Annotated in this window: 50 protein-coding genes and 1 pseudogene (1 of these 51 running past the window's edge); 26 read left to right on the forward strand and 25 right to left on the reverse strand. The window is 73.3% G+C overall.

What is annotated here, in order from left to right; genetic code table 11:
• A protein-coding gene (locus AB0I21_RS10565) for an NAD(P)/FAD-dependent oxidoreductase (RefSeq protein WP_360560075.1) crosses the window boundary here: on the reverse strand, nt 1-259 show its beginning. 1,283 nt of this gene lie to the left of the window's left edge; 259 of the gene's 1,542 nt are visible here — the first part of the coding sequence; it begins with the start codon at nt 257-259; the stop codon falls past the left edge of the window.
• Between the two features lie 152 nt (nt 260-411).
• Between AB0I21_RS10565 and AB0I21_RS10570 the strand changes: the two genes are divergently transcribed.
• Both AB0I21_RS10570 and AB0I21_RS10575 read left to right on the forward strand, forming a co-directional pair.
• Complete coding sequence (locus tag AB0I21_RS10570) at nt 412-537, forward strand: hypothetical protein (protein ID WP_360560076.1); 126 nt, start codon at nt 412-414, stop codon at nt 535-537.
• 219 nt (nt 538-756) lie between these two features.
• Complete coding sequence (locus AB0I21_RS10575; protein ID WP_360560077.1) at nt 757-1,953, forward strand: trans-2-enoyl-CoA reductase family protein; 1,197 nt, start codon at nt 757-759, stop codon at nt 1,951-1,953.
• A gap of 47 nt (nt 1,954-2,000) precedes the next feature.
• On the opposite strand, the gene AB0I21_RS10580 is transcribed toward AB0I21_RS10575, so the two are convergent.
• Both AB0I21_RS10580 and AB0I21_RS10585 read right to left on the reverse strand, forming a co-directional pair.
• Nucleotides 2,001-2,414: a DUF4345 domain-containing protein gene (locus tag AB0I21_RS10580; protein WP_360560078.1), complete on the reverse strand. Its 414-nt coding sequence runs from the start codon at nt 2,412-2,414 to the stop codon at nt 2,001-2,003.
• On the reverse strand, nt 2,411-3,211 hold the full coding sequence (locus AB0I21_RS10585) for an NAD(P)H-binding protein (protein ID WP_360560079.1): 801 nt from the start codon (nt 3,209-3,211) through the stop codon (nt 2,411-2,413). The genes AB0I21_RS10580 and AB0I21_RS10585 overlap by 4 nt, the downstream gene beginning before the upstream one ends.
• Nucleotides 3,212-3,287: 76 nt before the next feature.
• On the opposite strand from AB0I21_RS10585, the gene AB0I21_RS10590 reads away from it, so the two are divergent.
• The gene (locus AB0I21_RS10590; protein ID WP_360560080.1) at nt 3,288-4,265 is read left to right on the forward strand and encodes an AraC family transcriptional regulator; all 978 of its coding nucleotides are present in this window, start codon (nt 3,288-3,290) and stop codon (nt 4,263-4,265) included.
• 211 nt (nt 4,266-4,476) lie between these two features.
• Nucleotides 4,477-5,988, forward strand: a complete 1,512-nt coding sequence (locus AB0I21_RS10595; protein WP_360560081.1) for a protein kinase — start codon at nt 4,477-4,479, stop codon at nt 5,986-5,988.
• A gap of 11 nt (nt 5,989-5,999) precedes the next feature.
• Here the strand turns inward: AB0I21_RS10595 and AB0I21_RS10600 are convergent, their stop codons facing one another.
• Nucleotides 6,000-6,428, reverse strand: a complete 429-nt coding sequence (locus tag AB0I21_RS10600) for a MarR family transcriptional regulator (protein WP_360560082.1) — start codon at nt 6,426-6,428, stop codon at nt 6,000-6,002.
• Nucleotides 6,429-6,503: 75 nt separating this feature from the next.
• On the opposite strand from AB0I21_RS10600, the gene AB0I21_RS10605 reads away from it, so the two are divergent.
• Nucleotides 6,504-7,139: a maleylpyruvate isomerase family mycothiol-dependent enzyme gene (locus AB0I21_RS10605; protein WP_360560083.1), complete on the forward strand. Its 636-nt coding sequence runs from the start codon at nt 6,504-6,506 to the stop codon at nt 7,137-7,139.
• A 207-nt stretch (nt 7,140-7,346) separates the two neighbouring features.
• Here the strand turns inward: AB0I21_RS10605 and AB0I21_RS10610 are convergent, their stop codons facing one another.
• The 4 genes and pseudogenes from AB0I21_RS10610 to AB0I21_RS10625 form a co-directional block, all read right to left on the reverse strand.
• Nucleotides 7,347-8,522, reverse strand: coding sequence for a S8 family serine peptidase (locus AB0I21_RS10610; RefSeq protein ID WP_360560084.1), 1,176 nt, complete (start codon nt 8,520-8,522; stop codon nt 7,347-7,349).
• 21 nt (nt 8,523-8,543) lie between these two features.
• Nucleotides 8,544-8,777: pseudogene (locus tag AB0I21_RS10615) on the reverse strand (RICIN domain-containing protein); the annotation flags it as partial.
• Between the two features lie 223 nt (nt 8,778-9,000).
• Nucleotides 9,001-9,993 carry a hypothetical protein gene (locus tag AB0I21_RS10620; RefSeq protein WP_360560085.1) on the reverse strand — a complete coding sequence of 331 codons (993 nt, stop codon included), beginning with the start codon at nt 9,991-9,993 and terminating at the stop codon, nt 9,001-9,003.
• Nucleotides 9,990-11,387: an MFS transporter gene (locus AB0I21_RS10625; RefSeq protein ID WP_360560086.1), complete on the reverse strand. Its 1,398-nt coding sequence runs from the start codon at nt 11,385-11,387 to the stop codon at nt 9,990-9,992. The genes AB0I21_RS10620 and AB0I21_RS10625 overlap by 4 nt, the downstream gene beginning before the upstream one ends.
• Nucleotides 11,388-11,565: 178 nt before the next feature.
• Here AB0I21_RS10625 and AB0I21_RS10630 point away from each other — a divergent pair, with 178 nt between their 5' ends.
• The 4 genes from AB0I21_RS10630 (at nt 11,566) to AB0I21_RS10645 (ending at nt 15,755) form a co-directional block, all read left to right on the forward strand.
• Nucleotides 11,566-12,942 (forward strand): DNRLRE domain-containing protein, encoded by a 1,377-nt coding sequence (locus AB0I21_RS10630; protein ID WP_360560087.1) that lies wholly within the window; start codon nt 11,566-11,568, stop codon nt 12,940-12,942.
• Nucleotides 12,943-13,076: 134 nt separating this feature from the next.
• Nucleotides 13,077-13,643 carry a hypothetical protein gene (locus AB0I21_RS10635; RefSeq protein WP_360560088.1) on the forward strand — a complete coding sequence of 189 codons (567 nt, stop codon included), beginning with the start codon at nt 13,077-13,079 and terminating at the stop codon, nt 13,641-13,643.
• 10 nt (nt 13,644-13,653) lie between these two features.
• Nucleotides 13,654-15,120 carry a histidine kinase gene (locus AB0I21_RS10640; RefSeq protein ID WP_360560089.1) on the forward strand — a complete coding sequence of 489 codons (1,467 nt, stop codon included), beginning with the start codon at nt 13,654-13,656 and terminating at the stop codon, nt 15,118-15,120.
• Nucleotides 15,117-15,755, forward strand: a complete 639-nt coding sequence (locus AB0I21_RS10645) for a response regulator transcription factor (RefSeq protein ID WP_360560090.1) — start codon at nt 15,117-15,119, stop codon at nt 15,753-15,755. The genes AB0I21_RS10640 and AB0I21_RS10645 overlap by 4 nt, the downstream gene beginning before the upstream one ends.
• Before the next feature lie 22 nt (nt 15,756-15,777).
• Here the strand turns inward: AB0I21_RS10645 and AB0I21_RS10650 are convergent, their stop codons facing one another.
• Genes AB0I21_RS10650 through AB0I21_RS10665 form a run of 4 tightly spaced genes read right to left on the reverse strand, consistent with a single transcriptional unit; the run spans nt 15,778 to nt 19,903 of the window.
• Entirely contained in the window at nt 15,778-16,959 is a 1,182-nt protein-coding gene (locus AB0I21_RS10650; protein WP_360560091.1) for an amidohydrolase family protein, read from the reverse strand.
• A gap of 5 nt (nt 16,960-16,964) precedes the next feature.
• Nucleotides 16,965-18,206: a DUF6596 domain-containing protein gene (locus AB0I21_RS10655; protein WP_360560092.1), complete on the reverse strand. Its 1,242-nt coding sequence runs from the start codon at nt 18,204-18,206 to the stop codon at nt 16,965-16,967.
• Nucleotides 18,199-18,531 carry a YciI family protein gene (locus AB0I21_RS10660; protein ID WP_360560093.1) on the reverse strand — a complete coding sequence of 111 codons (333 nt, stop codon included), beginning with the start codon at nt 18,529-18,531 and terminating at the stop codon, nt 18,199-18,201. Before AB0I21_RS10660 ends, AB0I21_RS10655 begins: the two co-directional genes overlap by 8 nt.
• Nucleotides 18,532-18,559: 28 nt before the next feature.
• Nucleotides 18,560-19,903 (reverse strand): methyl-accepting chemotaxis protein, encoded by a 1,344-nt coding sequence (locus AB0I21_RS10665; protein WP_360560094.1) that lies wholly within the window; start codon nt 19,901-19,903, stop codon nt 18,560-18,562.
• Nucleotides 19,904-20,048: 145 nt separating this feature from the next.
• Here AB0I21_RS10665 and AB0I21_RS10670 point away from each other — a divergent pair, with 145 nt between their 5' ends.
• Nucleotides 20,049-20,222 carry a CsbD family protein gene (locus AB0I21_RS10670; RefSeq protein ID WP_360560095.1) on the forward strand — a complete coding sequence of 58 codons (174 nt, stop codon included), beginning with the start codon at nt 20,049-20,051 and terminating at the stop codon, nt 20,220-20,222.
• 63 nt (nt 20,223-20,285) lie between these two features.
• On the opposite strand, the gene AB0I21_RS10675 is transcribed toward AB0I21_RS10670, so the two are convergent.
• The 3 genes from AB0I21_RS10675 to AB0I21_RS10685 all read right to left on the reverse strand — a co-directional run bounded on the left by AB0I21_RS10675 (nt 20,286) and on the right by AB0I21_RS10685 (nt 22,425).
• Nucleotides 20,286-20,768 carry a DUF6194 family protein gene (locus tag AB0I21_RS10675; RefSeq protein ID WP_360560096.1) on the reverse strand — a complete coding sequence of 161 codons (483 nt, stop codon included), beginning with the start codon at nt 20,766-20,768 and terminating at the stop codon, nt 20,286-20,288.
• A gap of 72 nt (nt 20,769-20,840) precedes the next feature.
• Nucleotides 20,841-21,230, reverse strand: coding sequence for an ATP-binding protein (locus AB0I21_RS10680; RefSeq protein WP_360560097.1), 390 nt, complete (start codon nt 21,228-21,230; stop codon nt 20,841-20,843).
• Between the two features lie 175 nt (nt 21,231-21,405).
• The gene (locus AB0I21_RS10685) at nt 21,406-22,425 is read right to left on the reverse strand and encodes a hypothetical protein (RefSeq protein WP_360560098.1); all 1,020 of its coding nucleotides are present in this window, start codon (nt 22,423-22,425) and stop codon (nt 21,406-21,408) included.
• A gap of 262 nt (nt 22,426-22,687) precedes the next feature.
• On the opposite strand from AB0I21_RS10685, the gene AB0I21_RS10690 reads away from it, so the two are divergent.
• Nucleotides 22,688-24,262 (forward strand): cellulose binding domain-containing protein, encoded by a 1,575-nt coding sequence (locus AB0I21_RS10690; protein ID WP_360560099.1) that lies wholly within the window; start codon nt 22,688-22,690, stop codon nt 24,260-24,262.
• Between the two features lie 28 nt (nt 24,263-24,290).
• Here the strand turns inward: AB0I21_RS10690 and AB0I21_RS10695 are convergent, their stop codons facing one another.
• The 3 genes from AB0I21_RS10695 to AB0I21_RS10705 form a co-directional block, all read right to left on the reverse strand.
• On the reverse strand, nt 24,291-24,803 hold the full coding sequence (locus tag AB0I21_RS10695) for a hypothetical protein (protein ID WP_360560100.1): 513 nt from the start codon (nt 24,801-24,803) through the stop codon (nt 24,291-24,293).
• Nucleotides 24,804-24,883: 80 nt separating this feature from the next.
• Entirely contained in the window at nt 24,884-25,591 is a 708-nt protein-coding gene (locus AB0I21_RS10700; RefSeq protein WP_360560131.1) for a glycosyltransferase family 2 protein, read from the reverse strand.
• A gap of 12 nt (nt 25,592-25,603) precedes the next feature.
• Entirely contained in the window at nt 25,604-26,230 is a 627-nt protein-coding gene (locus AB0I21_RS10705) for a YdcF family protein (protein ID WP_360560101.1), read from the reverse strand.
• Nucleotides 26,231-26,269: 39 nt separating this feature from the next.
• Here AB0I21_RS10705 and AB0I21_RS10710 point away from each other — a divergent pair, with 39 nt between their 5' ends.
• On the forward strand, nt 26,270-27,397 hold the full coding sequence (locus AB0I21_RS10710) for a hypothetical protein (RefSeq protein ID WP_360560102.1): 1,128 nt from the start codon (nt 26,270-26,272) through the stop codon (nt 27,395-27,397).
• Between the two features lie 40 nt (nt 27,398-27,437).
• Complete coding sequence (locus AB0I21_RS10715) at nt 27,438-28,265, forward strand: helix-turn-helix domain-containing protein (RefSeq protein ID WP_344510490.1); 828 nt, start codon at nt 27,438-27,440, stop codon at nt 28,263-28,265.
• On the opposite strand, the gene AB0I21_RS10720 is transcribed toward AB0I21_RS10715, so the two are convergent.
• Complete coding sequence (locus AB0I21_RS10720; RefSeq protein WP_360560103.1) at nt 28,252-28,491, reverse strand: hypothetical protein; 240 nt, start codon at nt 28,489-28,491, stop codon at nt 28,252-28,254. The two genes, AB0I21_RS10715 and AB0I21_RS10720, sit on opposite strands and share 14 nt — an antisense overlap.
• A 44-nt stretch (nt 28,492-28,535) precedes the next feature.
• Nucleotides 28,536-29,528 (reverse strand): LacI family DNA-binding transcriptional regulator, encoded by a 993-nt coding sequence (locus tag AB0I21_RS10725; protein WP_360560104.1) that lies wholly within the window; start codon nt 29,526-29,528, stop codon nt 28,536-28,538.
• 205 nt (nt 29,529-29,733) lie between these two features.
• Here AB0I21_RS10725 and AB0I21_RS10730 point away from each other — a divergent pair, with 205 nt between their 5' ends.
• From AB0I21_RS10730 to AB0I21_RS10745, 4 genes are read left to right on the forward strand one after another with little or no spacing between them, the layout of a single operon-like run.
• The gene (locus tag AB0I21_RS10730; RefSeq protein WP_360560105.1) at nt 29,734-30,858 is read left to right on the forward strand and encodes an extracellular solute-binding protein; all 1,125 of its coding nucleotides are present in this window, start codon (nt 29,734-29,736) and stop codon (nt 30,856-30,858) included.
• On the forward strand, nt 30,855-31,271 hold the full coding sequence (locus AB0I21_RS10735) for a carbohydrate ABC transporter permease (RefSeq protein ID WP_360560106.1): 417 nt from the start codon (nt 30,855-30,857) through the stop codon (nt 31,269-31,271). Before AB0I21_RS10730 ends, AB0I21_RS10735 begins: the two co-directional genes overlap by 4 nt.
• 8 nt (nt 31,272-31,279) lie before the next feature.
• Complete coding sequence (locus AB0I21_RS10740; RefSeq protein ID WP_360560107.1) at nt 31,280-35,890, forward strand: glycoside hydrolase family 38 C-terminal domain-containing protein; 4,611 nt, start codon at nt 31,280-31,282, stop codon at nt 35,888-35,890.
• A complete protein-coding gene (locus tag AB0I21_RS10745) occupies nt 35,887-36,447 on the forward strand; it encodes a hypothetical protein (protein WP_360560108.1) in 561 nt (186 codons plus the stop codon). The genes AB0I21_RS10740 and AB0I21_RS10745 overlap by 4 nt, the downstream gene beginning before the upstream one ends.
• 4 nt (nt 36,448-36,451) lie before the next feature.
• Here the strand turns inward: AB0I21_RS10745 and AB0I21_RS10750 are convergent, their stop codons facing one another.
• Entirely contained in the window at nt 36,452-38,785 is a 2,334-nt protein-coding gene (locus tag AB0I21_RS10750; RefSeq protein ID WP_360560109.1) for a pyruvate dehydrogenase, read from the reverse strand.
• A gap of 136 nt (nt 38,786-38,921) precedes the next feature.
• Here AB0I21_RS10750 and AB0I21_RS10755 point away from each other — a divergent pair, with 136 nt between their 5' ends.
• A complete protein-coding gene (locus tag AB0I21_RS10755) occupies nt 38,922-39,641 on the forward strand; it encodes a GntR family transcriptional regulator (protein ID WP_360560110.1) in 720 nt (239 codons plus the stop codon).
• A 347-nt stretch (nt 39,642-39,988) separates the two neighbouring features.
• Here the strand turns inward: AB0I21_RS10755 and AB0I21_RS10760 are convergent, their stop codons facing one another.
• Genes AB0I21_RS10760 through AB0I21_RS10770 form a run of 3 tightly spaced genes read right to left on the reverse strand, consistent with a single transcriptional unit; the run spans nt 39,989 to nt 41,750 of the window.
• Nucleotides 39,989-40,420: a hypothetical protein gene (locus AB0I21_RS10760; RefSeq protein WP_360560111.1), complete on the reverse strand. Its 432-nt coding sequence runs from the start codon at nt 40,418-40,420 to the stop codon at nt 39,989-39,991.
• On the reverse strand, nt 40,417-41,262 hold the full coding sequence (locus AB0I21_RS10765; RefSeq protein ID WP_360560112.1) for a fumarylacetoacetate hydrolase family protein: 846 nt from the start codon (nt 41,260-41,262) through the stop codon (nt 40,417-40,419). The genes AB0I21_RS10760 and AB0I21_RS10765 overlap by 4 nt, the downstream gene beginning before the upstream one ends.
• Nucleotides 41,262-41,750: a nuclear transport factor 2 family protein gene (locus AB0I21_RS10770; protein ID WP_354892142.1), complete on the reverse strand. Its 489-nt coding sequence runs from the start codon at nt 41,748-41,750 to the stop codon at nt 41,262-41,264. The genes AB0I21_RS10765 and AB0I21_RS10770 overlap by 1 nt, the downstream gene beginning before the upstream one ends.
• A gap of 250 nt (nt 41,751-42,000) precedes the next feature.
• Here AB0I21_RS10770 and AB0I21_RS10775 point away from each other — a divergent pair, with 250 nt between their 5' ends.
• The 7 genes from AB0I21_RS10775 to AB0I21_RS10805 all read left to right on the forward strand — a co-directional run bounded on the left by AB0I21_RS10775 (nt 42,001) and on the right by AB0I21_RS10805 (nt 48,398).
• Nucleotides 42,001-42,501, forward strand: coding sequence for a nuclear transport factor 2 family protein (locus AB0I21_RS10775; RefSeq protein WP_344510508.1), 501 nt, complete (start codon nt 42,001-42,003; stop codon nt 42,499-42,501).
• On the forward strand, nt 42,501-43,073 hold the full coding sequence (locus tag AB0I21_RS10780) for an NAD(P)H-binding protein (protein ID WP_360560113.1): 573 nt from the start codon (nt 42,501-42,503) through the stop codon (nt 43,071-43,073). Before AB0I21_RS10775 ends, AB0I21_RS10780 begins: the two co-directional genes overlap by 1 nt.
• Before the next feature lie 83 nt (nt 43,074-43,156).
• The gene (locus AB0I21_RS10785; RefSeq protein WP_360560114.1) at nt 43,157-44,764 is read left to right on the forward strand and encodes an FAD-dependent monooxygenase; all 1,608 of its coding nucleotides are present in this window, start codon (nt 43,157-43,159) and stop codon (nt 44,762-44,764) included.
• On the forward strand, nt 44,761-45,654 hold the full coding sequence (locus AB0I21_RS10790; protein WP_360560115.1) for an alpha/beta hydrolase: 894 nt from the start codon (nt 44,761-44,763) through the stop codon (nt 45,652-45,654). Before AB0I21_RS10785 ends, AB0I21_RS10790 begins: the two co-directional genes overlap by 4 nt.
• Entirely contained in the window at nt 45,651-46,763 is a 1,113-nt protein-coding gene (locus AB0I21_RS10795; RefSeq protein ID WP_360560116.1) for an amidohydrolase family protein, read from the forward strand. The genes AB0I21_RS10790 and AB0I21_RS10795 overlap by 4 nt, the downstream gene beginning before the upstream one ends.
• A 25-nt stretch (nt 46,764-46,788) precedes the next feature.
• On the forward strand, nt 46,789-47,655 hold the full coding sequence (locus tag AB0I21_RS10800) for an NmrA family NAD(P)-binding protein (RefSeq protein WP_360560117.1): 867 nt from the start codon (nt 46,789-46,791) through the stop codon (nt 47,653-47,655).
• Entirely contained in the window at nt 47,652-48,398 is a 747-nt protein-coding gene (locus tag AB0I21_RS10805; RefSeq protein WP_360560119.1) for an SDR family NAD(P)-dependent oxidoreductase, read from the forward strand. Before AB0I21_RS10800 ends, AB0I21_RS10805 begins: the two co-directional genes overlap by 4 nt.
• 10 nt (nt 48,399-48,408) lie before the next feature.
• On the opposite strand, the gene AB0I21_RS10810 is transcribed toward AB0I21_RS10805, so the two are convergent.
• On the reverse strand, nt 48,409-48,684 hold the full coding sequence (locus AB0I21_RS10810) for a hypothetical protein (protein ID WP_360560120.1): 276 nt from the start codon (nt 48,682-48,684) through the stop codon (nt 48,409-48,411).
• Nucleotides 48,685-48,856: 172 nt separating this feature from the next.
• Here AB0I21_RS10810 and AB0I21_RS10815 point away from each other — a divergent pair, with 172 nt between their 5' ends.
• Nucleotides 48,857-50,920 (forward strand): PQQ-dependent sugar dehydrogenase, encoded by a 2,064-nt coding sequence (locus AB0I21_RS10815; RefSeq protein WP_360560122.1) that lies wholly within the window; start codon nt 48,857-48,859, stop codon nt 50,918-50,920.
• Nucleotides 50,921-50,958 lie beyond the last annotated feature (38 nt).

The following is a 50,958-nucleotide window of genomic DNA, read 5'->3' on the forward strand; positions in this document are numbered from 1 at the left end:
GCGGCGGCATGCCGACGGCGTCGAACAGCTCGGCGCCCACGCCGCCGGGCTCGAAGTCGACGAGCGTGGTGGCGCCGACGTCGAAGGAGAAGCCGCGACGGCGGTAGTAGCCGGCGCAGCCGCCCGCGTGGCCGTGCGCCTCGAGCACCACCGTCGTGCTGCCGGCCGCCTGCAGCCGCAGCGCCGTAACCAGGCCCGCCAGCCCCGCCCCGACCACCGCGACGTCGAACCGATCGTCCTGAACAGAAGTTCTGAACATACGTTCAACGTAGGACCGCCCCACCACCGTGTCAACAGCGGTCGATATCGGGCGGCGCGGATCGCCCGCCTTCGCTACGGTGGCCGCCGCATCACCACACGGGGGACCCAGATGATCCGACGCATCGTCACGAGCGCGGCGGCGGCAAGTGGGTGCACCTGGACCTGAAGCGGGTGAAGACCGACAGCCTCGTGTACTTCGGGCACAACACGCCGACGCAGATCAAGGCCCCGGCGAAGAAGAGCGTCGTCGAGGCCGACGACATGTACTACGGCTGAGCCCGGTTGCGGACCTCGACGACGGCGCCCGAGTCGAGGTCCACCCGGAAGCTGCGGCCGGGCGGCAGCGGCTGGTCCAGCGCGCGGACCCGCGGGCCGTTCAATGGCGGCCATGGTAGGCGGTGGCGGGCGTCGATCGCAGCGGCGCTGCCGGAAACCGGACACCGCCGGGGGCATGACAGGATGTGAACGCACCGCCGGATGATCGAGGGAGCAGTCGTGGCCGCACGTGTCGTCAGTCCCACCGGGCGAGGGTTCCTGCTGCTCGACGCGCACCCCGTCGGCTGCTTCCGCAGCGTCACCGACATGGTCGCGCAGATCCCGGCGCCGCAGGGGCAGCCGTCGAAGCTCACCGCGCTCATCATCGGCTCCAGCGCGGGCTACGGCCTCGCCGCCACCCTGGCGGGCCTGGTCCGGCACGGTTTGCAGGGCGTCGGCGTCGCGTTCGAGCGCCCGCCGGGCCGGCGCACCGCGACCGCCGGCTGGTATCGCACGATCGCCACCGACGCGGTCGCCGCGGAGGTGGGCAGCGACTTCACCTTCGTTAACGCCGACGCGTTCGCCGACACCACCAAGGACGAGGTCCTCGACCTGCTGCAGAAGCGGTTCGGTCAGGTGGATGTCCTGGTGTACAGCGTCGCCGCGCCGCGACGGACGGACCCGCGGACCGGCACCACGTTCCAGTCGGTCATCAAGCCGCTCGGCCAGGCGCACACGACGCGGACGCTCGAGTTCGACGCCGACGGCACGGCGACCCTGCGGGACGTGACCGCCGCCCCCGCCGGCGAGCAGGAGGCGGCCGACACCGTGCAGGTGATGGGCGGCGAGGACTGGTCCCGCTGGGTCACCGCGCTGCAGGACCGGGGGATGCTGCGCGACGGGTTCCGCACGGTGGCCCTGTCGTACATCGGATCCGGCCTCACCTCGGCGATCTACCGCGACGGCACGATCGGCGCGGCGAAGCTGCACCTGGAGCGGACCGCCAAGGAGCTCGACGAGCGGCTCGCCGGGCACGGCGGCCGGGCGCTGACGTCGGTCAACGGCGCGGCCGTCACGCAGGCGTCGACCGCCATCCCGGGCATCGCTCTGTACGTCAGCGTCCTGCGCGCCGTGCTCGGCGACGCGCTCCAGTCGCCGGTCGAGCAGTCGGTGCAGCTGTGGGACCAGCTGACCGGCGCGGCCCCGCTCGACCTGGACGAGCAGGGCCGGCTGCGGCTGGACCGGTGGGAGCTGGACCCCGCGGTGCAGGCCGCGGTCGCGGAGCGCTGGCACGCGATCACCCCGGAGACGATCGCCGAGGTCGCCGACGTCGACTGGTTCCGCGCCCAGTTCCGCGGCCTGTACGGCTTCGACGTCCCGGGCGTCGACTACGCGGCGCCCGTCGACCCCGACCTGGAGTGGCCCGCGCCCAGGTGAGCGCCCCGCGCCGACCTGGAGTGGCCCGCGCCCAGGTTTGCGACCGGCTACCCCGGCCCGGAGTGGCCCACGCCCAGGGCAGCGCCCGGCGCCGGGCGGGTGGCGGCGAACCAGCACGCCACCCCGAGGGCCAGCTCGACGATCCCGCCGACGACGAGGCCGCTCGCCGGTGCCCCGTCCAGCGCCGCCGACATCCCGCGCGACACCGCGTACGCCAGGTAGAACACGGCCCCGGCGACCGCCGCCGGGAACGCCAGCCGCGCCACGAACGCACCGGCCAGCAGCAGCACCCCGACGGCGAGCACCGCCCCACCGGCCGATCTGGTCTCGCTGAGCAGGTTGGGGTCGGCGCCGATGCTGATGCCGTACTGGCGCCGGAAGGCCACGGGCGCGAACAGGCTGGCGCCCCCGACCGCGACGGCCACCACCCCCGAGACGAGCAGCAGGATCCGCCGGATCACCGCCAGGCCCCAGCCGCCGCGGCGGCGCGGCAGTAGTCGGCGAAGTCCCGCGGCGGCCGGCCGAGGGCGTCCTGGACGCCGGTGCCGAGGCTGGCGTTGCGCCCGTCGAACACCTCGCCGCACAGGTCGGCGAACAGGTCGCCCTGCGGGTGCCCCGCGAGCGCCGCCCGCAGCTCCTCGACACTGACCGGCACGTACGTGACCGGCCGGCCCGCCGCCAGCGCGATCTCCGCGGCCGCCCCGGCGAAGGTGAGCAGCCGCGGGCCGGTGACCTCGTACACGCGGCCGTCGTGCCGCTCGTCGAGCAGCGCCGCGACCGCCACGTCGGCGATGTCCTCCACGTCCACGAACGGCTCGGCGACGTCGCCGGCGGCCAGGACGACGGCGCCGTCCATGACCCCCTGCCGCAGCTCTCCCTCGCCGAAGTTCTGCGCGAACCACGAGGCCCGCACGAGCGTGTAGCCGAGCCCGGACTCCCGCACGATGTCCTCGCAGCTCTCGGCGTGGTGCTCGCCGCGGCCGGACAGCAGCACGAGCCGCCGGACGCCGGCCGCCGCGGCCGCCTTCGTGAACGCCTCCACCGCGGCGGGCGCCTCGGGGGCGGCGAGGTCGGAGTAGTAGGAGACGTACGCGGCGTCGACGCCGTCCAGGACGGCCGGCCAGGTCTCCCGCCGTTCCCAGTCGAACGGTGGGTCGCTGCGGCGGGAGGCGCCGCGCACGGGGTGCCCCAGGTCGGTGAGGCGGCGGAGGATCCGGCGGCCGGTCTTGCCGGTCGAGCCGATGACAAGGTTGCTCATGTGGTCAAGCTTCGCCGGTACGGGCGAGATTATGAATCACAGGGACACCGGAAGTCTTTGCAGATCGTCCAGCATCATGGACGATGACGAGGTGACGACGACGATCCTCCCGCCGGCCGCGGACCCGCTCGGCGAGGCGCTGCACCTCCTGCGGCTCACCGGCACGCTGTACTGCCGCTCGGAGCTGACCGCACCGTGGGACATCGCCGTGCCCGCGCTGGACGGGCTCATGGCGCTGCTCGTCGTCACCGCCGGCGAGGCCGTCCTCGAGGTCGACGGCGAGCCGCCGCGGACGCTGCGGCCGCGCGGGCTGACCCTGATCCCGCACGGCACCCCGCACCGCGTCCACAGTGGACAGAGAGGGTCCCGCGCCACGCCGCTGTTCGACATCCCGGTCGAGCGGGTCAGCGAGCGGTATGAGCTGCTGCGCCACGGCGGCGGCGGCGCGCTGACCCGGGTCACCTACTGCGTGCTGCGCTGCGACCACGTCCCGGCCCGGCGGCTGGTCGCGCAGCTGCCGCCGGTGCTGCACGTCGACGGGTGGGACGACGACGGCGGCTGGCTGCACAGCACCCTGCAGCTCATCGCCGCCGAGGCGACCGCGCTGCGACCCGGCGGCGAGACGGTGCTGACCCGCCTCGCCGACGTCCTGGTGGTGCAGGCGATCCGCGGCTGGCTCGACACCGCGCCCGAGGCGCACCAGGGCTGGCTCGCGGCGCTGCGCGACGAGCACCTCGGCCGGGCGCTGGCCGCGATGCACCGGGCCCCGGAGGCGCCGTGGAGCGTGGAGTCCCTGGCCCGCGAGGCGGCGATGTCCCGTTCGGCGTTCTCCGCCCGGTTCACGGCGCTGCTCGGCGAGCCCGTCATGCAGTACGTGACCCAGTGGCGGATGCAGCTCGCCCACACCCACCTGCAGCAGTCGCCGGAGCCGCTCTCGCAGGTGGCGCACCGCTTCGGCTACGCGTCGGAGGCCGCGTTCTCCCGGGCCTTCAGCCGGACCTTCGGCGTGTCGCCGGGCGCGGTCCGCGCCGGTGCGGGCGCCACCGGTCGTTGACAAGCTCCCGATCGCCGCATTCGGGCCCGAACGGTCGACCGGCCCGCGGTTCGGAGACCGTCTGACCAGGGCGCCGGACGATCCGACCAAGGGGCGGCTGGCGTCGGGAGGGGTGCTCACGGCAGGATACGCCTGCACGGCGGGCGTCGATGCGTGGAGGCAGCCAGACGCCCGCCGGAGGACGGCTACCGGATCGGAGGGACGGCGCGAGGTGCAGGGGCGGGTGCTGGGCGGTCGCTACCGTCTGGAGGAGCAGCTCGGCAGCGGCGGGATGGCGGTGGTGTGGGCGGCGACCGACGAGGTGCTGGGGCGGGCGGTCGCGGTCAAGATGCTCGACGGGGCGCACATCACGAAGCCCGACTCGCTGCGGCGGATACGCGCCGAGGCCAGGGCCGCGGCGAACCTGTCGCACCCCAACATCGCCCAGGTCCACGACTACGGTGAGGCGTCCGACGACGGCGAGCTCGTCCCGTACGTCGTGATGGAGCTGGTCCCGGGCCCGACCCTCGCGCAGCGGATCGCCGCCGGGCCGATCGAGCCGAAGGTCGCCTTCCGCATCTGCGCCGAGATCGCCGCCGCGCTGACCGCCGCGCACGCCGCGTCGCTGGTGCACCGTGACATCAAGCCCGCCAACGTGATCGTGACCCCGGGCGGCGCGAAGGTCGTCGACTTCGGCATCGCGGCCTCCGCCAGCCCCGGCGGCGACGGGGACCTGTCCGGCCAGGTGCTGGGCACGCCGTCGTACCTGGCGCCGGAGCGGCTGACCGACGACGCGATCGAGCCGGCCTCCGACGTCTACGCGCTCGGCGTGATCCTCTACAAGCTGCTCGCCGGGCACCTGCCCTGGGCCGCGGACAGCACGACGCAGGTGCTCACCGCGCACGTGTACCTCCCGCCCGCGCCGCTGCCGGAGACGCCGGGGGTCCCGCCGGAGATCGCCGACCTGTGCCAGCGCTGCCTGCGCAAAGACCCGGCGGAGCGCCCCGACGCGCCGGAGGTCGCGGCGGCGCTCGCCGCGGCCGCCGGGCTGCAGGTCGTCCCGTCCACCCCGGCGCTGCTGGCCCTGACGGCCCTGGGGACGGCGACCGGGCCGTCGGCGGACGGCGAACCGTCGGCCCTGGTCATCCCGCCCACCCCGGCCCGGCGGTCGCGCGCCCGGGTGAGGACGGCGGCGGGCGTGGGCGCCGTGTCGGCCGCCGCGGTCCTGACCTGGGTGGCGCTGGGATCCCCGCCGATCGCCTCGGGCAGGTCCGACGACGACACGCCGTCGCCGGGCAGGTCCCGGCCCGCCGTGGCGGTCGCGACGGGTCTCCCCGCCTCGGGTACCCCCAGGTCCGGCGGTCACACCGGCACCCCGGGCCACGGCACCCCTGGCGGCGCCACGGCCGGGCCCGCCCCGGCGGGCTCCTCCGGCGGTGCCGACGTCACCGACCCGGCGCCCACGACCGTGCCGCCACCCCCGCCGCCGACCGCGGACCCGCCGCGCTCGGAGACCCTCTCCTCCGCCGGCGGCACGGTCACCGCCACCTGCGACGGCGCCGGACGCGTGCGGCTGACGTCCCCGGACCCGGCGGACGGCTACAAGGTCACGACCTTCAACGGCGGCCCTGCGGCCACGGCGGAGGTCGCCTTCAAGCGCGGCAACGCCACCATCCGGATGTCCGTCACCTGCGACGACGGCGCCCCGACCGCCACGACGACGAAGACCACCACGAACGGCTGACACGGGCGGCGTCACGCGTACGGGTCGGTGATCTCCCGCAGGTCGGTGAGGATCGCGCGGAGCTGGGTCATCCGGCGGGCGCCCAGGTGGGCCTCCCACTCCGCCTCGACCTCGGCGACGGCGGCCGCGGCGACGGTGACGGCCGCGGCGCCGCGGGCGGAGACGCGCACGAGCCGGGCGCGGGCGTCGGTCGGGTCGGGGACGCGCTCGACATAGCCCGCCCGCTCCAGCTGGTCGACGAGGAAGCCGGCGGACTGCTTGGTGATCTGCGCCTGCTCGGCGAGGTCGGTGAGCCTGCTGCCGTCCTCCGCGATGCGCTGGAACACCTTCGCCTGCGCCGGGGTGACGTCGCCGAACCCGGCGGCGGCGAGCGCGGCGAAGACCCTGCTCTCCATCGCCCGGTACGGGATGAACAGCAGCAGACCCGCGTTGAGCGACACGGTCACCGTCCTTGACGTTGGTCAGTCTCTCTGACTACATTGGTCAGAGAGACTGACTATAGCAGCGGAGCCGTCATGGACGCCGAGATGAGCTGGCAGGTCATCGCCGAGCAGCGCCGGAGCCTCGCCGACCTGCTCGAAGGCCTCACCGCCGAGCAGTGGGGCACGCCGTCGCTGTGCGCGGGCTGGACCGTCCGCGACGTGGCCGCCCACGTCGCGCTGGCGCCGCAGCCGCCGGGCTTCGCCACCATGCTGCGCGAGGCGGCCCGGGCCCGGGGCAGCTTTGACCGTCTCAACCACGACCTGGCCGTCCGGCACGCGGCCCGGTCCACCGGGCGCCTCGTCGCCGAGCTGTGGGAGCACGCGGACTCCCGCCGCCTGCCGGCCGTGACCAGCTACCGCAACATCGTGCCCGACATCCTCGTGCACGGGCAGGACATCGCCGTCCCGCTCGGCCTGCCGCACCCGGTGCCGCCGGTCGCCGCAGCCGCCGCCGCGACCCGGGTGTGGACGATGAGCTGGCCCTTCTGGGCCCGCCGCCGGCTGCGCCGGGTCCGCCTGGTCGCCACCGACACGACCTGGGCCGCCGGCCCCGACACCGGCGACGAGATCCGCGGCCCGATCTCCGCGCTGCTGCTCCTGCTCACGGGCCGCACCGCCGCGGCCCTGCCCCACCTGTCCGGGCCCGGCCTCGCCACCACCGTCCGGTAGCCACCCGTCGCCACCGGGAGCGGCCCACGGGAGCGGCCTCCGGGAGCGGCCTCCGAGAGCGGCCTCCGAGAGCGGCCCACGGGAATCGCCCTCGGCGCCTCGGAAGCAGGCCCCGGCTTCGCCACCGCCCGGGTAGTCGCCCCGCCGCCCACCGTGAGCCGGGCCCGGCGCCCGGCGGGAGCAGGCCCGGCGCGCCTCGGAGGCGGGTCAGCGGCGCCGGCGTGGGCCGCGCAGCAGCGGGCGGGCGACGCCGAAGACGAGCAGCAGCGCCAGCAGAAGCGATCCGCCGCCGACGACGGCGGCGCGGATCGCGGCCGTGCCCGGGCCGTCGCCGGAAGCCCGCGGCGGCGCGTGGGTGGTGGGCGGCGCCGGCGGGGACGGCGACGCGGTCGGGCCGAGCGGGCCGAGCGGGTCGGCGGTGACCGGTGGGACGGTGGCGGTCAGGGCCGCGTACGGGTCGATCAGCCCGTGGCCGAAGCTGTCGTCGCGGCCGGGGGCGCCCTTGTCGCGGGCGGTGGCGAAGAGGCGGTTGACGACGTTGGCCGCGTCCAGCCCGGGGTGCCTGGACCAGATCAGCGCGAGGAGGCCGGAGACGATCGCGGCGGCGCCGCTCGTGCCCGAGCCGATCGCGAAACCGGAGGGGTAGCGGGACTTCGGGGCGGCGCCGATGATGTCCTGCGCCGGCGCGGCGATGTCGACGGTCGGGTCGGCGATCGAACCGTCCCACAGCCCGCCGGTGCGGGTCGTGCCGGCGACGGTGATGACGCCGGGGTAGCGGGCCGGGAGCGGCACGTGGTCGTCGCCCTGGGGGCGGTTGCCGCCGGCGGCGACGAGGACGGCTCCCTTGGCGCGGGCGTACGCGATGGCGTCCAGCTCCGGCTGCTTCAGCTCGTCGTCGGTGAGCGTGAACGACATGTTGATGATCTTCGCGCCGTGGTCGGCGGCGTAGCGGATCGGCTCGGCGAGCGTGCCCGCGGGCGCTCCGGCCGCCCGGTTGCCGATCGGGATCGCGATCGGTAGGACCTTGGCCTTCGGGGCGATGCCGAGCACATGGTTCGCCCCGTCGCCGCCCCGGCCCGCGAGGACCGTCGCCATCTGGGTGCCGTGGCCGTCGGGGTCGTCCCAGCCCTTCTCGCTCGCCACGCCGTTGGTGCCGGCGCCGGGCAGCAGCGCGCCGGACAGGTCCGGCTGGGCGCCGTCGACGCCGGTGTCGATCACCGCGACGACGACGCCCTCACCCTTGCTGACCTGCTGGGCCTTCGCCATGCCGAGCGCGCCGAGCCACCACTGCTGCTCGCGGACGGTCTCAGCCTGTGCCGGCGCCGGGGCGCCCCCGATCAACACCCCGGCCACCAGCGCTGCCACGGCGCTGCGCGTTCTCACGCCGCGACCGTACCGGCAGGGTCAGGACCACCACCACTTCTGGTTGGCGCCGCCGTAGCAGTCGTACTGGCCGACCGGGGCGAAGTCGGCCGTGCTGTAGTACAGGACCTCGAGGCACTTGCTGCTGTACTGGTTGACGATCGAGCCGTTGCTCAGCAGGTACCACTTCTGGTTCATGCCGCCATAGCAGTCGTACTGGCCGACGGGCGCGAAGTTGGCGGTGCTGTAGTTGAGCACCTCCAGGCACCTGCGGCTGTTGACGTTGTGGTGCCGGTGACCGCCGCAGAGGCCGGCGTCGCGGCCATCGCGAGCAGCGTCGCCGCCACGGCCGCCACGACCAGTAGCTTCCGTCCTACCATTCCGTGCTCCTTACACTGAGTGCCGAAGTGCGGACCCGGCACACAGTGAGGCGCCCAACGGGCCGGCGCCGCACTCGGTCCGCTTGGCGACACTCCGGTCACCCGCGCGGTGACAGGATTCAGACAGCCAGCGGCGCCGGCGACTCCGCGCCCGGGATCAGCAGGCGGGGCGCGCCCGTGCCGTCGGCGGGCACCGACCAGACGTCGGGGCGGCCGTCGTCCTGGCGCAGCGTGTAGCCGAGGGTGGACCCGTCCAGCCAGGCCGCCTGGTCGTCGACGCTCGTCTGCTCCGCGGTCTGCGTCACCCGCATGGTGGCGAGGTCGAGCACCGACAGCCGCCAGCCGCGCTGCGGGTCGGCGTCGATCGCCTGCTTGAACGCGATCCGGGTGCCGTCCGGCGACAGCGAGGGGCACTCGACGTTGTCGCGCAGGGTTTCGACGGTGCGGGCGGCGAGGTCCCCGCGGACGAGGTACCGGCGGCCGGCCGTCGACATCGTCGCGTAGAACCGGTTGTCGTCGGCGGCGAACGTGACGCCCCAGAAGTTCACGTCGACGTTGCGGTAGGGCTTGCCCTCGTGGATGACGGTGAGCTCCTCGAGCGAGCTGATGGTCGTGCCCGTCCTGGTGTCGAGGATGCCGGTGCGGGTGGAGAACCCGCTGCTGGTGTAGGAGTCGCCGCCGACGAAGACGGTCCATGCCACGAACCGGCCCGACGGCGAGACCCTGGCGCGGTTGGGCAGGCCGGGCACGGCGACGGTCTGCCGCGGGCGCAGGTCGGCGTCGAGGACGACCACCTCGTAGGCCCACGCGGTCTGCGGCCGCAGGCACACGCCCGTGCCGGCGGCGGCGTACACCCGCAGGCACTCCACTGTGGACACGGTCCGCGGACCGGTGGGGTCCGCGGCGGCCACGGTCGCGAGGTGCCGGTCGGTGATCGTGAGCAGGCGCGGCCCCGGCGTGAGCGTCACGGCGGCGTCCTGCCCGGTCCCGGTCGCGGCCGCGGGCTCGGCGCGGTCGGCGGCGAGTGCGGTGTAGCCCGCCGCGGCGCCCGCGAGCACGACGACGGCGGCGGCGAGCACGCCGATCCGCGCCTTGTTCGACAGCTGTGTCATCGCACCGGTCCCCGTTTCCTCAGCAGCAGCAGTGTCGCGACCACGACCACGGCCACACCGGCGGCCGCGGCCCGGCTGGCGGTCTGCGGGCCCCACGCCTGCCACGCGAGTCCGAAGAGGACGGACGACACCAGGTACGCGAGCGCCTGCCCCGTCTGGACGACCGCGATGCCGGTGGTGCGCAGCCGCGCCGGCAGCACCGGCCCGGCGAGGGCGATGAGGACCCCGTCGGTGGCGGCGTAGAACAGCCCGTGCAGCGCCAGGGTCAGCACGAGCAGCGGCCACCCGCCGACCGGGCCGAAGAGCAGCAGGTAGGCCAGGCCCAGCGCCGTGTAGCCGCCGAGGACCACCGGCAGCCGGCCGATCCGGTCGGCGAGGATGCCCAGGGGTACGGCGAGCAGGAGGTACGCCAGGCTCGTGCCGACCGCCAGCATCGGGAACCACACGAGGCTGAGCTCCTCGCGGCGTTGCAGCATCAGGTACACGAAACCATCGCCGATCGTGGCGAGCCCGAGCAGGCAGGAGGCCGCCGCGAGCCGCCTGACGGGCGCGTCGCGCAGCAACCCGAACGCGGCCTTCAGCAACACCTTGTCCGCCGCGGGCTGTTCCGGCGCCGTGGCGGATTCGCTCGTCGCCGCGGACGCGGGCGCCGTGGCGGGCTCGAGCGCCGCCGCGGACTCGGGCGCCGCCAAGGGTTCGGGCGCTGCCGCCGGTCGTTCGCGGACGAACAGGGCCAGCACGACGACCGCGAGCGCCGCGATGCAGAAGCTGGTCACGAAGACCGCGTCGTAGGACTCGCCGGCGGCGGCGAGGACGGCGAGCGCGACGAGCGGGCCGAGGAACGCCCCGATGCTGTCCATCGTCCGGTGTACGCCGAACGCCCGCCCCAGCGCCTCCGGCGGCGTCGACTCGGTGATCAGCGCGTCGCGGGGCGCGGTCCGCACGCCCTTGCCGAGACGGTCGACGGCGATGACGGCGCCGATCGCCGGCACCGACCGGCCGGCGAGGAGCAGGCCGAGCTTGGCGACGGCGGACAGCGTGTACCCGAAGCCGGCGACCAGCTTGCGGGAGCGGAACCGGTCGGCGACGAACCCGCCGGCGAGGCGCAGGACCGCGGTCGCGCCGGTGTAGACGCCGTCCACGACACCGTAGGCGAGCGGGCTGACGTGCAGGCCCAGCACGAGGTACAGGGGCAGGACCGCGGTGACCATCTCGGCGGACACATCGGTGATGAGGCTGACCGTGCCGAGGGCGACGACGTTGCCGCTGACGAGTGCGATCCGGCGGCGGCGCGGGTCACCGCCGGGCGGCGCGGTGACCGGGCTGGTCACGGTCGACAGGTACACCCCGGTGGTCTCCCTCTCCTGCGGCTCCTGCGGGCAACGGTGCGCCATCGTCCGACGGCGGCGGATCTTCCCGCAACGCCCCGGAAACGGCGGGCCGGTGTGCAGCACATGAACGGGACTTTACATCGAAGTATTTCGTTATATGTTTACCTTACGGTACCGGTGCGGCCCATCGGCGTCCCTATGTTCCTTGCGCTTCTGCACACGCCCAGAGAAGGGTTTCTGGATGGGCATCCGTCTCACCCGCCCACAGGTGACGATGGCGACGGTCGCGGCGCTGGTCGCCGCCACCGCCACCGTCGTCGTGGCCGCCGCGACCCCCGCGTCGGCCGCCACGGCCACGTTCACGCCCGTCGCCGACACGTACGTCCAGAGCGACACCGCGTCCACCAACTACGGCACGGCGACGCAGATCGTCGTGGACAACTCGCCGGTGCGCCGCGTCTTCCTGCGATTCACGGTGTCGGGCGTCAGCGGCACGGTCACCGCCGCCAAGCTGCGCCTGCGCACCATCAGCGGTAACGACGGCAGCCCCGCCGGCGGCACGTTCAAGGCCATGAGCAACACGACGTGGTCCGAGACGGGCACGACCTGGAACAACCAGCCCGCGATCGACGGCGCGACCCTGGGCACCATCGGCGCCGTCAGCAAGGACGGCTGGTACGAGGTCGACGTCAAGGCGCTCGTGACCGGCAACGGCACGTTCAGCATCGGCGGCAGCTCCACGAACTCCGACGGCGCCTACTACGACTCGCGCGAGAGCGGCGCCGACGCCCCGCAGCTGGTCATCACCACCGGCACGACCACGCCGCCCTCGGGCGACCCCGTGTTCGTGGGCGCCGGCGACATCGCCAACTCCGGCTCGGGCGACAGCGCCACCGCGGCGCTGATCGACAACATCCCGGGCACCGTCTACACGCTCGGCGACAACGTGTACGACAGCGGCACGGCGAGCGAGTTCAACTCGTACTACGAGCCGACGTGGGGCCGCTTCAAGGCCCGCACCCGGCCCTCCCCCGGCAACCACGACTACGTCACGTCGGGCGCCTCGGCGTACTACAGCTACTTCGGCTCCGTCGCCGGCCCGTCCGGCCGTGGCTACTACTCGTTCGACCTCGGCAACTGGCACATCGTGTCGCTGAACTCGAACATCAGCATGTCCGCGGGCTCGGCGCAGGAGCAGTGGCTGCGCTCGGACCTCGCGGCCAGCAGCAAGCCGTGCACCCTGGCGTACTGGCACCACCCGCTCTTCACGTCCAGCTCCAACCACGCCCCGTCGACCTCGACGCGCCCGCTCTACCAGGCGCTGTACGACTACAACGCCGACGTCGTGCTGTGGGGTCACAACCACGTCTACGAGCGCTTCGCCCCGATGAACCCGAGCGGCGCCCTGGACAACGCCCGCGGCCTGCGCACCTGGGTCGCCGGCATGGGTGGCGCCAGCCACTACGCCTTCGGCACCATCCAGCCCAACAGCGAGGCCCGTAACAGCTCCGCCTACGGCGTCCTCAAGTTCACGCTCCACGCCAACACGTACGACTGGCAGTTCGTCCCCGTCGCCGGCCAGTCCTACAGCGACAGCGGCACCGGTTCCTGCCACTGACCGCACGCTCCACCGTCCGCCGGGGTGCACGCGTTGCCGTGTGCCCCGGCGGCCCGGCACATGACGAACGGCAGCCGGAACCTTGGCCGTCCGGCACTCCCCCGCGTGCCGCCCGCGAAAATACGGTCCACGGCATGGATCTCACGTGGTTGCAACGGTTCGGCGCCGCCAGCGGCGTCCTGCTCGGGCTGTCGATCGGCGTGCCGGGCGCGGTGGAGGCGTTCACCGGCGAGACGTCGGCGACGAGCTTCGTCCTCGGGCTCGGCACCGCGCTCTCCGCGCCCGCGGTCACCGCCCTCTACCTGCACCATCGCGCCGCCGCCGGCAGATTCGGGGCGGCCGCCTACGCGGTGAACGTGCTCGGTCTCGGGCTGTTCACCGGCGTCGCGTTCGCGCTCAACCTGGTCCTGTTCCACCTCGACGAGTCCACTGTGGACACGCTGCGGGACGGACCGTTCGGCACGGCGCTGCTGATCAGCGCCGTGGTGTTCGTCGCCGGCACGATCCTCTTCAGCGTCTCGATGCTGCGCTCCGGCGGTTTCCCGAGGCTGCCCGCGGCGGGTTACGGCGTGTCGCTGACGCTGCTCGCGGCGCTGGCCCCGCTGCCGGACACCCTGGCGACGAGCCTGGTGCACGTGCTGGCCGCGGCGTCGATCGGGTGGCTGGCACTGTCCGTGCTGCCGGCCTCCGGTGGACAGTAGCCTGAATCGCATGATGCGCCCGCCGTGGCTGCCGTTCGTCGTGTACGGCGCGGTCCTCGCCGCCGGTCTGCACCATCAGGTCAGGGCCGGCGGCGTCGCACAGGCCGCCGTGCTCGTCGCCGCGATCGGGGCGCTCGCCGGCCTGGAGCTGGTCGAGCGCCGCGTCGCGGCGCCGGCGGCGGTGTTCCTGACCGCCAGGACCGCGCTGTTCGTGCTGGTCGCGGCGCTCGACGGCGACGGACTGGCCAACCTGCTGTTCCTGCTGGTGCCGTTCGCCGCGTACTTCGCCTACGGAAGGAAGGTCGCGGTCACGCTCGCGGCGGCGGGCGTGGCGGTGCCCGTCGGGTGGCTGAGCGTCGCCGACCCCCACTGGTACACCGCCGGCGAACGGGTCAGGGACGTGCTGATGCTGGCCGTCGGCATGTGCCTGGCGGTCGCGATGGCGGCGGCCGCGGTCGGCGAGTCCGACTCGCGGGCGAGGCTGCGGCTGGCGCTCGACGAGGTCGCGGAGCTGTCCGCGGCGGCGGAGCGCGGGCGGGTCGCCCGGGACCTGCACGACAGCCTCGGACACCACCTGACCGCGGTCAGCATCCAGCTGGAGAAGGCGGCGGCGTTCCGCGAGCGGGATCCGGTGGCGGCCGATCAGTCGGTACGGGCGGCGCGCGACTCGGCGGCACGCGCCCTGCACGAGGTGCGCGGTGCGGTACGGGCGTTGACGGCGCCGTTCTCGCTGACCGGCGCGCTGGCCGACCTCGCCGGCGAAGGGGTGGACGTGACGGTCCTCGGCGACGAGCCGGACCTGCCGCTGGTGGCGCGGATCGCGGTCTTCCGGGCGGCGCAGGAAGGCGTGACGAACGCCCGCCGGCACGCGGGCGCCGGCCGGGTCACGGTCCGGGCGACGTTCGGCGGCGGCACGGCGCGGCTGGTCGTCGCCGACGACGGGCACGGCTTCGCGGCCGGCGCGGCCGAGGGCTTCGGGCTGCGGGGCATGCGGGAGCGGCTCGCCGCGGTCGGCGGCAGCCTCGCCGTCACCGCCGGCCACACCAGCGAAGACACGGCCACCGACGGAGACACGGCCACCGACGGAGACGTGGACACCGGTCGCGCCACCGCAGACACGGCCACTCGCCACAGCGGCAGCGCGGCAACCGGCGAAGACACGGACACCGGCCGCGCCACCGCAGACACGGCCACCCGCCACAGCGGCGGCACGGCAACCGGCGAAGACACGGACACCGGCGACACCAACGTTGACCCGGCCACCGGCGAAGACACGGCCACCGAACACGGCAACAGCAGCGCGGATACCAGCCACACCGGCGGAGACACGGCCACCGAGCACGGCAACGGCGGCGACAGCGGCGCCACAGCAATCGGGCGCCGCGACGGCGGCACCACGTACAGCGGCGGCGGCGCGGCCACGAAGCGCGGCGGCGGGCCCGGGGTCACCCTCACCGTGACGGTGCCGGCGGCATGACGGCGGTCCGGGTCCTTGTCGTCGACGACCAGCAGCTGGTCCGCGACGGCATCGCGTCGCTGCTGGGCATCCAGCCGGGGATCGACGTCGTCGGCACCGCCGCGGACGGCGCCGAGGCGGTCGCGAAGGCCCTCGACGCCGCGCCGGACGTGGTGCTGATGGACGTCCGCATGCCGGTCATGGACGGTGTCGAGGCCACCCGGGAGCTGTGCGAGCGGCTCCCGGGCTGCCGGGTCGTGATGCTCACGACGTTCGACGACGACGAGTACGTGACGCGGGCGCTCCGGGCCGGCGCCAGCGGCTACCTGCTCAAGGACCTGGCCGCCGCCGACCTGGCCGCCGCGGTCCGCCTCACGCACGCCGGGGTGGCGCCGCTCGCCGCCGGGGTCGCCGCCCGGCTCGCCGCCGCGACCCCGGACCCGCCCGTCCCGGCGGGCGGCGCGCTCACGGCCCGGGAGGTCGAGATCCTGCGCCTGGTCGCGACGGGCGCGACGAACCGCGAGATCGGCCGGGCCCTGTTCGTCAGCGAGGGCACGGTGAAGAACCACGTGTCGCGGGTGCTGACCCGGCTCGGCCTGCGCGACCGTACCCAGGCCGCCCTCTACGCCCGCGAGCACGGCCTCCTCGCTGACTGAGCACACCGCCGCGGGCCCGCCTTCAATGGCTGACCGGCACGCCGCGGACGTAGACGGCGCGGATGTCGTGCAGGGCGGCGGGATCGCGCAGCGGGTCGCCGGCGACGACCAGGAGGTCGGCGTCGAAACCGGGCGCGACGCGGCCCTTCCGGTCGCCGAGCCCGCACACCGCCGCGGCGACCGACGTGACCGCGCGGAGCGCGTCGACCGGCGTCATGCCGATCCCGGCGAGCTGCGCGACCGCCCACCGCACGACGTCCGGCGGTTTGATCGGTGCGATGCCCGCGTCGGTGCCGGCGGTGATGACGGCGCCCGCCTCGTGCATGCGGCGACTCCCGGCGTGCAGCAGCGGCAGGCGGGACAGGACGGCCGGCGGCGGGGTGAAGCCCGGGACCGGCCTGACGCCGATCGTGATGCCGAGCGCCACCCGCCGCGCCACGATGGCGGCGAGCACCGCGTCGGGGACCGGTTCCACGCTGTCCGCGGTCGTGAACGACACGTGCTCCAGCCCGTCGACCCCGGCCGCGAGGGCGTCGGCGATCGCCTGGGTGCCGTGCGCGTGCGCGGTGACGGGCAGCCCGAGCCGGTGCGCCTCGTCGACCGCGGCCCGCAGCTCGGCGACGCCGAACTGGGACCGCTCCGGCAGGGTGCCCGGCGTGAGGTTGCCGCCGCTCGCCATGATCTTGACGATGTCGGCGCCGCGCTCGGCGCGCTCGCGGACCCCGGCCCGGACCCCGGCGGCACCGGCCGCGGTGGCACCACCGAGGAAGTGGCAGTGCCCGCCGGGCGTGGTGATCGGCGGCCCGGCGGCGACGATCGTCGGCAGCGTCGGGTCGCCCGCCACCGCGTCGCGCAGCGCGAGGGCGAGGTAGCCACGGTCGCCGAGGTCGCGGACCGTGGTCACGCCGCCGCGGGTGGCGTGCCGGGCGGCGGCGGTCATCGCGGCGAGCGCCGCCGCCTCGTCGCGGCCCGCGAGGGCGCCGACCGGGTCGGTGGACGTGTCGAACGCCAGGTGCACGTGGGTGTCGACGAGCCCGGGCAGGATCGTCGCGTCGCCGAGGTCGACGACGGCCGCCCCGGCGGGCACGGGCACGCCGGGGCCGGCGGCGGTGATCCGGCCGCCGTCGACGATCACGACCGGGTCGGGGGTCAGGGAGCCGGCGGCGCCGTCGAACAGCCGCGCCGCGCGCAGGACGATGGTCACGGCGCTCAGGATGCGCCCGCGCCGCCGTCCGGCGCATCAGTGCTACCACGGAGGTGCCACTCATCCGCGCGGGCGGACAGGGCGCGGCGCTCCTCGTCGCTGTGCGCCGCCGCGGCGGCCCGCCGGAACAGCTCCGCGGCGCGCGCGTGCTCGCCGAGCCGCCCGGTGAGGTCGGCCTCCACCGCCAGGGCGTGCGGGTGCCCGTCGAGCGCGCGGACCGCGGCGAGCAGCGCCAGGCCTTCCCGCGGCCCGTACGCGTAGCCGTGCGCGACGGCCCGGTTGAGCTCGATCACGGGTGACGGCTGCGCGGCGGCGAGCCGGTCGTAGCAGGCGGCGATCCGCGCCCAGTCGGTCAGGTCCGGCGACGGGGCGGTGGCGTGGCAGGCGGCGATGCGGGCCTGCAGCGCGTACGGGCCGTCGGCCGTCACCCGCCGCAGCACCTCGACCGCCTCGGCGATCGCCGCGTGGTCCCAGCGGCCGCGGTCCTGCCGGTCGAGGGTGAGCAGCTCGCCGTCCGCGCCGCGGCGGGCGGCGCGCCGCGAGTGCTGGAACAGGAACAGCGCCAGCAGCGCCGGCACCTCCGGCTGGTCCGGCATGAGCCGCTCGACGAGCCGCGCCAGGCGGATCGCCTCGTCCGCGAACGCGGGCTCGCCGTCGGCGTTGTAGCCCTGCGTGAACAGCAGGTACAGCACGGCGAGGACGCCGGGGAGGCGTTCGGTGAGCGCCCGGCCGGCCGGCACCCGGAACGGGATGCCGGCCGCCGCGATCTTCGACTTGGCCCTGGTGAGCCGCCGGGTCATCGCGGACTCGGTGACGAGGAACGCCCGGGCGATGTCGGCGGTCGGCACCGCGCAGATGGTGCGCAGCGTCAGCGCCACCCGCGCCTCGAGCGGCAGCGCCGGATGGCAGCAGGTGAAGATGAGCCGCAGCCGGTCGTCGAGCTCGCCCGGGACCGCTTCTTCGGCAGGGGTCAGCACGGCGATCTCCTGCAGCTTGCGGCGCTCCACGGCGGCGCGGCGCAGCACGTCGACGGCCCGGTTGCGGGCGGCCGTCATCAGCCACCCGCCCGGGTTGTCCGGCACGCCGTCGCGCGGCCACCGCTCCAGGGCCGCGGCGAGGGCGTCCTGCGCGCAGTCCTCGGCCAGGGCCCAGTCGCCGGTGACCCGGATCAGCGTGGCGACGATCCTCGGGTAGGCGCCGACGGCCGCCGCCGCGACCGGATCGCCGTCAGCCGGCGGGTTACGCAAAGGTCGCGAACGGCCGCAGCTCCAGCCGCCCGGCCCGCGCCATCGGGTGGGCCCGGGCGACCTCGATCGCCTCGTCCAGGTCGGCGCACTCCAGGATGTCGAACCCGACGATGACCTCCTTGGTCTCGGTGAACGGGCCGTCGGAGACGAGCAGCTCACCGTTGCGGACCCGGACGGTCGTCGCGGCGGACGTCGCGGCCAGCTGGTCGCCCGTCACCCGCCGCCCCGCGGCGTCGTGCTCGGCGACCCAGGCGAGGATGTCGGGCTCGGGCGCCGGGTCGGTGTCCGGCTCGGTGTCGGTGCAGACGAACATCATGTACTTCACGGTGACGGGCCCTTCGTTCGACAGGATCTCACCATGGTGACGAACGGGACCCCGCCCAACGGACAGCGAGCGCGGAAAAAATCATGCGAGCTGGAAGCGGGACACGACCTGCTGCAGCTCCGCCGACATGCGGGCGAGGTCGTCCGCCGACGTACGGGTCTGCGTGACACCCTCGTTGGTGGCCCGGCTCGCCCTGCGCGACGCCGCTGATGTTGCTGGCGATCTCGTTGGCGCCGGACGCGGCCTCGGCGACGTTGCGGGTCATCTCGTTGGTGGTGGCGCTCTGCTGCTCGACGGCGGCGGCGATCGTCGTGGCGTACTGGTTGGTCTCGTCGATGACGGCCGCGATCTGGGTGACGGCGGCGACGGCGGCGGCCGCGTCCTGCTGGATCGCGTCGATGCGGGCGGAGATGTCGCCGGTCGCCTTCGCGGTCTCCTGCGCCAGGTCCTTCACCTCACCGGCGACGACGGCGAAGCCCTTGCCGGCGTCGCCGGCCCGCGCCGCCTCGATCGTCGCGTTCAACGCCAGCAGGTTCGTCTGCTCGGCGATCGCGGTGATCGCCTTCAGCACGGTCGTGATCTCGCCGCTGGAGTGGCCGAGCTTGCGGATCGTCTCCGATGCCTGCTGCGCGGTCACCACGCCGCCGCCGGCGACCCGGGCGGCGTCGGCGGCGCTGCGGGCGATCTCGGCGATGGCGGCACCCATCTCCTCGGTGCCGGCGGCCACCGTCTGGACATTGCTGGACACCTCCCCGGCCGACCGGGACACGACGGCGGCCTGGGTGCTGCCGTCCGCCGCGCTGACGGCGATCTGGTTGCTCACCGCCGACAGCTCCTGCGCCGCCCCGGCGAGCGATGCGCTGCTCGCGCCGACGGCGAGCACCGACTCGCGCACCTGTGCGGTGGCGGTGTTCAGGGCGCCCGCCATCGCGCCGAGCTCGTCGGCGCCCGCGACGTCCGCGGTCCGGGTGAGGTCCCCGACGGCGATCCCGGCGACGACGTGCCCGACCTGCGCCACGGCCCGGACCAGCTGACCGGCGACGAGCAGCGCGAACAGGACCGCCAGGGCGAGCCCCGCGACGAGCAGCGCCCACGTCCTGCGCTGCGCGTTGTCGTAGGTCGCCTTCTTCGCGGGGTCGGCGCTGAGCGCGTGGTTGAGCGCGGCGACGCGCACCGTTGACATGTCGTTGCGGGCCTCGCTGAGTCCGGCGACCGGCAGCAGCCCGCGGACGTACAGCGCCTCCGCCTCCGTCTTGAGCTCGTGCAGGCGCACCGACGCGAGGGCCGCGCCGGCGACCGCGACGACGCCCAGGATCGCCACGACGAGCAGCACCTTGGTGCGGACCGCCCGGTTCGCGAGCCAGCGCGTCATCGCCATCACCTCGAGGTTCAGATCGGTTGCGGTCAGGTGTGCCTGAGGTGACTCCCCGCACCGTTTCGCCCGCCGCACCAGGGGCACCACTACTGGTGGGTGCCGGCAGCGGCACCGGACCGACCTTCTGTGATTGGGGTTCGCCATGGGACTGAGCGACAAGATCGACAACCAGGCGGAAGAGACCGCCGGCAAGGTCAAGGAAGGCGCGGGCAAGGCCACCGGCAACGAGCGGCTCGAGGCCGAGGGCAAGGTCGACCAGGCCTCGGGCAGCCTCAAGCAGGCCGGCGAGAAGGTCAAGGACGCGTTCAAGGACTGATCGCGGTCGCCAGGGCCCGCGTCCGGCTGGACGCGGGCCCTTGACCTGTCCATGGCCGGCCGCTCAGCCCGGGTGCCTCCCGCGGCGGCGCAGGTCGGCCTCGGTGGCGTGCCGGTGCGCCACGGCGATCAGGGCGTCGAGGTCGGCGGCGGTACGGCCGCCGGGGTTGAGCACGCAGACCCAGCCCTGCCGCCCGTACGCGGGATGCGGCAGGATCTCGTCGAGCCCGGCGAAGTCGATGCCCGCCTGCCGCTCGGGCAGCTCCGCGGGCGGATAGCCGAGGTGCGCCTCGAACGCCTCGCGCCCGGCGTGCACGTTGACCCGGAACACGCCCGGCCGGTCCAGCCGCGACGCCTCGTCCCAGCCGGGGGTGTCCCGCCCGACGATCGTCGCGAACGGCATCCTGCGGTCCGGGCCGACGTAGAAGAACCGGTCGCCCCAGCTCGTCACCGGCGCCCCCGACTCCTGCGTCGCGAGCAGCAGCTCGACGCCGGGCAGGGCGAGGATCCGGCCGGCGATCGCCTCCGGGGTGGCAGCGTCAGTCATGACTTCAACCGTATCGTTGAACCACCCAGTGAAGGTTTGACGCGCTTCGTTAGTACAGTGGCCGCGAAAGCCTCAAGCGGGGCGCTCCGCACGGGGCATGAACAGCCGGACCGTGACCCCGCGGGCGGTGCTGGTGATGTGCAGGTCCCGGCACAGGTTGCGGACCATCCACAGGCCGCGGCCGTTGATCTCCTCGGGCGCCGGCAGCTCCTGCGGCACGAACTCCGGCAGGCCCGGCCCGTGGTCGCTGACCTCGACCCGCACGCCCTCGTCCGTCTGCTCGATGACGATCCGCCCGCTGCCGCCGCCATGGCGGATCGCGTTGGCGGCGAGCTCACTGACCGCGATCACCAGTTTGTGCACGTTGGACGCGGAGACGCCGGCGAGGCGGGCGGTCTGCTCGACGAGGTCCCGGACGCGGCGCAGGCCGTCACCGGTGAATTCGCGAGTCACAGAGCGCATCCGGTCGCGTGCCATCGTCACCGCGCCCCTACGCATGTCTCGTCGCCTGCCACTTCGTCCCCCCGCCCAAGACTTGTACCCATCGGGCGGGATCCCGAATCCTGCCGGGGTTCGAATGGCAAGCCCCGGCCCGGCCATGGACACCGCGGAAAGGCGGCGACGCGGCGGCCGGCGGTCACACGGGCAGCTGCTGGGCCGTGGGTCGCAGGACGTCGCGGACGAGGTCGGAGGCCTGCGGCATGCCGGGGCGCGCGGTCGCGCCGGCACAGGCCTGGGACTCGGCGGCCCGGGCGGCGGTGGCCAGGTCGGCGAGCTCGGCGGCGGGGATGCCGGCGCGCAGCAGCGGGAACTCCTCGGTCGACTCGCGCCGGGTGTGGGCGAGCAGCATGGCGTGGACGGCGGCCAGGCCGTCGACGTCGCCGAGGCTGATGGAGATGTCGGCGAGGGCCTCGCTGATCCGGCGCTCCTCGTCGAGCAGGTGGTCGGCGAGGTGGTCCGGGGGGTCGAGGTGCCGGGTGAGCGGGTGGACGATCTCCTCCTCGATCGTCTCGTGGACGGCGATCATCCAGGCGAGCTCGCCGAACGCGGTGTAGCGGTCCTCCCCCGCGGCGGCCGCGGTCCTGTCGAACTGCTCGTCGATCCGGGACTGGTGCTCGGTGAGCATCGCCGGCAGGTCGGCCACGCCGGCGGCCGGCATCGTGGCCATCAGCTCCTGCGGGTCACGGTCCTCGTGCAGGCGGAGCAGGTCACCGGCGGTGTGGAGGGCGGCGAGCTCCATCTGCAGGTGCAGCTCCCACAGCTGGCGCAGCCGGCGGTCGGTCTCCTGTTCCAGGAACGTGTGGTACATGGCGCAGGCGGCGCACTCCTGGACGACCAGCTGGGCCCAGAGGCTCTGGTCGCCACCCGGGGACAGGGCGGCCCCGGCGAACGGGTGCAGCGCGGCGAGCGTGTCGTGGCGGGCCGTGGCGGCCAGGCCGAGGCGCTGCACGGCACGCTGGGACTCCAGGTCGGGGCAGCGCAGGGCGGCACGGCGGTTGAACAGGGCGGCAGCCGCCTGAAGGGCTTCCATCTCGTCGACCCGGCCGCGCGCGCCGGGCTCGGCGGAGCGCAGTTGGGTCGCCTCGACGTCGAGCTCGTGCCAGTGCCGGCCCTGGCGGCCTACCGGCAGTCCCGGGTGCTCCAGCGGGTTGAACATGGGCCCTCCCTCGGCAAACCGAACCAGCCGTGACGAATCCGAACAAAGCGTGACAAATCAGCAAGTTCACGCGGCGAATCCGAACCAGGCGTGACGCGGGACGCGTGACAAGGAAGCGCTACCCAGCTTCGGCGGCGCGACACCCATCCTCCTCCGATCCGGGGGCTCGCGAAGCAAAGATCGAGCGCCGGGAACGACCCATTGACTTTTAGTTAACTTTCTTTATCGTTGGGCATCAATCAGACCAACGCTGGAGGCATAGATGGCGCTACGACACCGGCTGGTGCTGGTCGCCGCCGCGACGATCCTGGCGGCGGGCGGCACGGCCGTCCTCGCCGGGACCGCGGAAGCGGCCGGCTCGCTGACCGCCACCCTCACGTACGACTCCGACTGGGGCTCCGGCTACCAGGCGAAGTACACGATCGCGAACGGCTCCGCGACGACCGTCACGTCGTGGAAGGTCGAGTTCGACCTGCCGGCCGGGACCACGCTCGGCAGCTACTGGGACGTCCTGGCCAGCCAGGCCGGCACCCACGTCACCGCGACGAACCGGACCTACAACGGCACGCTCGCGCCGGGCGCGTCGACCAGCTTCGGGTTCCTCGTCTCCGGCGGCGGCAAGCCCGCCAACTGCAAGCTCAACGGCGCCAGCTGCGCCGGCGTGGCCGACACGCAGGCGCCGACCGCCCCGGCGAACCTGCGCGGCACCGGTGCGACCTCGTCCAGCGTCAGCCTCGCCTGGAACGCCTCGACCGACAACGTCGGCGTCACCGCGTACGACATCTACCGCGGCGGCACCCTGGCCACCACCGTCACCGGCACGAGCGGCACCGTCGGCGGGCTGTCGGCGTCTACGGCCTACACGTTCACGGTCAAGGCGCGCGACGCCGCGGGCAACACCTCCGCCGCGAGCAACCAGGTCAGCGTCAGCACCACCGCGGGTGGTGGCGGCGGTGGCACCGCGGTGCCCGTCGCACCGTACGTCGACATGGGCGCGTGGCCGACCCCGTCACTGCCCGACATGGCGACCGCCGGCAACCTGAAGAGCTTCACCCTCGCGTTCGTCAACAGCGCCGGGTGCAAGGCGTCGTGGTTCAACGCGTACGACCCGAGGGCCGCGTGGGCGAAGGACCAGATCGACGCGATCCGCGCCCGCGGCGGCGACGTCAAGATCTCCTTCGGCGGTGCGAGCGGCATCGAGCTCGCCCAGGCCTGCGGCACCCCCGCGGCCGTCGCGGCGGAGTACCAGGCCGTCGTCGACGCGTACCAGCTCAACTACATCGACCTGGACATCGAGGGCGCGGCGGTGGCCGACCCGACCACGGTCGCGCGCCGGTCGCAGGCCCTCGCGCTGCTGCAGGCCGCCCGGCCCAACCTGAAGATCTCGCTGACCCTGCCGGTCCTGCCGGAGGGCCTCACCGCCGACGGCGTGGCCGTGGTCCGCTCCGCCCGCGACGCCGGGGTGAACCTCGACCTGGTCAACGTCATGGCGATGGACTACCAGCGCAGCAGCGGCGACTACGGCAACTTCGCCGTGCAGGCGGCGCAGTCGACGTTCGCGCAGCTCAAGACGCTGTACCCGGCGAAGACCGACGCGCAGCTGTGGCGGATGGTCGGCGTGACGCCGATGCTGGGCAAGAACGACGACGGCGGCACCTACGACCAGGCCGACGCCCGGCAGCTGGTGGCGTTCGCGCAGGCCAACCACCTGGGCATGCTGTCCTTCTGGGAGACCACCCGGGACCGCAACGCGTGCAACGGCGCGCTCTACATGTGCACCAACATCCCGCAGCAGCCCTACGAGTTCAGCCGCATCTTCGCCGCGTACACCGGCTGAGTCGGCTCACGCACTGAGCCGGGACGGCTCACGCACTGAACGGCGTCGCCGGTGGAGCGGACCGGCGGCGCTGTTCGGCCGTGTCGTGCACCGTCTCCGTCGCGGGGTGGGAGAACAGCGCCGGAGCGATCTTCGCCCGCGCCGGCGCCTCGACGCCGACGGCAGGGGCAGAGGCAGGGGCGGCGCTGGGAGCGGGCGCGGGCGCGGGCGCACCGCCGGCGGGTCGCAGCGCGGCGGCGGCGTCAGCGGCGGACATCGCACCGGAGCAGACCGCCCGCCACAGGGTCATGGCGGCGCCGGACACGGTGACGACCTGCCGGTCGAGGGCCTCCGGCGTCGCACCGGCCTTGGCGAGCACGGCGGCCGCGGCCGGCTGCAGGTCCACCCACGGGCCCACGGTCGCGGCGGTGAACCCGGCCGACGCCCACTGCGCCGCGAGCCGGCTGATCCGCTCCGCGACCGCCACGGGCACGACGTCACGGCCGCTCGGGCGCTCACCCAGCAGCGCCCGCGCCAGCTCGGTCAGCTCCGTGATCGGCACCCACCCAGCCTCGCCCCCGCTCACTGCGGTCTTCTGTGTGGGTCGGCGGCCAGCGGTCGGTTCCATGCCTCCATGATCCCTCATCGCGTGACCGGCCGGCTACGCGCACCCCTCCATGACAGCGCGTGACGCAGCAGCGGGCGGTAGACGCGGGCCGAGTCGGACAGCGAACCGAAGTGCGAGGTGCCGTTGTCGCCGATGTACGTGGTGGCGATGACCGTCTCGTTGATCTGCCGACCGGCGCGCGCGGCGTGCAGCAGGACGTTCATCTCGTACTCGAACCGTTCGCCCGGGATCCCGCACAGCCAGTGCAGCAGGTCCGCCGGGTAGCCGCGCAGCCCGGTCTGCGTGTCCCGGACGTCGCGGCCGGTCGCGGCGCGGAACAACACGCGGGTGACGGCGTTGCCGAAGCGGCTGCGCAGCGGCACCCGGCCCTCGAAGCGGCGCACGCCGAGCACCATCTGGCCGCCGACCTCCACGTGCTCGGCGACCCGGAGGATGTCCGCCAGGAGGTGCTGACCGTCGGGGTCGGCGCAGACGACCGCCCGGCCGGGGTGGGCCGCGGCGATGTGCCGGAAGCCGGTCTTCAGCGCCGCGCCCTTGCCGCGGTTCGTCCCGTGTCGCAGCACCGTGCAGCCCAGCTCCCGGGCGCGGTCCAGCAGGCCCGCGGCGGCCGGTCCGCTGCCGTCGTCGACCACGACGACGTGCGCCCCCGGCCGCGCCCCGGACAGCGCGACGATGGTGCTGACGAGGCCGTGGCCCGGCTCGTACACCGGCAGCAGAAACATCACGGATGCCTGTTACCCAGCCGGGCGGCGGCGCAATGCCGCCACCGCCGCCCGCTCGCGGCGCAGCAGCCCAGCGGGGTCGGCGACGCCCAGGAACCAGAGCCGCGACGCGACGTGCAGCGCCCGCTCCCGCCGCGACGCCGGCTCGCCGCCGGTCGCGGGCACGTCGAGCAGCGCCGCACCACGCAGCCGCAGCACCTTGCGGGCGAGGAACCGGATCCGCGGCAGGTGCCACGCGTGCGAGACCAGCCCGAGCGGGTGCCCGGGGCCGAACTCGTGCCCGGCGAGCAGGCCGTCCTCGACCGTGTGCAGCAGGTTCTCCAGGGTGCTCCGCGACCGGCACTCGGTCCGCAGCGCCGCGTGGCGGTCGAGCCCGGCGGCCCGCGCCCGCGCCACCATCAGGTCACCCTCCCGGCAGCCCTCCGGCGGTCGCGGCGCGCCCTCGGCCGCCTCCGCCCACCCGCCGCTGAACACGACCAGCGGCGCCGCCGCGGCGTCGAACGCGTCCCGGTGCGCCGAGACGTAGCCGATCGCGGCGTCGACCCTGGCGGCACCCGCCGGGGTGAGCACCCATTCCCCGCCGGCGGTCGCGACCCCTCGCCCGAACACCAGCAGCACGGTCGTCACCGGCGCCGTCACGATCCCACCGTACTCACCGCGCCGTGCTTGACTGCGCGGGTGACGGACGACGATCTCGCCTCGCTCCTGGCGCGGCTGCCGCGGCTCACCGGGCTCGAGCACGACCGGCTCGTCGTGACCATCGAGCAACGCGGCGACCCCGCGGCGATCGGGCCGCTGCGGGAACGGGTGGGTGAGGCGCCCGGGGAGGCGCTGTTCGGGCTGCACCACGCGCTGGTCCGGCTGACCGGCCACGACCCGGTGCTCCCCCTCGACCGGGACGCCTGGCCGCACGCGGTGCGCATGGCGTGGGCCGCCTGGACGCCGGCGACGGAGGCCCGGCCGCGGGTGGAAAACGTCGAGCCGCTCGGCGACGACCGGGCGAGGCTCGTGGTCGCCGACGGGCGCGGCATCGTCGGCATCGACTACGACCCGACGCCACCCGGCTCGACCTGGCCGCGCTGGTTCAAGTCGCTCCTCGTCGGCGGGTCGCCACTGTACGGGGTGGGCTCCGACTGCGGCACGTGCGAGACCACGCTGCACCTCATCGGGTGGCCGGAGCGGCCCGCGGCGGCGCTGTCGCAGCTGGTGCGGGAGCGGCTCGGCGACGTGACCGCGCTGGACGGGGACGTGCTGGACGCCGTGGCGCCGCTGCTGACAGGCCTGCGGTCCGGGCACTACCTGGCCGCGCTCGCCGACCTGGACCTGGAGGTGGTCAGCGACCCGGCCGCGTCCTGGTGCCTGCGGCGCCACGAGCTGCGCGCCGACGAGGAGCCCTTCGACGTGCCGGAGGTCGACTGGCCCGGCACCGGGCATCTCCAGCTGCGCACGACGGTGCCCGGGGTGCGGCCGACGTTCGCCGTGCTGCTGCCGTCCCAGGACCTCGCGGCGGTCGATCCCCGTACCGTGGCGGCACACGCGGCAAGGATCGCCGCGGGTGAACGGCCCGCCGCGGTGGTCACCGCGTGGGTGGAGGACCGCGACGTGCGGATGGACCACCCCGAGCGGTTCTTCGTCGGGGTGGTCCTCGACGGGCACCACAAGCTCGTCGCGTACGCGCGGCACGGCGTCCCGGCGCGGGTGCTGCTGCTGTGCCGGGTCGAGGACTCGTGGGGCCCGCCCGCGGACCGCACCGCGTTCCTCCACGAGGTGCTCGACGGCATGCTCGGCATTGACCGCGGTACATGAGCGCGTTACTTTGAGGATTCTTTACAGAAAGGTGGAGGACGTGCTGCCGAGGCACGAGCTGGACGTGCCGGACCCGGCGCCGCTGCCGTTCGCGATCGGCTCGTTCGACTGGTTCGGGCCGATGGCGCGGGCCGGCTTCCCGCACCGGCACAGCTTCCACGAGATCGTCTACGTCACCCGCGGCACCGGCGCGCACGTCGTGGACCTCGCCGCACACCGGCTGCGGCCGCCGCAGCTCTTCGCGGTCGCGCCGGGGCAGGTGCACCACTGGCGGGACGTCTGCGGGCTCGACGGCTGGGTGATCGTCTTCGCCGACGACGCGCTGCACCAGCACCCGGAGGACCGCCGCGCCCTGACGGCCCTGTCGGCCGCTCCCGGGCTGCGGCCCGCCCCCGGCGACGCGGCCGGCCTCGAGTCGCTGCTGGCCGCGATGGCGCTCGAGTACACCGAACGCCGGCCGGGCTTCACCACCGTCCTGGCCGCGCTCCTGCACGTGCTCGTCGTCCGCGCGCTGCGCCTCGGCGCGCCGCGGCCCGCGGATCCGGCGCCGGGCGTGGCGGAGCGGTTCGGCCGGCTGCTCACCCACGACACGGGGATCGCGCCGACCGTGCGGGCCTACGCGGCGCGGCTCGGCGTCTCCACCAGTCACCTGACGGAGGCGGTGAAGGCGTCCACCGGCGAGCCGCCCGGCCGGCTGATCCGCCGCGCCCAGGCCCTGGAGGCGCGGCGGCTGCTGGCCCGGACCGGGCTGAGCGTCGCGCAGGTCGCACACGCCGTCGGGTTCGCCGACCCCGCGTACTTCTGCCGCTTCTTCCGCCGCGAGGTCGGCGTCACCCCCGGCCGGTTCCGGGAGCTCAACCGGGAGTGACCCCGAACCTGAAGTACACGCTGCCGAGGGCCGCGACGAGCGCGGCGGCGGAGGCGGCCTGCGTCGTGGGGCTCCACAGCGCGAACGGGCCGACGAACGAGTTACCCTGCTGGCCGGCGCTGTTGGTGTTGTTGGCCAGGATCGAGTTGGCGGTCGTGGCGATGAAGCCGTCGTACTGGGTGCTGCTCGTCGCCTTCGCCAGGGCCCGCCCCACATAGAAGCCCACCGAGGTCGTGATGTCAACGTTGTCAGGACGGGCGGTGCCCGCCGTCAGCGGCCGCGGCCGCCCCGGATCACCAGCGACGTCGGCAGCAGGACCTGCGCGGACGGCTCCGTGCTGCCGGCGATCCGGCGGAACAGCAGCCCGGCGGCGCGCCGACCGAGCTCGGTCGTGTCGTAGGTGACCAGCGCGACCGGCCGGGGCAGCAGGTCGACCAGCTCCAGGTCGTCGAAGCCGGCGATGCCGATCTCGTCGCAGCCCTCGGCGGCGTGCAGCGCGCCGACGCAGATCCGGTTGTTGTCGGCGAAGATCGCGTCGGCGGCCGGGCCGTCCAGCAGCTCCGCCGCCGCCGCGCGGGCCGCGCCGACCGTGTGGTTGTCGAGGCTGACCAGAGCCGGGTCGTAGGCGATGTCGGCGTCCTCGAGCGCGCGCCGGTAGCCGGCGAGCCGGTCTGCGCCGGTGAAGACGGCCGGGTCGCCGCCGATGTACCCGATCCGCCGGTGCCCCTGCGCGGTCAGGTGGCCGACGGCCTGGCGGGCGCCGCCGTAGTTGTCCAGGACGACCGAGTCGGCCGGCACGCCCCGCGGCACGCGGTCGATGAACACCATCGGCGCCCAGCGGGCCAGCTCCGCGTGCAGCTCGACGTGGTCGTGCGCGGTCGGCGTGACCAGCAGCCCGTCGACCCGCCGCCGGACCAGGTCGCGCAGCAGGTCACGCTCCTGCTCGAAGCGCTGCCCGGTGCTGCCGACCACCAGCATGTGCTGGTGCCGCCGGGCGGTCTCCTCCGCGCCGCGGGTGACCCCCGACCAGAACGGGTTCGCCGGGTCCTCGATGACCAGCGCGATCGTCTCCGTGGTCTGGCCCGGCCGCAGCCCGCGGGCGATCTCGTTGCGGTGGAACCCCAGCTCGGTGATGGCCTGCTCGACGGCGTAGCGGGTCTCCGGGCGGATGTACCGCTCGTCGTTGACCACGCGCGACACCGTCGCCGGGCTGACCCCGGCGAGCTGTGCCACGTCGCGCATGGTGGGTCGCCTCGACGTCACCGGGCCTCCTCCGGGCATTGACCGCAACACCGTAGCTGATTACGTTCTCATACAGCTCCGCCAAACCCCTTGGAGCATCGATGCGACGCATCGTCACCCGGGTGGCCCTTGCCGCCCTGATCCTGAGCGCCGCGCCTGCTCATCCGGCGGCGACGACGACAAGGCCCTCACCGTCGCCTACCAGAAGTTCGGCAGCTTCACGCAGATGGACGACCAGATGAAGCGGGTCAAGACCGCCTACGAGTCCGCCCACCCCGGCTCGACGGTCAAGCTCGTGCCCATCGAGGCCGCCGAGAACGACTACTACACCAAGCTCTCGCTGATGAACCGCTCGCCGGGCACCGCACCCGACGTCATGTACGAGGACACGTTCCTCGTCAACACCGACATCGCCGCCGGCTTCCTCGCCCCGATCGACGAGTACCTCGCGAAGTGGCCGGACTGGAGCCGGTTCACCGAGGCGTCGAAGACCGCCGCCAAGGCCCTCGACGGCAAGACCTACGGCGTGCCGATGGGCACCGACACCCGCGCCCTCTGGTACAACAAGGACCTCTTCGCGCAGGCCGGCATCTCCGTGCCGTGGGAGCCGAAGACCTGGGACGACGTCCTCGCCACCGCCCGCACCGTCAAGGCGAAGCTGCCCGGCGTCACCCCGCTCAACGTCTACTCCGGCAAGTCCGCCGGCGAGGACGCCACCATGCAGGGCCTGGAGATGCTGCTGTACGGCACCCAGGACACCTTCTACGACGACGCATCCAAGAAGTGGGTCACGTCCAGCCAGGGCATGCTCGACTCGCTCGGCTTCATCAAGACGATCTACGGCGAAGGGCTCGCCCCGGCGCCGCAGGACGCGCTCGACCCCAACTTCGGCAACCACGTCGGCACCGAGCTGTTGCCGGGCGGGAAGCTCGCCATCGACCTCGACGGGTCGTGGATCAGCGGCAACTGGCTGCCCAGCGGCGCGAAGCCGTGGCCGCAGTGGTCGACCGTGCTCGGCCAGGCCGCGATGCCGACGCAGCGGGGCCAGGCACCCGGGAAGACCAGCATGTCCGGCGGCTGGGTGCTGTCGGTCGGCGCGAAGGCCAAGGACAAGCAGGCCGCGTTCGACTTCGTCAGCCTCGCGCTGAACAAGGAGAACAGCCTCGCCTACGACATCGCCGCCAGCCAGATCGCCGAGCGCGCCAACGTCGCGGCCGATCCCGCGTACCTCGCCGCGAACCCGACCCTGAAGTTCTTCACCGACCTGGTGCAGGTGACCCACTTCCGGCCGGCGTACGCGGACTACCCGCACGTCTCCGACGCGACCTCGTCGACTCGGTGCCCGCGATGATCCTGTTCATGTCCGCGTCGTCGCTGCCGTTCGCGGTGTGGATGATGAAGAACTTCATGGACAGCGTCCCCGTCAGCCTCGAGGAGGCCGCCTGGACCGACGGCGCCGGCTGGCTGCAGTCGCTGCGGCGCATCGTGCTGCCGCTGATGGTCCCCGGCCTCACCGTCGTGCTGATCTTCACGTTCGTGCTGCAGTGGGGCAACTTCTTCGTCCCGTTCATCCTGCTGCTCAGCCACGAGAAGCAGCCCGCGTCAGTGACCATCTACACGTTCTTCACCCAGTACGGGGCGGTCGCCTACGGGCGGCTCGCCGCGTTCTCCATCCTCTACACGGCACCAGTCGTCCTGCTCTACTCCGCACTGTCCAAAGTGCTCGGTGGGGCGTTCAGCCTCACCGGCGCGGTGAAAGGCTGAACCAGCACATGCGCATCGTCGGCGTCACCGGCACCGAACTGTTTCTCCCCGGCCCGCTGCAGGTCGTCCGCGTCGAGGTCGAGGACTGGCCGGGACGGCTGGACATCACCGGCGACGGCGTCGCGGGCCACGCCGACGTCCACAGTGGACCCCTGGTCGAGGTCGGCGTCTCATGTACCGCGCCGCCCGGCGCGACGGTGCCCATCCGGGTGACCGCCACCGGTGGGCACACGGTCGAGGCCTCCCTCGTCGTCGCCGAACCGGGCTGGACGGTGTGGATGGTGCCGCACTTCCACTACGACCCGGTCTGGTGGAACACCCAGGCGGCATACACGGCGACGTGGGACCGCGAGGGCCGCCTGGGCACCGAGTTCCGGGCCGCGTTCCAGCACACCGGCTTCGACCTGGTCCGGCTGCACCTGGAGACCGCCCGCCGCGACCCGGACTACAAGTTCGTCCTCGCCGAGCTCGACTACCTGAAACCCTACTGGGACAGTCACCCCGAGGACCGCCGGTACCTGCGGACCCTGCTCGCCGAGGGCCGCCTCGAGCTCATGGGCGGCACCTACAACGAGCCCAACACCAACCTCACCTCCGCCGAGTCGACGATCCGCAACCTGGTGCACGGCATCGGCTTCCAGCGCGACGTCATCGGCGGCGACCCCCGCACCGCCTGGCAGCTCGACGTCTTCGGGCACGACCCGCAGTTCCCCGGGCTCGTCGCCGACGCCGGCCTCGACTCGTCGTCTTGGGCGCGCGGGCCGTTCCACCAGTGGGGCCCGATGCTGTGGACCTACGAGCCGCGCGACGGCTGGGGCGACCCGTCGGCGATGCAGTTCAGCTCCGAGTTCGAGTGGATCTCCCCTTCGGGGCGCGGCGTGCTGACCCACTACATGCCTGCGCACTACTCGGCCGGCTGGCACATCGACGCCCAGCCGACCCTCGCCGGCGCGCAGCAGAGCGTCTACGAGCTGTTCCTGCTGCTGAAGAAGGTCGCCGCGACCCGCAACGTGCTGCTGCCCGTCGGCACCGACTACACGCCGCCGGCGAAGTGGGTGACGGAAATCCATCGCGAGTGGAATTCCCGCTACGCCTGGCCCCGCTTCGTGTGCGCGCTGCCCCGCGAGTTCTTCGCCGCGGTCCGCGCACAGCTGGCCGCCGACGGCGTCCCGGCCGCGCCGCAGACCCGCGACATGAACCCGGTCTACACCGGCAAGGACGTGTCGTTCATCGACACCAAGCAGGCGCAGCGGCACGTGGAGGCGCTGCTGGTCGACGCGGAGCTCTTCGCGACCGTCGCCGCCGCGCTGCACGGCGCGCAGTTCCCGCACGCCGAGGTCGACAAGGCGTGGCGGCAGCTCGTGTACGGCGCCCACCACGACGCCATCACCGGCAGCGAGTCCGACCAGGTGTACCTGGACCTGCTGACCGGCTGGCGGGAGGCGCACGACCTGGCGGGGTCCGTGCTGGACGGGGCGCTGGACCGGCTCGGCCCGCGACCCGGCGGGGGGCCGGACCGGTCCGTGGTCGTCTTCAACCCGTCGGCCTGGCCCCGCACCGACCTGGTCCGGGTCCGCGTCGACCTGCCTCACCCCGGCACGACCGGCCTCACGGTCGGCGACCTGCCCGTCCAGCTGGAGCACCCGCGCCGCCACGAGGACGGCACCCTCGCCTCGGTCGACGTCGTCTTCCGCGCCACCGACGTGCCGTCGCTGGGCTACCGCGCCTTTCCCCTGATGCTCTCCTCTGCCCCGGTCTCCGCCCCGGCCTTCGCCCCGGTCTCCGCCCCGGCCTTCGCCCCGGTCTCCGCCCCGGCCTTCGCCCCGGTCTCCGCTCCGGCCTTCGGCTGGACTGCGACCGGGGGCGAGCCGGTCATCGCCAACGACGTCTACCGCCTTACGGTCGACCCGGCCCGCGGCGGCTGCGTGTCGAGCCTCGTCGACCTGCGCACCGGCCGCGAGCTGCTGCGGCCCGGTCGGGTCGGCAACGAGCTGCTCGTCTACGACGAGTACTCCGCCCACCCGCGCTTCCACGAGGGGCCCTGGCACCTGCTGCCGAAGGGCCCCGCCACCCACGGCTCCGCCCGGGAGCCCGCCACCGGCGTCCTGGTCGAGCACGGCCCGCTCGGCGAGCGGATCACCGTCACCGGCGCGGCAGGCCCGCTGCGGTTCACGCAGACCCTGACCCTCTGGCCCGGCGACGAGCGCCTCGACCTCACCACCCGGGTCGACGACTTCACCGGCGAGGACCATCTCGTCCGGCTGTGCTGGCCGGTGGACGTCCCCGGCGGGCTGCCCGTCAGCGAGGTCGGCAACGCCGTCGTCGGCCGCGGCTTCGGGCTCGTCGAGGTCGACAGCGAGCAGGCGCCGTGGACCCTCGACAACCCGGCGCAGCACTGGTTCGCCGTCTCCAGCACCGCCCGCGTCGACGTGCACGACCTGTCCGGCGCCCGCCGGCACACCAGAGCCATCGGGATCGCCGAGATCGTCGCCGCGCAGGACGTGCGGGACCTCGCCGTCGCGCTGGTCCGGCGCGGGGTCACCGCCACGACGTCCCGGCCCGGCGGCCCGCGCTACGGCCGGCTCGCCGTCGACTCCAACCTGCCGGACGTGCGGATCAGCGTCGGCCGGACCCCGTTCACGGAGGCCGTCCTCGCCGCCGCGGACCCCTCGTACGCCGGCGAGATCGACCGGCAGCTCGCCGTCGCGGGCCGCGCCCGGGTGCTGGTGCCCGCGGCGCGGCCGCTGACGGACGTGTGGGTGCCCAACGCGGACCTCACCGGCGTCCTGGACCTGCCGGTGCTCATCGTCATCGGCGCCGGCGCGGTCGAGACGCTGTGCGACGACCTCGCCACCACCGGGACCGTGCCGGTGGCGCAGCCGGCGACCATCATGCCCGACCCCGACCTGGACGACCGGACCGTCGCCATCGTCAACCGCGGCATCCCCGGCTTCGCCGTCGACACCACCGGCGCGCTGCACCTGTCGCTGCTGCGCTCCTGCACCGGCTGGCCGTCCGGGGTGTGGATCGACCCGCCGCGCCGCACCGCCCCCGACGGCTCGACTTTTCAGCAGCAGCACTGGACCCACACCTTCGACGCCGCGCTCGTCGCCGGCCCCGGCGACTGGCGGGCCACCGCCCTGGTGCGGCACGGCCACGAGGTGAACCACTCGCTGCACGCCCGCGTCATCCCCGGCTCCTCCACGGAGTCCGCAAGCTACCTGACCGTCTCGACCACCGGCGACGTCGTCGTCACCGCGCTCAAGCCTTCGGGAAATCCCCTCGCCGTTGGAATCCCCCCGGCCACGGTCAACAACGTCACGGTGCGCCTCTACGAGGCAGCCGGCTCACCCACCGACGCCCGACTCGCCCTGTGGACCCCGGTGACGGACGCCCACGCGACCAACCTCCTGGAATCGCCCGCCGACCCGCTGCCCGTGCGCGACGGTGCGGTGCTGCTGTCCCTGGACGGGGCAAGCATCGCCCAGATCACGGCCGGCACGGGCCCCATCACGCCGACCCCGGCGCCGGCCGCCCCCGCCTACGCGAAGTACTGGCTGCACAACACCGGCCCAGCCCCGACCGGCAACCTCCCGGTGACGGTCCACCTCGACCCACCCGTCGCCACCATCCCCTCTGTGACGCCAGCCCCGCCAGACGTGCCCGCAACTCCGGCACTTCCCGCCACGCCGACCATGCCCGCAACTCCAGCACCTCCCGCCACCCTGACCATGCCCGCGACTCCAGCACCTCCCACCACCCTGACCATGCCTGCAACTTCCGACGCGACGGCAATTCCCACCACGCCCAAAGCGCCGGCAACTTCAGCAACTCCCGCCGTGCCCGCCACGTCTGCCGCGCCGGCAACTTCCGCTGTGCCCGCAACTTCCGCTGCGCCGGAAGAGCTCGCAACTCCGGCTGTCCCCGCGCTTGAAAATCCAACAACTCCCGCCACGCCGACACCTTCCGACGCGGCCGTGACTCCCGCCCCACTGGCCACTGTCGTCACGCCCGCCACCGATGTCGTGGGGGTGGGCGGCGGGGCGGTGGCCGTGACGGTGACCGTGGCGTCGGACCTGACCCGCGACCGCAGCACCGGCACCGTCTCGCTCGACGTGCCGCCGGGGTTCGTGGCGGAGCCGGGCGGGTTCGCGTTCGACCTGCCGCCGGGCGGCTTCGTCCAGCACCGGGTCACAATCCATCCTCCGTTGGATTTTCGGCAGGGGGTGTACTGGCTGCGCGCCCGCACCTCGCACGGTGTCGAGGACTTCGTGCGGCTGCTCGCCGGGGTCGACAAACCGGAGACCGTGACGGCCACCTGGAGCGACCCCGGCCCGTTGCGACTACGCCCAGGACAGTCCAGCCAGCTGGAGCTCTCGCTCGACACCGACGCCGCCGGGCCGATCGTCGTCGACGTGGAGCTGATCAGCCCGTGGCACACCTGGGACGTGTTCCCGGCACCGTCGCACCGGGTGGATCTGAGCGGCCGGACGACGCTGCGGATCCCGGTCACGGTCCCGGACGGGCACGGCCCGGGCACCTGGTGGGCGCTGTGCAAGGTCGCCCACGCCGGCGAGCTGCACTACACGGCGCCGGTCACCGTCACGGTGCTGCCATGACCGCCGTCGCCTGGGTGGCCGGCAGGCCGCTCGACGTCGCCGCGGTGGACGCCCGGCTCGCGGCGATGCGCCAGGGTCCTTACGCGACACGGCTCCCCGACCCGGCCACCGCGGAGGGCCGCAACCTCCGCCGCTGGCTGGTGCAGGTGCTCACCGTGGAGGCGGTCGTCGCCCACGAAGCCCACGCGCTCGGGCTGGCAGCGGCCTCCGGCGACGCGCCCCGGCAGGTGACGCTCGCGGAGGCGCTACGGTCCGGTGGCGTGACCGCGGCGGTCGTCGCGGCCCATCCCCTCGCACGGTCGCTCCGCGCGGTCGTGGCACCGCCGGCGCCCGCCACGGAGGCAAACGCAAAGGCGTACTACGACCGCAACCGGGACCTCTTCCCGTTGGATTTCGCGGAGGTGCGCGACGCGCTCGCCGCCCGGCTCGGCGCGGAGGACGCCGAGCGGCGGTTCGCGCGGTGGCTCGAGGAGCGTTGCGCCGCGCTGGTGCGGTTGGCGCCCGGTTACGAGCACCCCGGCGACCCGAGGCACCCGGACGCCGTGCACCGGCACTGACCGCTCAGCCGGTCAGGTCCAGCGCGGCCCGGACGACGGAGTCCGTGTCGATGCCGTGGTAGCGGTAGACGTCTTCCAGGCCGCCGGCCTGGCCGAACCGCGACACGCCCAGCGACAGCGTCCGCACCCGGTTGACCGTGGCCAGGAACGCGAGCGTGTGCGGGTGCCCGTCGAGGACCGTCACCATCGGCGCGGCCCGGTGCTCGGGAAACACCTGGTCGAGGATCCACGACGGCGCGTCGCCCTGCCCGCGGCGCGCCTGGACCGCCTCGAACAGGCGGCCGGGGCTGGTCACGCAGATGACCTCGGCGTCGACGCCGAGGCCCGCGAGCCGGTCCGCGGCCGCCAGGGTCTCGGTGACCATCGCGCCCATCCCGACGAGCGTGACCGCCGGGGTCGCTCCCTTCGCGGCGCGCAGCGTGTACGCCCCGGCCAGGACCTGGCGGCGGCGCCGCTCGCGGGCGGCCGGGTCGGTGGGGACCGCGGCCAGGGCCTGGTTGACCGGGCGGGTCGACAGCCGCAGGTAGGAGGAGCTGCCGTCGGGCCGGCCGAGGCGGGAGATCGCGTCGAACAGCGTCCACTCGACCTCGATCGCGAACGCCGGCTCGAAGCTGACGCAGCCGGGCTGCTCCAGGCCGATCGACGGCGTCTTGATCGACTGGTGCGCGCCGCCCTCGGCCGCGAGGCTCACCCCGGACGGGGTGCCGACGAGGATCGACTGGCCGCCGGCGTAGATGCCGTAGGACCAGGGTTCGAGGGCCCGCTCGACGAACGGGTCGTACAGCACCCCGATCGGGAACAGGGGCTGGCCCCAGCGGCTCCAGGTGGCGCCGAGCTCGCCGATGAGACCGACCAGGTTGACCTCGGCGATGCCGAGCTCCATGTGCTGACCGGTGGGGCGCTCCCGCCAGTGCATCGTGGTCTCGCTGTCGTCGGCGAACCAGTTGTGCCGCTCCGTCGGCGACCACACGCCGACCTTGTTGAGCCAGCCGGCGAGGTTGGTGCTGGAGCTGACGTCGGGGCTGACGGTGACCACCCGGCGGGCCGCCTCGGGCGCCTCGCGGGTCAGGTCGAGCAGCGCCCGGCCGAGCGCGGCCTGCGTGGTGGACGTGCCGGACGGCGTCCGGCCGATGTCGGTGGGGATGGCGGGTGGCGCTACGGCCGCCGGGGTCTCGCGCCGCAGCCGGTCCGCCGCGTCGCGGCACAGCCTGCCCGCGGCGGAGTCGGCGGCGAACCGCGCCCACGGCCGGCCGGCGTCCATGCCCAGGCCGGCGGCGAGCTGCTCGTACTGCTCGACGGTCAGCAGCGAGGAGTGGTTCTGCGGGTGGCCCTGGGTGGGCAGGCCGTAGCCCTTGATGGTGTACGCGATGACGACCGTCGGGCGGGTGTCGTCGATCTGCGCGAAGGCGGCGCGCAGCGCGTCGAGGTCGTGGCCGCCGAGGTTGCGGATCGCCTTCGTCAGGGTGTCGTCGTCGAGGTCCGCGACCAGCGCGGCGACCTTCGGGTCGGTCCCGGGGAGCCGCGCCCGCAGCTCGTCGGCGCCGCAGCGCAGCAGCCGCTGGTACTCCGGGTTGGGCATGTCGATGATCCGGCGCTTGAGCTCCGCGCCGCCCGGCCGGGTGAACAGGTCTTCCAGGAGCCGGCCGAACTTCACCGTGATGACCTGCCAGCCGGCGGCGGCGAACATCTGCTCCAGCCGGCCGGCGGCGATGTGCGGCACGACCCGGTCCAGGGACTGCCGGTTGAGGTCGACGATCCAGACGACCTCGCCGAGCTCCGCGACGGACGCGTCGAGCATCGCCTCCCACACGGCGCCCTCGTCGAGCTCGGCGTCGCCGACGAGTGAATACTGCCGGCCGCCGCCGGTCCTCGCGTCGGTCTGCGCGTCGACGAACCGCCTGGCGATCGCGCCCCAGATCGGTGCGGTCGCGCCGATGCCGACCGACCCGGTCGAGTAGTCGACGGGATCGGGGTCCTTCGCGCGGCTCGGGTAGGACTGCAGCCCGCCGAACTCCCGCAGCCGTGGCAGGTAGGACTCGTCCAGCTCGCCGAGCAGGTAGTTGACGGCGTGCAGGACCGGCGACGCGTGCGGCTTGACCGACACCCGGTCCCCCGGCCGCAGCTGCTCGAACCACAGCGACGTCATGATCGACACCATCGACGCGCACGACGCCTGGTGCCCGCCGACCTTGAGCCCGCTCGGGTTGGGCCGGACCCGGTTGGCATGGTGGACCATGGCCGTGGACAGCCACAGCACCCGGTCCTGGACCTGCTGCAGGGCGTCGGGCTCGGCCTGATCCGTCACGGGCACCACCGGTGTGTGGAGGATGCTGGTCATGATGCCACAGTAGGGTGGAATATATGATATACGCAAGAGTCTCCTGTGGCGGCCGTTGCAGGTGTACGACTCCCCTGTGTGGCAAGGCGATCCAGGCACCACACCGAAACGCACGCGGATGCGCTACCGTATATTCGTGGTGTCTGAGGCGTCGCTCGAGAAGTCAGCCGGCCGGGTCGGACTGCGGTCCGTCGCCGGGCCGAACTCCGCCGTGGACCGGGTGACCGCCGAGATCAGGCGCGGCGTCCTCAACGGCACACTGAAGGCCGGCTCGAGCTTCTCGATCGCCGACCTGAGCGTGCAGCTCGGGGTGAGCCACATCCCCGTCCGCGAGGCCCTCCGGCGCCTGGAGACCCAGGGGCTCATCACCCTGCGCCCCGGCCGCAGCGCGATCGTCAACCCGCTCGACCGCGACGAGCTCCGCTCGATCTACCGGCTGCGCAAGCTCATCGAGTGCGACCTGGCCGCCCGCGCCTGCATCGGCCTGACTCCCGCCGACCTGGACGAGGCCGAGCGCCTGCTCAAGGCGTTCACCCACTTCGAGCTCGACGCCGACGAGTCCTGGGAGATCCACAAGCAGTTCCACCTCGCGCTGCTGCGCCCCGCCCTCACCGAGTGGGACCTGCGCCTGCTGGAGCAGCTGTGGCACGCCTGCGACCGCTACACCCGCGTCGTCTACGAGACCTACCAGATCGACCGCGAGGAGCGCCGCCGCCGGGAGATCGCCCACCGCCTCCTGATCGACGCCGCCCGCACCGGCTCCCCCGCCGAGCTGAAGCTCGCCGTCAACGAGCACCTCGCCGAGCACGAGCTGGCCTGCCTGGAGTGGATGGCCGCCCTCCCCCCGTCGCCCTGACCGGGCGCCCATCCAGGCGATGACGGCGGCGACCCGGGCGCCGGCGCGGCGGTAGCTCGCTCCGCACCGGCGGCGGGTGTTCCCCGGTTGTGCTGTGGGTGCGCCGGAGGTCCGCCGCACGCCCCACACCCTCGTTGCGGCACACGGGCAGTAGCTCGAGCTCGATGTCGCGGTCGATGAGGTTGTACAGCGGCCGCGCTGCCACAGACAGCTCCCAGTACCGGGCCACGTCGACGGACTTCCGCAGCTGTCGGTTGCTGATGCACGTCGCGTCGATGTCCGCCGCGTGGGCCGGCCGGGGCGTCGCTGCGGCGCGCGGGGCGCCCCGGCCGGCGGTCTTCGCGGTGCTAGCGGGCGGCGTGGCGGGCGTAGGCCTGGGCCACGGCGGGGACGAGGGCCAGGGCGGCCGCGTGGTCGAGCTTGTCGGTGCGCTGCTGCATGATGGCCCCCAGGCGGCGCTCCGCCGGGACGTCGTCGCCGCGGGCGGCGACGAGGGTGTGGAAGTGCGGGTTCGCCTCACCGAAGGTGAGCAGGTAGGTGGCCGGGGCGCCGGTCACCTCGCTGACGGCGGCGGAGAGGTCGCGGGCGCGGCGGCCGTAGGTGGCCAGCTCCGCGTCGCTCAGGCCGCCGATCCGCAGGGCGTGGCGGCGGACCCGCAGCACGAACCAGCCGGGGACGTCGAAGCCGTCGAGCACCTCGCCCGCCCAGAGGTCGTCGCGGAAGACCACCGCGGCGGACTCGAGCGCCTCCATCTCGCAGGGCGTGCAGCCGGCGGTCACGAGGCGCTCCCGGTGACGCGGGTGACGAGCGAGCCGAGGCCCTCGATGGTGCTGACGAGCTCGTCGCCGGGGCGCAGGTAGACGGCCGGGTCGCGGCCGAAGCCGACGCCGGCCGGGGTCCCGGTGAAGATGAGGTCGCCGGGGCGCAGCGGCAGGTGCGACGACAGGAACGCCACCAGCGCGGGCACGGTGAAGATGAGGTGCCTGGTGCGCGAGTGCTGGACCTCGTCGCCGTTGCGGCGGCAGCCGATCTCCAGGTCGTCGGGGTCGCCGAGCTCGCCGGGGGTCACCAGCCACGGGCCGATGGGACCGAAGCCGGGCAGCGACTTGCCCAGGCCGAACTGCGGCGGTGTGCCGCCGGCGAACTGCAGCGCCCGGTCGCTGAGGTCCTGTCCGATCGTCAGTCCGGCGATGTACGACCATGCGTCCGCCTCGGCGACGTGCCGGGCGGGACGGCCGATCACCACGACCAGCTCCACCTCCCAGTCCACCGTCGAGGACGGCAGGGCGACGGCGCCGGGGCCGGTGATGCAGGAGCTGAACTTGGGGAAGACCATCGGCTGCGACGGCAGCACCATGCCGGACTCGCCGGCGTGGTCGGCGTAGTTGAGCCCGACGCCGAACACCTGCGACGGCCGCGGCACCAGCGGGCCCGCGTCCGGCGGGGGAGGCAGCGGCGGACCGGCCGGCGGGCGGGTGTCGGCCCAGGCCAGGAACTCGTCCCAGTGGTCGAGGACGTCGTGCGGGTCGGGGCCGAACCGGCCGCCGCTGGCGGACGCGACGTCGACCAGGTCGGCGCCCTCCTGGCTGACGAGGCGGCCGGCGACGTTGGCGAGCCGCATCAGTCGAACACCGTGACGACGGCGTCGGCGTGGATGTCGTCGTTGACGCGGTCGGTGTCGTCGGCGCGGCGCCAGATCTCGTAGCCGTTCTCCCGGCAGATCTTGCCGTCGCGCATCTGGAACGCGTGGATCAGCCGCATGCTGCACCGGGTCCCGGGCGGGAACGGGCAGTTGCGGAAGCCTTCCTGCGTGATCGTCAGCTCGAAGATGCTGTCGTCGAAGACCCACTCCTCGGTCGCGAACCGGTGCAGGTTGGTGATCTTGTGGACGTGCATCGCCGCGAAGATCTGCAGGTACTCGGCCTTGACCGTCTCCTTGTCCCGGTGGACGAGGCCGCGGGCCGGGACCTCCCAGACGATGTCGTCGGTGTAGACGGCGATCGCCTGGTCGATGCTCTCCGGGTTCTCGTTGTGGAAGTGCTCGTCCACGGTCGCGTTGTTCAACGCGATGATCGCTTCCCGCTTCTCGGCCTCGGTCTGGGCAGACATGGGTGGCTCCGTTTCTTGCCAAGGAGTGCACGCGCCCGACAGGGGGCGGACGCTAGAATATATTTTCTAGCCTGACACGCTGTCCGGGGCGAGCACAAGACCTTCCGGATCTCGCCCGAACGGCGGAAGCTGCAGCACTGGCCACGCGATGCGAGGAACTCCGCCTACGCTGGTTGTGCGAGAACGGATCGTGTGCGAACGTCTGGAGTCAAACGTATATCCTAGCGCCGCCACAGGATGGAGTTGCCCCATGTCTGTAGAGATGGACGCCGGGTCCCCGGAGCTGATCCGCGAGGCGATCATCGCCCGGAACAACGCGACCGTGGATCAGCACTTCCACAACGAGAACCCCGAGGGCATCGACCTCGCCATCGCGGTCTACACCGACGACATCATCTGGGAGGTCCCTGCCCGCGGCCTCCTGCTCAAGGACAAGGCCGAGGTCAAGGCCGAGTACCTGAAGATCTTCGACGCCATGCACGTCCACAGGATCACCAACCTCTACCGGTTCGCCACCGAGGAGTGGGTGTTCGACGACAGCATCTTCGAGATCACGGTGAAGACCGACGGGTTCCGCAACTGCCCGTTCCCGCCCGGGACCCGGTGCAGCATGCGGCTGATCCACGCGTTCCAGATGCGCGACGGGAAGATCTGCCGGGAGAACGGCTACGAGCTGTGGCGCCGCGCGGACGACACCGACCGGGTCAACGACGACATCCCGGCCGACGCGAAGGTAACGGTGTTCGACTGATGGCCGTCCTGCTCATCGGCGCGACCGGCAACGTCGGTCCGCACGTCGCCAGGGCGCTGCTGCGCCGCGGCGACGACGTCGTGCGCGTCCTCACCCGCGACGCCGCCCGGGCCGCCACGGTCCTGCCGCCCGGCTGCCAGGTCGTCGAGGGCGACCCCGGCGACGACGACACGGTCGTGACCGCCGCCGCCGGTGCCGACGCGGTCTTCCTGCTCAGCGGCCACGACCACGACATGGCCGACCTGCAGCTGCGCATCATCCGCGCGCTGCGCCGCCTGCCGGTGCGGATCGTCAAGCTGTCCGGCACCAGCACCGCGATCAACCCCGACGGCCCGTACACCTGCCGCCAGCACTGGGAGATCGAGCAGGTGCTCGTCAACAGCGGACAGCCGTCCACGATCGTGCGCCCCAACGGCTACATGCAGACGCTGATCGGCACCATCATGATGCCGTTCCGCGATGGGCAATCGGAGTTCGTGACGCCGGACGTCGAACGGGCACTCGGCCGCGCACCCCGCGCCGTGGAGCACTACCTCCAGGAGCTGGCCGTCCCGACCACGACCGCCGCATGAGCGGGCAGCGGAGCGGCTCGGCCCGCTCATCGGCAGTGCAGGTTGGGCTCAGGCCGGCGCCGGAGCGCAGCGGAGGTGACGGCATGAGTGCGGACCTGAGGACCGGCGTGCTGGTCGTCGGCGGCGGGCCCGTCGGGCTGGCCACGGCGATGGAGCTGGACCATCACGGCGTCGCGTCGGTGGTCGTCGAGCCGCGGGAGCACGTCTCCTACCTGCGCCCCCGCGCGAAGACGACCTCGGCGCGCACGATGGAGCTGTTCCGCCGGTGGGGCCTCGCCGACACCGTCCGGCAGCGCGCCCCGCTGCACGTCGAGTGGTCCAAGGACATCGTCTTCTGCATGTCGGTCACCGGCCGCGAGGTGACCCGGCTGACCGGCACGCTCGGGCTCGCCCTCGCCGGCACCGACGTCGCCGCCGAGCCGGGCCAGCAGGTGGCGCAGCCGATCGTCGAGCAGGCGATGCGCGACGCCCTCGGCCGCCCGGAGAGTCACGCGACGCTCCTGCTGGGCCGGCGGGCCGTCGCGTTCGACGATCGTGGCAGCACGGTGGTGGTGACGCTCGAGGACGCGGACGGCGCCACGTCGACCGTCGAGGCCGACTACGTCGTCGGCGCCGACGGGCCGCGCAGCGCCGTCCGCACCGCGATGGGCGCGGTGTACGAGGGGTCCAGCCTCCCCCGCCCGAATGTCAGCATCACGTTCGAGTGCGCCGAGCTCGGCGACCTGATCCCGCACGGCAACGCCGTCCAGTACTGGGTGCTCGACCCCGCCGCACCCGGGCTGGTCGGCCGCCTCGACCTCGACGGCACCTGGTGGGCGATCGCCACGGTCCGCCCGGACGAGGACGAGGACGACGACCGCACCGGCGAGGTCGACGCCACCGCGCTCGTGCACCGGCTGCTCGGCCGGGAGCTGCCGATCAAGGTGATCGCGACTGACCCGTGGTGGGCACGGACGCTGATCGCCGACCGGTTCCGCCGCGGGCGGTTGTTCGTCGCCGGCGACGCCGCGCACCAGAACCCGCCGTGGGGCGGCCACGGGTACAACACCGGCATCGGCGACGCGGTCAACCTCGGCTGGAAGCTCGCCGCCGTCATCAACGGGTGGGCGCCGGAGGCACTCCTGGACAGCTACGAGGCCGAGCGCCGCCCGGTCGCGCAGCGGTTCGTCGCGGCCGCCGCGGAGAACGGCAGGAGCGGGCCGGCGGTCCTCACCGCCGCGGCCGGCCTGACCAGCGGTGGCGCCACCGAGGAGGCCGCCGCGGTCATCCAGGCGGCGAAGCGCACCGAGTTCCACAGCGACGGCCTGGTGCTCGGCGTCGGCTACACCGAGTACGCCGACGTGCAGACCACCAACGGATCCGACTACCTGCCGGTGGCCGCCCCAGGCAACCGGCTCCCCCACACCTGGCTGCCCGACGGGCAGTCCCTGTTCGACCGGCTCGGGCCCGAGCTCACCATCATCGGCCCGGCCTGGCACGCCGCCGCGTTCATCCGCCACGCCGAGCGGCACGGCATCCCCCTGGCCGTGCTCGACGACCCCTCGCTCGGACTGGACGCGTTCTTCAGCGGACGACTGGTGCTGGTGCGCCCCGACCAGCACATCGCATGGATCGGCCGTCCGGTCCCGGACGCCGAGGCCGAGCGGATCGTCGACGAGGCGATCCGCGGAGAATGGAGACACCAACCATGACACCCACCGCCACTGCCTTCACCCACACCACCGCCGACGGCCTGACGGTCACGGGCCGCCGGAACACCCCGCAGGCGCCGGCCGCGGCCGCGCAGGTGCCGCTCGTCATCGCGATCCACGGCGGCACGTACACCTCCGAGTACTTCGACATCCCCGGCTACTCACTGCTGGAGCGGGCCGCCGCGCTCGGGATCCCGGTCATCGCCCTCGACCGCCCAGGCTACCTCGGCAGCACCCACGTGGAGCCCGGCGAGTCGATCATCCTCGCCAACGCGAAGGCCCTCGACCGGGTCATCGGCGAGCTGTGGCAGCGGCACGGCGAGGGCCACGCCGGCGTGTTCGTCATCGGCCACTCCATCGGCGGCGCCGTCACCACCGCCATCGCCGCCGGGCAGCCGAGCTGGCCGCTGCTCGGCATCGCGGTCTCCGGCTGCCTGCTGCAGGTGCCCGACGGCCCGCGGATGGCGTTCGACGCGCTGCCCGACATCCTGATGATCGACCTGCCCGGCCCGATGAAGGACAGCGTCATGTTCGGCCCGGCCTGGACGCACGACTCGGCGATGCCCGAGCTGAGCCACAGCTCCGACACGTCCGTGCCGCGGGCCGAGCTGATCGACATCAACAACGGCTGGATCTCCCGGGTGCGCGAGGTCAACGCCCAGGTCACCGTGCCCGTGCACGCCCGGCAGGGCGAGTTCGACGCGCTGTGGATCACCGACGCCGCCCAGGCCGCCGACTACGCCGCGTCGTTCACGTCCGCACCGGTCGTCGACGGGCGGCTCGTGCTCAACGCGGGGCACTGCGTCGACTTCCACAACGCCGGCGCGGCCCTGCAGCTGAGCCAGCTCGCGTTCGCCCTGGAGGTCAGCGTGGCCAAGGATCCCAGTTGAGCACTGCTCTGCTCAACGCCCGGGTGTTCGACGGGTCCCGCCTGGGCGACCCCGCCACGGTCGTGATCGCGGACGGTCTCATCGCACCACAGGGCACGGCGGCCGCGGAGACGATCGACGTCCGGGGAGCCGCGCTGCTGCCTGGGCTCATCGACACGCACGTCCATGTCACCGAGGTCGCGCACCTGGAGGCGGCCGCCCGGTGGGGCGTCACCACCGCGCTCGACATGGGGTGCTGGGACGCGGGCATCCCCGGCGGGCTCAAGGGCATGCCGGGCCTGCCGGACGTCCGCATCGCCGGCAACCTCGCCAACGCGCCCGGCTCGCACTTCGTCAAGCACATGGGGTTCGGGCCGTCCAGCACCGTGACCGGGCCGCAGGACGCGACCCGGTTCGTCGCGGACCGGATCGCCGAAGGCGCCGACTACATCAAGATCGCGGTCGAGGACCCGAAGATCCCCGGCACGAAGGCGCTGAGCCCCGAGACCGTCGCCGCGGTCGTCGAGGCGGCGCACGCCGCCGGGCTGCTGACCATCGCGCATGTGGTCAGCGCCGACACGCTCACCGTCGCCGTCCGGGCCGGCGCCGACATCGTCACGCACACGGCGCTGACCAGCGAGCTGGACGCCGCGTTCGAGGCGCTGCTGGCCCGGCGCCGGGTCGTCATCGTGCCGACGCTGACCATGATGGACGGCGTCGTGCGCAACATCGGCGGCAAGCTCATCATGCGGGTGCTGGGCACCCTGATGCCGGGGATGCGGATGCGGTACGAGCATGCCACCGCGACCGTGTCGACGTTCCGGAAGGCGGGCATGACGGTGCTCGTCGGCACCGACAGCAACGACAACGTCAAGACGCCCTGCCAGGTGCCCTACGGCGAGTCGATCCACGAGGAGCTGCGGCGGCTGGTGGACGCCGGCCTCACCCCGGCCGAGGCGCTGCGCGGCGCCACGTCGGCCGCCGCGGACACCTTCGGCCTGGCCGACCGCGGCGTGATCGCCCCCGGCCGCCGCGCCGACCTGCTGCTCGTCGGCGGCGACCCCACCGCCGACATCACCGCGACCCGCGACATCCGCGGCGTGTGGATCGGCGGCACGCGGGTCCGCTGACCTCCCCTGACGGAAAGGCACCGACATGATCGTGGTCACCGCCGCCAACGGCAACCAGGGGCGGCTGCTGATTCCCAAGCTGCTCGCCGCGAAGCTGCCGGTCCGCGCGTGCGTGCGGAGCGTCGAGTCGGCCCGGCGGCTGCACCAGATGGGCGTGCCGGACGTGGTCGTCGGCGACGTCAGCGACCCGGCCGTCGCGGCCCGGGCCGTGCACGGCGCGCAGCAGGTCTACCACATCGGCCCGACCCTGCACCCGCGCGAACGCGAGATGGGCCGCACCGTCGTCGACGCGGCCCGCGCCGCCGGCGTGCGGCACTTCGTCTTCAGCTCGGTGCTGCACGCCATCACCACCGACCTCGTGCAGCACGAGATCAAGCGCGACGTCGAGGAGCACCTGCTGTCCTCGGGGCTGGAGTTCACCATCCTCCAGCCGGCCAACTACATGCTGCCGCTGAAGCTCAAGCCGGTCTTCTCCCGCGGCGTGTTCGAGCTGTCGTGGTCCCTGGAGCGCCGCCAGTCCATGGTGGACCTCGACGACGTCACCGACGTGGCGTGCGCCGTCCTCGCCGACGGTGAGCGGCACTACGGCGCCACCTACGAGCTGGCCGGGCCCGGCCGGTACACCGCGCACGAGCTCGGCGAGATCATCTCCCGGGTCCTCGGCCGGCCCGTCGAGGTGCGCCGGATCGACGCCGACACCTATCTGAAGGCGTGGGTCGGCGACGCGGACCCGCGCGAGGTGACCCACCAGCTGCGGGTGCTGCGCTCCATCACCGAGCGGTACAGCAGCCACGACTTCGTCGGCAACCCCAACGTGCTCACCTGGCTGCTCGGCCGCCCGCCCACCACCTTCGAGGCGTACGTGCGCAAGCAAGCGAACGGAGCCGCATGAAGCTCACCGGCAACACCGTCCTCATCACCGGCGGCGGCAGCGGCATCGGCCGTGGGCTCGCGGAGGAGCTGCACCGGCGCGGCAACACGGTCATCGTCGCCGGCCGGCGCGTCGCCGCCCTGGAGGAGGTCGCCGCCGCCAACCCCGGCATGCGGTGGGTGCAGCTCGACGTGTCGGACCCGGCGTCGATCGCCGTCGTCGTGCCGCAGCTGATCGCCACGTACCCGGACCTCAACGTGGTGGTCAACAACGCCGGCATCATGTTCGGCGACGACCCGGCCGAGCCGATCGACGACGCGGCGCTGACCGCGATCGTCGCCACGAACCTGCTCGGCCCGATCCGGCTGAACTCGGCGTTCGTCACGCACCTGCGGTCGCTGCCGTCGGCGACCATCGTCAACGTCAGCTCGATGCTCGGCTACGCGCCGCTCGCCTCCTCGACGCTGTACTCGGCGACGAAGGCGGCCCTGCACTCCTACACGCTGTCGCTGCGGTACCGCCTGCGCGACACCCCGGTGTCGGTGCTGGAGATCGCGCCGCCCTACACGCAGACCCACCTCATGGACGTGAACCTGACCGACTCCCGGGCGATGCCGCTGCGGGACTACCTGGACGAGACCATGGCGGTCCTCGCCACCGACGAGGTCGAGATCCTCGTGCGGCGGGCGGCGGAGCGTCGCGACGCGCAGCGCCCCGACGAGGTCGGGTTCACCACCCGGTTCAACGACCTGATGGGCGCCTGACCGCTTCTGATCAGAACGGGGCGGGGCCGCTGCCGGTCAGCGACATCAGCACCTGGGTCGCCAGGAGGCGCCGCACGCCGGTGACGGCGACCGTGCCGACCTGCTCGTAAGGCAGCTCGATCTGCCCGCCGGTCGCGTCGCGCACCTCCGTGCTGACCTCATTGGGGCGGAACGTGCCGCTCCAGCCGCCGGGTGTGCCGCGGTTGTTGGTGTTCAGCGACGCCATGCCGGCGACCCGCGCCCCGGTGGTGAGGATCAGCGTCGCGGGTCCCGAGTAGGTGGCCATGATGTTGACGGTATCGGCCGGCGGCCGTCCGGGTCCACGGAAGGCCCACTTGAGGGGGGCCTGAAATACGCCTTAAATACTGCCCCGAGCTGTACTGACAACGTTGACACACGCCTATTTTTGCTCTTCGATCGGAGTTGTCGCACTTTGCACTGATCAATGCATTGGAGGCATGATGCGCATCCCGAAACGGCTGCTGGCGGCGGGGATCGCCGCCGCGGGCGTGATCACCGTCGTCACCGTCGCGGTCCGGGCACCGGCCGAGGCGGCGACCGGCTCGACCGTCGTCAGCGCCGCCTCCGGCCGCTGCCTCGACGTCGTCGGCCAGTCGCAGGCGGACAAGGCCCTCGTCAACATCTACGACTGCAACGGCCAGGCCAACCAGGCGTGGACCTTCACGGCCGCCGGGGAGCTGCGGGTGTACGACTCCCCCAAGTGCCTGGACGTCGCCGGGCACGACACCACCGCCCCGGCGACCGCGCAGATCTACACCTGCAACGGCGGCGCCAACCAGAAGTGGCGGATCAACGCCAACGGCACCATCACCGGCGTCGAGTCGGGCCTGTGCCTCGACGTGACCGGCGCCGCCACCGCCAACAGCACGCCGGTCGCCCTGTGGACCTGCAACGGGCAGAGCAACCAGCGGTGGACGACCACGGCCGGTGACTCGCAGCCGCCGACGGTGCCCGGCAACCCCAGAGTCAGCAACCTCGTCTGCGACGCCGTCACGTTCTCCTGGAACGCGTCGACCGACAACGTGGGTGTCGCGTTCTACGACGTCTTCCACGACGGCCAGCTGATGAAGTCGGTGACCACGCTGTCCACCGACCTCACCGTCGTGCCCGGGGTCACCTGGGGCCTGTACGTCAACGCCCGCGACGCCGCCGGCAACGTCTCGCAGGCCAGCACCACGGTGCCGATCACGCCGCCGCAGTGCCAGGCCGACACCACGCCGCCGACCGCGCCGACCGGGCTCACCGGATCCGCGTCCGGCACGACCGTGACCCTGCGGTGGACCGCCGCCACCGACAACATCCAGGTCCGCGCGTACGACGTCTACCGCGACAACGCGAAGGTCGGCACGATCACGGGGACCGGCACCACCACCCCCGCGACCACGTTCATCGACAGCGCCCTGGCCGCCGACCGGGCCTACGCCTACCAGGTCGTCGCCCGCGACGCGCAGGGCAACGTGTCGCCACGCAGCAACACCGCCACCGTCACCACGGGCGCCGCATGCGGCAGCTCGGTCTGCGCCGTCACGCAGATCGGCACCGACACCGACATCCCGTGGGGCCTCGTCACACTGCCGGACGGCACGATCCTCTACACCCGGCGCGACGCGCACGACATCGTCCACCTCAACCCCGCAACCGGCGCCAAGAACAGCATCGGCACGGTGCCGAACGTGCAGAACACCGACGGCGAGGGCGGGCTGCTCGGCCTGGCGATCTCGGCGAACTACGCCAGCGACCACTGGCTGTACATCATGCACACGTCGCCGTCGGACAACCGGATCGTGCGGATCCGGTACGAGAACGGCACCCTGAACACCGGCAGCGAGCAGGTCCTGCTCAGCGGCATCCTGCGCAACAAGTTCCACGACGGCGGCCGGCTGCGGTTCGGCCCCGACGGCAAGCTCTACGCCAGCACCGGCGACGCGCAGAACGGCGACAACGCGCAGAACCTCAACAGCCTCAACGGCAAGGTGCTGCGGCTCAACCCGGACGGCACCGTGCCGTCGGACAACCCGTTCGGCAACTACGTCTGGAGCTACGGGCACCGCAACCCCCAGGGGCTCGCGTTCGACTCGCAGGGCCGGCTGTGGGAGCAGGAGTTCGGCAACGCGATCATGGACGAGACCAACCTCATCCAGAAGGGCGGCAACTACGGCTGGCCGGCGTGCGAGGGCACCAGCGGCACGTGCGGCACCGCCGGGTTCATCGCGCCGAAGCGCACGTACCCGACGGCTGAGGGCTCCTGCTCCGGCATCGCGATCGTCCGGGACGTGCTGTACATCGCCTGCGAGCGCGGCACCCGCATGTACCGGGCGGTCATCAGCGGCACCTCGCTGACGAACGTGCAGGCGTACTTCAACGGCACGTACGGCCGGCTCCGCACCGTCGAACCGGCGCCGGACGGCGGCCTGTGGCTGACCACCAGCACCACCGGCGACAAGGACAGCATCCCGAACAACAGCAACGAGAAGCTCTTCCACGTCACGCTCGGCGCCTGATGGTTCGAGCGCGACGGCCCGCCCTCGCCGGGCGGGCC

This window comes from Dactylosporangium sp. NPDC050588, from assembly GCF_040654975.1.
Taxonomy (GTDB): Bacteria; Actinomycetota; Actinomycetes; order Mycobacteriales; family Micromonosporaceae; genus Dactylosporangium; species Dactylosporangium maewongense.

Bases quoted from the DNA above. Each gene is read 5' to 3' on its own strand.
- AB0I21_RS10670 (WP_360560095.1), top strand. From the start codon at position 20,049: ATGGGACTGAGCGACAAGATCGACAACCAGGCGGAAGAGACCGCCGGC.
- AB0I21_RS10745 (WP_360560108.1), top strand. From the start codon at position 35,887: ATGACCGCCGTCGCCTGGGTGGCCGGCAGGCCGCTCGACGTCGCCGCG.
- AB0I21_RS10750 (WP_360560109.1), bottom strand. From the start codon at position 38,785: ATGACCAGCATCCTCCACACACCGGTGGTGCCCGTGACGGATCAGGCC.
- AB0I21_RS10775 (WP_344510508.1), top strand. From the start codon at position 42,001: ATGTCTGTAGAGATGGACGCCGGGTCCCCGGAGCTGATCCGCGAGGCG.
- AB0I21_RS10790 (WP_360560115.1), top strand. From the start codon at position 44,761: ATGACACCCACCGCCACTGCCTTCACCCACACCACCGCCGACGGCCTG.
- AB0I21_RS10640 (WP_360560089.1), top strand. From the start codon at position 13,654: ATGATGCGCCCGCCGTGGCTGCCGTTCGTCGTGTACGGCGCGGTCCTC.
- AB0I21_RS10630 (WP_360560087.1), top strand. From the start codon at position 11,566: ATGGGCATCCGTCTCACCCGCCCACAGGTGACGATGGCGACGGTCGCG.
- AB0I21_RS10675 (WP_360560096.1), bottom strand. From the start codon at position 20,768: ATGACTGACGCTGCCACCCCGGAGGCGATCGCCGGCCGGATCCTCGCC.
- AB0I21_RS10665 (WP_360560094.1), bottom strand. From the start codon at position 19,903: ATGACGCGCTGGCTCGCGAACCGGGCGGTCCGCACCAAGGTGCTGCTC.
- AB0I21_RS10765 (WP_360560112.1), bottom strand. From the start codon at position 41,262: ATGCGGCTCGCCAACGTCGCCGGCCGCCTCGTCAGCCAGGAGGGCGCC.
- AB0I21_RS10770 (WP_354892142.1), bottom strand. From the start codon at position 41,750: ATGTCTGCCCAGACCGAGGCCGAGAAGCGGGAAGCGATCATCGCGTTG.
- AB0I21_RS10620 (WP_360560085.1), bottom strand. From the start codon at position 9,993: ATGACACAGCTGTCGAACAAGGCGCGGATCGGCGTGCTCGCCGCCGCC.
- AB0I21_RS10700 (WP_360560131.1), bottom strand. From the start codon at position 25,591: ATGTTTCTGCTGCCGGTGTACGAGCCGGGCCACGGCCTCGTCAGCACC.
- AB0I21_RS10815 (WP_360560122.1), top strand. From the start codon at position 48,857: ATGATGCGCATCCCGAAACGGCTGCTGGCGGCGGGGATCGCCGCCGCG.
- AB0I21_RS10635 (WP_360560088.1), top strand. From the start codon at position 13,077: ATGGATCTCACGTGGTTGCAACGGTTCGGCGCCGCCAGCGGCGTCCTG.
- AB0I21_RS10780 (WP_360560113.1), top strand. From the start codon at position 42,501: ATGGCCGTCCTGCTCATCGGCGCGACCGGCAACGTCGGTCCGCACGTC.
- AB0I21_RS10810 (WP_360560120.1), bottom strand. From the start codon at position 48,684: ATGGCCACCTACTCGGGACCCGCGACGCTGATCCTCACCACCGGGGCG.
- AB0I21_RS10680 (WP_360560097.1), bottom strand. From the start codon at position 21,230: ATGCGCTCTGTGACTCGCGAATTCACCGGTGACGGCCTGCGCCGCGTC.
- AB0I21_RS10730 (WP_360560105.1), top strand. From the start codon at position 29,734: ATGGACGACCAGATGAAGCGGGTCAAGACCGCCTACGAGTCCGCCCAC.
- AB0I21_RS10625 (WP_360560086.1), bottom strand. From the start codon at position 11,387: ATGGCGCACCGTTGCCCGCAGGAGCCGCAGGAGAGGGAGACCACCGGG.
- AB0I21_RS10800 (WP_360560117.1), top strand. From the start codon at position 46,789: ATGATCGTGGTCACCGCCGCCAACGGCAACCAGGGGCGGCTGCTGATT.
- AB0I21_RS10735 (WP_360560106.1), top strand. From the start codon at position 30,855: ATGATCCTGTTCATGTCCGCGTCGTCGCTGCCGTTCGCGGTGTGGATG.
- AB0I21_RS10590 (WP_360560080.1), top strand. From the start codon at position 3,288: ATGGACGATGACGAGGTGACGACGACGATCCTCCCGCCGGCCGCGGAC.
- AB0I21_RS10605 (WP_360560083.1), top strand. From the start codon at position 6,504: ATGGACGCCGAGATGAGCTGGCAGGTCATCGCCGAGCAGCGCCGGAGC.
- AB0I21_RS10690 (WP_360560099.1), top strand. From the start codon at position 22,688: ATGGCGCTACGACACCGGCTGGTGCTGGTCGCCGCCGCGACGATCCTG.
- AB0I21_RS10585 (WP_360560079.1), bottom strand. From the start codon at position 3,211: ATGAGCAACCTTGTCATCGGCTCGACCGGCAAGACCGGCCGCCGGATC.
- AB0I21_RS10740 (WP_360560107.1), top strand. From the start codon at position 31,280: ATGCGCATCGTCGGCGTCACCGGCACCGAACTGTTTCTCCCCGGCCCG.
- AB0I21_RS10645 (WP_360560090.1), top strand. From the start codon at position 15,117: ATGACGGCGGTCCGGGTCCTTGTCGTCGACGACCAGCAGCTGGTCCGC.
- AB0I21_RS10805 (WP_360560119.1), top strand. From the start codon at position 47,652: ATGAAGCTCACCGGCAACACCGTCCTCATCACCGGCGGCGGCAGCGGC.
- AB0I21_RS10785 (WP_360560114.1), top strand. From the start codon at position 43,157: ATGAGTGCGGACCTGAGGACCGGCGTGCTGGTCGTCGGCGGCGGGCCC.
- AB0I21_RS10685 (WP_360560098.1), bottom strand. From the start codon at position 22,425: ATGTTCAACCCGCTGGAGCACCCGGGACTGCCGGTAGGCCGCCAGGGC.